Raw genomic sequence first — 57,671 nt, 5'->3', positions numbered from 1 at the left:
TGGCATTAGGATTAGGTGTTGACTCCGCGTAAACCGTTACTGGAATCTTCTTTGTTTTTGATTCTTCAGTTAGTAAAGGTTTGTCGCTATTGAGGTAGGTTTCAATTTGAGTAGCAACCTCTTGCTGTACATCATTCCATTGTACTATATCATATCGTTCAATGGCTATGAAATTTTGTGCTATATATACTGTTTTTACAAAAGGTAAGTAAAACAATTGTTGTGCAAGTGGCGATGGTTTTGCCTCGTCTATATTTTTAAATTCGTAGCTGTTGTTTTTTACTAAAAACTGACTGCTTTCAAACTTTACAATAGCCTCATTTGCAGTAGGTACGATTTCAATTTTATGCATTGTGAAATTTTTGAACAAAGATAGTTGGTTTCTTAGTTTAAAGCAGTTCAAACAATCAGAACATTTTATAGAAGACTATAGGAATTTGATACTCGATGAAATACTCGAACTAGCTGTTGAATAAAACCTATCTCTAGAGAATTTATTATATATTTACGCCTGTTTGAAAAAAACCAACAAGTTTTGTTTTAAAACAAATCTAATTTTCAAACGTTTAGGAAAATAGACTATTATCTACCGCATGAAAAAGATACTTTTAACACTAGCAGTTGTTCTAGGAATACAATGTGTGACAGCTCAAGAAGGTGTACCTGTTTACTTAGATTATTTAACCGATAATTATTACTTATTACACCCATCAATGGCTGGTGCAGCGGCTTGTGGAAAGGTACGTGGTACCGTTAGACAGCAATGGTTTGATCAATCAGACGCACCTAATTTACAAACCCTTTCATTTAACACTGGAGTAGGAGAAAACAGTGGTGTAGGAGCGATTTTATTTAATGACCGTAATGGTTACCATTCACAAACTGGAGCTTACTTATCTTATGCATACCACTTACAAGTAGGTGGTGGATATGAAGATTTAAATAGATTATCTTTTGGTATAAACGCTGGTATGGTTCAAAGTCGTCTAGATGAATCTGAATTTGATTTAACTGATTTTGATCCTATTATAACAGGCGTTTTGCGCAGTGACAGTTACTGGAATATCGATATAGGAGCTTCCTATTTTTTCAAAGAATTTTATGCTCACTTCACAGTAAAAAATGCTCTTTTCCAAAATCGTGATCTTTTTAGTCGTGAATTTGAAAGTACAAATCAAAGACGTTACATAGCTACATTGGGTTATTTATTTGCACCTAGAAATAGTAAGTGGCAATGGGAACCATCTGTATTATATCAAAGAACTGATAGAACAGCTGAGCAGTTCATGGATTTCAACGCAAAGGCATATTATGATTTAAATGATACTAGTGTCTTATATCTAGGTTTATCTTACCGTCAAAGTTTTGATGGTGCAGAATATTTAGACGGTAATAGTGTACAAGAACAAAACTTGAGTTTACTTTCTCCAATATTAGGGGCGAAAATAGATAACTTCACTATTGCTTATACCTACAGCTACCAATTTGGAGATATACGATTTGATAGTGGTGGTTTTCACCAAATTACATTAGGAATTGATTTCTTATGTCGTAAAGACAGATGGAGTTGTAACTGTCCTGCTGTAAACCTATAAACCAACTTTATTTTATTATTAAGGCAGCTGCAAAGCTGCCTTTTTTAATTAAATCAAGATGAGAAAATTACTTAATGAAGAGCTAGATAGGTTAGATGTTGATGCCTATAAAAACAGCGACAAAACACCCATTACGATTGTTTTAGATAACATACGTAGTCTAAATAATATAGGAAGCGTTTTTAGAACAGCCGATTGTTATCGTGTCGAGAAAATAATATTATGTGGTATAACAGCCCAACCACCGCATAGGGATATTAGAAAGACCGCTCTAGGCGCAACAGAATCTATTGAATGGGAATATGTAGAGGATACCTTAAAAGCCCTAGAAAATCTAAAAAATAATCAATACCACTTGTGTGCTATAGAACAAGCCGAAAACAGTACCAGCTTGTACAATTTTAAACCTGAGAAAGGACAAAAACTAGCCGTTGTATTTGGGAACGAGGTTAAAGGAGTACAGCAGCAAGTTGTAGACTATTGCGATACGATTATTGAGTTACAGCAATTCGGGACAAAACACAGTCTAAACATTTCAGTTTGTGCAGGAATTGTGATTTATGACCTTTTCAATAAAGTAAGTTCACTTAGGAGTTGATTTGATCCAGTATTGTGATGTAATCCTCATGCTTATTGACAAAATCAAGTTCAGTTACATCAATAACTTTGATTTTTAAACTGTCTTGCGTTTTGATAAAATCGGCATATCCTTTCTGGATTTCCATTAGATATTCAGTTTGAATATCTTGTTCATATTCCCGACCTCTTTTCTTAATGTTATCCAGTAAACGCTCCTCAGTTTGGTACAAATAGATGTACAATTCTGGTTTGACGAGCTCTTTATACATCATGTAAAACAGTCGTTTGTATAAAGTGTATTCCTCTTCTGATAATGTTATTTTACTAAAGATAAGTGACTTTACCACGTAGTAATCGGCTACCGTGAATTCTTTAAAAAGATCCTGTTGACCTATTTCATCATGTAATTGCTGATAACGATCGGCTAGGAATGACATTTCTAGTGAAAAAGCATAACGTTCTTGCTCTTTATAAAACAAGGGCAAGAAAGGATTATCGGCAAATCGTTCAAGAACTTCCTTTCCCGTAAAATCTTCACCTATTTTATGTGTTAAACTAGTTTTTCCTGATCCAATATTTCCTTCAATGGCAATGAAATTATGGCGTTGAATGGGATATCGCTTTCGCGAAAGCGTAATTTCAACATCATCCACAGGTTCTAATGGCTCCATTTTAGATGCAATATTACCTATGTGAATGGTTTCGTTTTCTATTTCCCATTCCTTGCAGAAATCCAATAAGGGTAATACAACAAAATTCCGTTCTTGCCAATGTTTATGGGGAATATCAAGCCTTTCTGACTGGAATTGGATGTTATCATAAAAAATGATATCCAGATCGATAGGGCGACTCTCATAATGATCTGTGACCTTAACCGATCGACCCATTTCACTTTCAATATTTTTAAGCTTATCAAGTACATCTTGCGGTGTGTAAATAGTGTGAATTAGAAGAACCGTATTATAAAAATCAGGTCCATCAAATCCAAAACTTTGGCTTGCATACACTTTTCCAGCCTTAATGATTAAACCAATTTTGGTTTCAATAAGTCGTGTAGCGCGTTCTATTTGGTTTTTTTTATCACCTAGGTTTGTGCCTAACGCTATGATTACCTTATGATTGCCTATTTTTGAGATGCCTATAATTTTATCGCCAAATTAAGGAATATTTACTCGACCATAAACTACTTTTACACCTATATGAAAACACTTACTGGTAGGGATTTACGTCGAGCAAATCGTATCTATCTGGTTCTAGCAGCTTTATTTATTTGCTCCCTAGTCGTTTCAAATTTAATTTTTCAGAAGTTTTTTTATTGGAATCCATTTGGATGGTTCAATTTTGAGCTATCTGTTGGGTTAATGCCGTATCCTGTTACTTTTTTGGTTACTGATTTAGTAAGTGAAATTTATGGTAAACGCAAGGCTAACGAATTGGTGCTAGCAGGAATTTTTGCAAGTATTTTTAGTCTTATTATCATCTTTATTGCCGATGCTGCTCCTGCCGTAAAAGACAGCCCTATTCAAGATGTTGTCTTTACAAAAGTTTTTGGAGCTACTACAATCGCAGTTATTGCTAGTATGACGGCTTATTTGTGTGCTCAATTTGTAGATATTCAATTATATCATTTTTGGAAACGTCTTACTAAAGGGCGCATGTTATGGCTGCGTAACAATTTAAGTACGGTTTTTTCACAATTTGTTGACACACTGGCAGTTTTATTATTGCTATGTTCAACAGAGATAATTTCCTGGGACAATTTTATACCCTTTTTAATCTCAGGAGTATTATTTAAAATGTTAGTGGCCTTATTTGATACACCGTTGTTGTATTTAGGTGTAGGCATTTTTCAGCGTATGTTCAAACTTAAAATGGGAGAAGAAATTAAAGTCGATTGATGAAAAAAATATTGAAAATAGTAGGAGTATTTGTGCTCGCGGTTGTGGTGTTGTTAATAGCAGCTCCATTTCTATTGAAGGATCAAATTGCACAAGTGATCAAGGATAAACTCAACAACAGCCTTAATGCTCAGGTGGACTTTGCCGAGGTTGATTTAAGCTTATTCAGTGCATTTCCAGATGCCTCACTTAACTTAAAAAAACTCCAGGTAATCAATAAAGAGCCTTTTGTAGGTGATACATTGTTTTACAGTGACGCTATTAAATTGTCGTTACCCGTTATGGATTTATTCAATGAAGTCGGTGAGCCTATTGAAGTACATGAATTAACAATTGACGATGCTATAGCTAGGTTGAAGGTTAATGCAACAGGTGCCGCAAACTGGGATATTGCTGTTAGGGATTCCGCTTTCGCGAAAGCGGAAACGACACAAACACCTCAAGAAAACACAGGATTTGTATTTGACCTTAACCATTATGAAATTAATAATTCAAGTTTTTCTTATATCGATGATGAGAGTAAGAATGTGTTGCTCCTTAATGACTTAAATCATGAAGGTACGGGTGATTTTAGTTTAAATGAATCTACCTTACAAACCATCACAAATGCCAAGGTTACTTACGAGTTGGATGGTATAAAGTATGTTAATGATCAAGATGTCTCACTAGTAGCCGATGTGCTCATGAATCTAGATGATCAACGTTATACTTTTAAAGAAAATGAAGCAAAGGTGAATGACTTACCACTGGAATTAGACGGTTTTGTTGATTTAGAAGAAAATAGCACGCTCGTTGATCTTACATTTAAAACCCCAAGTTCTGATTTTAAAAACTTTTTTGCTCTTATTCCTCAAGAGTACCGCAGCAATTTAGAAGGCATAACAACAACAGGAGACTTTATTGTCAACGGTACTATAAACGGTGAGGTTACCGACGAATTAATTCCTAAAATGGATATAAAAGTATCGTCGCAAAATGCATCATTCAAATATCCAGATTTACCACAAACAGTTCGTAATATTAATTTTAACGCAGCCTTACTTAATACTACTGGTAGGGTTGAGGATACTTATTTAAGTGTGCCTAGCGCAACTTTTAATCTTGCTGGTGAAACAGTAAGTGCCAAAGCACTGGTTACAAGACTTACGGAAAATATGAAAGTGGACCTAGAGGCTCGTGGTATTATTGATCTTCTGAAATTACAACAAGCCATACCTTTTCCTGATAACACCTCATTGAATGGAATTTTAGATTTGGACATTGCAACGGTGTTTGATATGGAAAGTGTAGAGAATGAACGCTATGCGAATATCCAGACCAAAGGACTGGCAAAACTTAGAGATTTCACCTATCAAGGTGATGCGTTTAACCAATCCTTTGATGTAAGCACTGCTGTAATTAATATGAATAATAGTCGTGTAAAATTAGAGAGTTTTAATGCTAGAACAGGTAATACAGATCTTAACGCATCGGGAACAATTAATAATTTAATTGGGTTTTTATTTGAAGATCAAAAGCTTAAAGGAAACTTCAAAGTATCGTCTGATCAATTTGATACTTCTGATTTCATGAGTACTACAACTGGTTCCAAAGAAGAAACTATTACAACAGAAAATAAAAGTGTCGCTACTACCAATAATGAGGCAATCAAAATACCAGATTTTCTAGATGCTCAGTTGGATTTTAATGCTAATCGCGTGATTTATGATAATATCACGTTGAATGATGTGTCTGGAATCGCTATGGTAAGAGATGAAACTTTGTTTTTAAACGACCTTAAAACAAAAGTTTTTAATGGTACCATCGGTCTAGACGGAACCGTTTCTACAAAAGGTGCTACTCCTAAATTTAAGATGGCCTTAAATATGAATGAACTCGATATCGCACAATCGTTTCAGGGATTTGAAATGTTTCAAAAATTAGTACCGTTAATTAATGCATTTAAGGGGAAACTAAACACCGATCTTGAAATACAAGGAGATTTGTCTAATGATCTTACTCCTGTTTTGACTACAATAGCTGGTGATGCATTTGCACAACTTTTAACCGATGACGTAGATACTAGTCAAAATAAATTACTTAATCTACTGGATAATAAATTAGGTTTTATTGATGTAAACAATTTAAATCTAAGAGACATAACTACTAAACTTAAACTAAATAACGGAGCGGTAGAAATAGCACCTTTTGATTTTAATATTAAAGATATTAAAGTAGTTGCTAGTGGTAAGCACAGCTTGTCCAATTCAATGGATTATACCTTGAACTTGGAGGTTCCTGCAAAATATTTTGGTAAAGAAGGAGCTAGTTTATTATCAAAGTTAGAAAGTAAAGAAATAGATAAAATCACCGTACCTGTTCCAGTAAAATTAGGTGGTAGTATAAGCTCGCCTTCAGTAGATTTAAATCTTGATCTAGCGGTAAAAAATTTAACAAACCAAATTATTGAGATTCAAAAGCAAAAGTTGAAGGATAAAGGCGAGGAAGCTGCCAATAACGCAATCAACGATATCTTACAAGGCAATAATCCACTGGATAACATTAAGGATGTTATCAAAGGAGATAAAGGTCAAGTTAAAGACAGCACACAGACTACAAGTCCTGTTTCGACAACTACCGATTCCTTAAAGCAAAATACTAAAGACAAGGTTAAAGAGACTGCAGGTAATTTAATTAAAGATCTATTTGGTCGTAACAAGAAAAAGCCAGTTGATACCATTAAGGCTAAATAAAAAAAACCTCCTTTTAGAAAGATGTTCTAAAAGGAGGTTTTTAATAGTTGTTGTTATTATTATAGCTTGTAGTTTAATCCTAAACCAAATACTTCACGTACTTGAAAAGCTCCTACTGCATTATCATCGTAGATCGCTTGGAAAATTAAGTTTGCACTTAACCACTCGTTTACCTTCATGTTAACGTTTGCACTGTAATTGATATCAATGTTACCAGGATTTTCTAGGTAATTAGAATATAGGGCAAGAACGTTAGACATAGTTATGTTTTCTGCTATAGTAAAGTTATAGATACCATTAAGAGAAGCGCCAAACTCAAATCTAGAGGAATCGCCAGCATCTACACCAAAATAATCACCATCTACATAACCAGGAACACTTGTAAATGCATCGTCAACAAAAATGAATCTAGCTGTAGCAGGAGCGATGTTTACTTGTAAGTCATCGCTTTTTCTGTATAAGATACCAGGACCAAATGATAAATAACCTGGTGATAGAAATTTAGTAAATTCAGTACGAGTTTCATTTCCATCAATGTCCTCACCAAATCGGTATCCAGTTGTCCATTGAGATAAAAAGTTTAAAAAAGCAGAATAAGACCAGTTGCTTTCCTCTTTAATTTTATAACCGTAAACAGAGTTTAATTCAATACGGTCGTTGGTTTTTCTTGTAAATTCCTGATTATCCAGTTTTGTTATACCGTATTCTGCAATAATTTTATTATCCCAGGTTGTACGTCCTTTCAAATAATTAAGGTCATAATTTACACCTAGGTTTAAAGAAATGTTTGAGGTACCACCACCAGTCCATTCTGCATTAAAGGCACTCTGGTTGAATAAAGCTTGGAAGTTACCACCTTTAGACCATCCTTCTTTAGGTGCGTCGTCATCTTGTGCGATTGCTGTAAATGAGGTTCCTAGAACCGCAAGTAAAAGTAAAATTTTCTTCATTAAACTTAATTTTTATGCGGCAAAGGTACATTTATCTGCTAGTGAGAGAAAAAAATACTTAGTCTACTTCATTTTTTCGTTCATATTCGTTTAAAAGTATATGAATGTCTTCTATCAGCAGTTTTACATCCTCAATACTTGTTCCGTCATAAGAGCGACCTCGCAATCTACCTTGTTTGTCAATAAGTAAAAAGTTCTCTGTGTGCACCATGGCATATTCATCACCATATTTAGGTTGTTTAACTGCCATATAGGATTTTCTTGCTAGGTCATAAATCTGTTTGCGATCTCCTGTAACTAAATTCCATTTTTCATCAATCACTCCTTTTTTGAGAGCATATTCTTTTAATACAGGAATGCTATCTCGTTCTGGTGTTACAGAATGGGATAAGATCATCACATCTTTATTGTTTTTAAATTCATCTTGTACCAACTTCATGTTTTTGGTCATCACTGGACAAATGGTAGGGCAAGTGGTAAAAAAGAAGTCTGCTACATAGATTTTTCCTTCGTAATCCTTTTCTGTAATAGTATCACCGTTTTGATTAACTAGCTCAAAAGGTGCGATAGTATGATATTTTTTAACGAAAAGCTTGCTGTCATCCACCAGTGTTGGGTCAAAATCGTCGGGTTGTAGTACCGGTAGAGTTTTTACTGGAGTGAGAGCATATTGAAAAGCAGCAAGAATTAGTGAGCACAACACAAATAAAAAGACAATGCGCCATTTGTTTTTAACGAGAAAATCTTTCATAATAGTTGTTTTTGCAAAGTTACTTACCAATCCTCACATTTAGTCCATAGGAATACTAATACATTACTATTTAAGTGCTATTTGTGGTTGGTAATTACGCTTTCGCGAAAGCGTGCTAAATCGCAATTCTAAAATCATCCTAATTATCACATTGTATGACAGCTACTGTGGTTGATATGTCCTATTTTTGCGCCTTAACAAATTCAAAATATGCATCCGATTTTAGTTACTGTGATCAATTTTTTGATGAGTTTATCTATTCTCATCGTTTTACATGAATTAGGGCACTTTATTCCAGCAAGATTATTCAAAACTCGTGTCGAAAAGTTTTACCTTTTTTTTGATATAAAATTTTCATTATTCAAGAAAAAAATAGGAGAAACAGTTTATGGGATAGGCTGGTTGCCATTAGGTGGTTATGTAAAAATCGCTGGTATGATTGATGAGAGCATGGATAAAGAACAAATGGCAAAACCGCCACAACCATGGGAATTTAGATCAAAACCAGCCTGGCAACGATTAATAATAATGCTAGGTGGTGTGATTGTAAATGTGATCGTTGGGTTTGTGATTTATATATGCTTGATGTACGCTAATGGTAAAATATTAGAACCTGCGTCTGGTGCTACTTATGGTTTTGGTTATCCTAAGGTCTTAGAAGAAGTTGGATTTCAACAAGGTGATTTACCTATACTAGTAGACAATCAAGAATTAGAAAGAGCGCCTAGCTTGTATCACAATATTATGTTCAGGGATGTTGAAACCGTTACAGTTTTGCGTGATGGTAAGGAACAGGTGATTTCAATTCCAGAGGATACGGGAAGCAAGATGTTTCAAGCTGGTGTAAGACCCATCTTACTACCTAGAAGAACTTTTATAGTAGATACCGTTGCTGATAATACTCCTGCTGCAAAAATGGGTATGAAATCAGGTGCTGTGATAAAAAGCATAGCGGGATACCCAATTAATTACGATTCAGATTATGAATATGCGCTTTTGAATAAAACAAAGGTGAATGAAGAGTTCGAAGTGGTTTGGGAGATTGATGGTGAAACAGAATCTGGTACAACTAGTTTTGGTACAGTAACTGAAACTAATTTTTGGGGTGTAGAGTCTGAGGTGCCGGCACCTAAAGTTCTTGGAATTCGTAAAGGATTTCCAGATACTGATATTTTTGATTCAAGAGTTCAGGAACTTTCATTTGGCGAGGCAGTTAGTGAAGGAATAAGCAAAGGCTGGTGGACAATGAGAGATTATGTTTCTCAATTCAAATACATATTCACTAGTAAAGGAGCAAGTCAATTGGGTGGATTTGGTACAATTGCAAAGATGTATCCAGACACCTTTAATTGGACTCAATTTTGGGGAACAACGGCATTGATATCATTTATATTAGCAATCATGAATATACTTCCTATTCCTGCATTAGATGGTGGTCACGTTGCCTTTTTACTTTATGAAATTGTAACAGGAAGAAAGCCTGGAGATAAATTCCTAGAACGCGCTCAAATTATCGGGATATTGTTACTGCTAGGTTTGTTATTATATGCTAATGGTAACGATGTGGTGCGTGCGATAACGGGATAATACCTAGACTTAAAATGGTAGTAAATTTTTTAGTGATGCAATCATTTGATATTCATATAATTTCATGTTATTGCATTAAATAGAGCTTAAAATTTACTTGATTTTTTAGAAATTATTTTGGCAACAATTAAAAAAGGTTTTATATTTGCCATCGCTTAAGAAAACTTAAGTTTGTGTATATCACATTCCTCTTTAGCTCAGTTGGTTAGAGCATCTGACTGTTAATCAGAGGGTCCTTGGTTCGAGCCCAAGAAGAGGAGCCTAAATCCCGATCAGTAATGGTCGGGATTTTTTGTTTTATTCCCTTTTTCATTTGATTTCAGTTCTCACAACTTTCCCTATCTTTACCTTAAACAATAATGATTCCGCTTAGGGTAATAAACCGCTAGGCGTCAATATATAAGGATAAGTGAATGAGCTGTAGTAGTTGTGGATCTGGCGGTAGCGTGCCAGGTGGATGTAAAAATCACGGAACCTGTGGAACAGGTGGATGTAATAAGTTAACCGTTTTTGATTGGCTTTCTAACATGGAGCTTCCTGATGGACAGGAAAGTTTTCCTTATGTAGAGGTTCGATTTAAAAACAGTCGTAAAGAATATTTTAAATACAATAACGACCTAAGTCTTAAGATAGGTGATCTAGTTGCCACACAAGCACAAAATGGTCACGATATTGGAATGGTAACTCTAGCCGGAGAGCTAGTTAGGGTTCAAATGAAAAGGAAGCGAGTAAAGTTTCAAGATGAAGCTTTTCCTCAAATTTATCGCATTGCCAATGAAAGAGATGTTGAGAAATGGCAAAATGCTCGCGATAGAGAAGAACCTATGAAAGTAAGAGCTCGACAAATCGCCATCGAGCTCAAACTTAAAATGAAAATTTCTGATATTGAGTTTCAAGGAGATGGTTCCAAAGCTACTTTCTATTATACGGCCGATGACCGTGTAGATTTCAGGGAGCTTATTAAGCAATATGCATCTGAGTTTAAAACACGTATAGAAATGCGCCAGATTGGACTTAGGCAAGAAGCCGCCAGATTAGGTGGTATAGGTTCTTGCGGTCGTGAATTATGTTGTAGCACGTGGCTTACCGATTTTAGATCGGTTACAACTGGTGCTGCGCGTTATCAAAACCTCTCTCTCAATCCGCAAAAACTCGCTGGTCAATGTGGAAAATTAAAATGCTGTTTAAATTACGAGTTAGATTCTTATCTAGATGCATTAAGTTCATTTCCTAAACAAAATCAAAAGCTATATACTCATAAAGGAACTGCCGTTTGTCAAAAGGTAGATATTTTTAAAGGTATAATGTGGTATTGTTATGAAGGCGAATGGATGAACTGGCATGTATTGACTACTGATCAGGTTCACCAAATAGTTGCTGTAAATAAATCAGGAGATAAAGTTTCTAGTATAGAGGAGTACGCAAGTGAATTGATTATAGAAGAAGAAGCTTCCTTTGAAAATGTAGTTGGACAGGACAGCCTCACTAGGTTTGACAAGCCAAAATCAAAACGTAACAAGCGTAAAAATAGAAGAAAACCTGCCTCTAATAAAAAAGAAACAGTAGCTGCGGTTAGTGAAACACCAGCAAAAAAAAGGACTCAAAATAACAGAAACAAGAATAAACAACGTTCTAACACTAACAGAAACGCAAAAAGCAGCAATAACAAAAACCCAAATCAGAACAATAACGCTAGTAACCAGAAAAAAACGGGAACTAAAGGGAAGCCTCAAAATAAAAGACGTAACAATCGTCCAAAAGGTAACAGCAACAACAAGCCTAAAGACTCTTCAAATTAGTGAAAAAGATAATTTATATATGCACACTCCTTGTGGTTCTTATAAGCTGTGATGATTATTTAGTTTCTTCGCAAACTGTTTCATTGGAAAACGCAAAATGGAATATTAATCAGGCACCAGTTTTTAAAGTGTCTCCACCAGACACAACAAATACTTATGACCTCTTTATAAACCTGCGAAATAACCACGAGTACGCTTTTAGTAACCTCTTTTTAATCTCAGAAATTAAATTTCCCCAAGGTAGGACTTTTGTTGATACCCTAGAGTTTGATATGACCGATAATTACGGTCGTTATTTGGGTAGAGAACGAGGTGATTTATATGAAAACAAATTATGGTTAAGAGAAGGAATACGCTTTCGCGAAAGCGGAACCTACCATCTAACCTTAAGACACGTAATGCGTAAGACAGGTGAAATAACACCAGTACAAAATTTAAACGGTATTGTAGACCTAGGTTACAGTATTGAAAAACCTAAAAATTATGGCAAAGACTAAAGCACAAAAAGTTCAAGATAAAGAAGCCGTAAGTAAAAACGTAAAATTATTTTGGAAACTAGTTTTCACGGGTATCGGGCTGGTAGTACTGTTATTCCTCCTAGCAGCATGGGGAATTTTTGGTGCCTTACCTGATCACACGGTATTAGAAAATCCTCAAACAGACCTGGCTACAGAGATTATTACTGCCGATGGTAAAACACTGGGAAAGTTTTACAATCCAGGGAATAATAGGACACCTGTAACTTATGATGAATTACCACAAAACCTCGTTGATGCGTTAGTGTCAACTGAAGACGAACGATTTTGGGATCACAGCGGTATTGATGGCTATGGAACAGCTAGAGCATTTGCTTATTTAGGAAGTAAAGGTGGTGCAAGTACCATTACCCAGCAGTTGGCAAAACTTTATTTTACTGTCGAGCCCAGAGCAAACAAATTTGAAAGAGGAATTCAAAAAATTAGAGAGTGGATTATTGCTACTCGATTGGAAAAACAGTACACCAAAGAAGAAATTATAGTTCAATATCTTAATCAGTTTGATTTTCTTAAAGGAGCTATAGGTATACGATCGGCAGCTCGTATTTACTTTGGAAAAGAGCCAAAAGACCTCAAGGTTGAGGAAAGCGCTGTACTAGTTGCAATGCTTAAAAACCCAAGACAATATAATCCACAAAGAGAAATATCAAAAAAGAAGTCTTTTAATAGACGTAACCAGGTATTTTTTCAAATGGTGCGCAATGGTAAAATGACTGAAGAATTGAAGGATAGTTTGCGTGAACAACCTATTGTCCTGGATTTTAAACCAGAAGGGCATGATGATGGTCTTGCTACCTACTTTAGAGAATACCTAAGAGATTGGTTGAAAGAATGGGCAAAGGATCACGTGAATCCAGATACAGGAAAGAATTACAATATCTACAATGATGGGCTACGCGTAAATGTTACTATTGATTACAGAATGCAAGAAATTGCAGAACAAGCCTTACAAGATCACATGAAAAACTTGCAGGCCGAATTTGATAAACAAAATATCAAAAACAAAACTGCACCTTTTAGAGATTTAACCAAAAAGGAAACTGAAAACATAATCAAAGCTGCTATGCGCAGGTCTGATAGATGGCGTATTATGAAAGCTGCAGGTAAATCTGAAAAGGAAATTTACGCCAGCTTTGAGAAAAAGACAGACATGACTGTTTTTACTTGGAAAGGTGAAGTAGATACATTAATGACGCCTAGAGACAGTATTGTTCACTATAAAAAATATCTAAGAGCAGGATTAATGTCTATGAATCCACAAAGTGGACACGTGAAAGCCTGGGTAGGAGGAATAAACCATAAACATTTCAAATATGATCATGTAGAACAGGGAAAAAGACAAGCTGGATCTACCTTTAAACCTTTCTTATATTCTACTGCTGTAGACTTGTTGCATTACTCACCATGTAAAGAATTACCAGATGGTGAATATACGATACCAGCAGGCAAATGGGGTAACTTGAAAGACTGGACTCCTAAAGATTCTGGTGGTGATTACGGTAATATTCTTACCTTAAAAGAAGCTTTGGCAAAATCAAAGAATACAATATCGGCTAGATTAATTGACGAGGTAGGTCCTCAACCTGTTATCGATAGGGCTTCTCAATTAGGAATTAATACCGATAAAATGGATGCTGTTCCATCTCTTGCTTTGGGTACACCTGATGTTAATTTGTTTGAAATGACAGGAGCTTATAGTGTTTTTGCTAATGGAGGAATTTACAATAAGCCAGTTCTCGTTACTAGTGTTGAAGATAAAAATGGTACAATCCTTTACCAATATGTGCCTGATTCTAAAGATGTGATGAATGAGGAAACGGCCTATGTTACCGTTGACCTCATGCGAGGTGTAGTAAACTACGGTAGTGGTAGTAGATTAAAGGACAGCTGGAGAAAATCTCAATATATTTATAAGAACGTCATCACAGGATATCCTTATGAATTAAAGAATGACATCGCAGGTAAAACAGGAACAACACAAAACAATTCCGACGGTTGGTTTATGGGAATGGTTCCTGATTTAGTTACTGGAGTATGGGTAGGAGGCGAGGATAGATCGGTCCATTTTAACTCTACAAAATACGGTCAAGGTGCTACAATGGCGTTACCTATTTGGGGTCTTTACATGAAAAATCTTTATAACGAAGAATCTCTGGACATATCAAAAGAGAAATTCAAAAAACCAGATAACCTATCCATTGAAACCGACTGTGAAGAATATAAAGCTCAACAATCTGGAGGATTAGATGAAGAAGATGACAGCGATGAATTAGAAATTTAAAGTATGATTCATAAAATTGACATGCACCATATTTTGTTTCTGGATATTGAAACTGTATCTCAATATGCCAGTTTTGAAGAATTAGACGAAGCAGATCAAGAGCTATATTCTGATAAAACAAAATACCAGCGTAAAGAAGATTTTACGCCACAAGAATTTTATGAGCGTGCTGGCATATGGGCAGAGTTTGGTAAAATTGTATGCATATCAGTAGGGTATTTTGCTTATACAAGCGACACACAATTTAGAACCAAAAGTTTTGTGGGTGATGAGCGCGACATTTTAATAGAGTTTTCTCAATTATTAAAAGAACATTTTTCGTCTAGACAACACCTATTATGTGCCCATAACGGTAAGGAATTTGACTTTCCTTATATCGCTAGGAGAATGATTATTCTAGGCATGGATTTACCAGAAAAACTAAACTTATTTGGAAAGAAACCATGGGAAGTACCTCATCTTGACACCATGGAGTTATGGAAATTTGGGGATTATAAACATTTTACTAGTCTTAAATTGTTAACTAGGGTTTTGGGTATTCCATCACCTAAAGATGATATCAGTGGTGACCAGGTACGAGATGTATATTACAAGGAAAATGACATCAAGCGTATTTCAGATTATTGTGAAAAAGATGTAGTCGCAATAGCTCAAATATTTCTAAAATTACGTAACCAACCTATCTTGTCGAATGACCAAATTATCTCAAAATAATACACTGGTCACTTGTGAAAATTTAAATGTAAGCTTCAGCACAGGTAAAAACTCTACACAGGTTCTTCATGATGTTTCTTTTGAAATATTATCTAATGAATTTGTCGCAGTTGTTGGAGAATCGGGTAGTGGTAAGTCGGTAATGAGTAAAGCTTTAATGGGCTTGTTGCCTGTTGAGAACTCTATAATTACCGCTAGTCAGTTGGTTATTAATAATAAGGAAGTTTTGCATTTCTCTTCTGGTGATTGGTCACGCTTTCGCGGAAGCGTAATAAGCATGATTTTTCAAGAACCTATGAGCGCACTTAATCCTACTATTACATGTGGGAAACAAGTAGCTGAAATTTTAAAGCAACACACTGATCTTACTAAAGCCCAAATAAAGGATAAAGTAATTTCCTTATTCCAAAAAGTCCACTTGCCACAACCAGAGTCTTTGTATCATAAGTATCCTCATGAAATAAGTGGTGGGCAAATGCAACGCGTTATGATTGCAATGGCTGTTGCTTGCAATCCCATTTTATTAATAGCCGATGAACCTACAACAGCTCTTGATGTTACTGTTCAAAAGGAAATTATCAAATTACTAAAGGATATACAGCAAGAGTTTAACATGAGTGTTTTATTCATTTCACATGATCTATCTCTTGTAAGATCTATTGCTGATAAGGTAATGGTGATGTATCAAGGTCACATTGTTGAGAAAGGTACAGTTCAATCGATCTTTAATGAGCCAAAGGAACGATACACAAAGGCATTATTAGCCGCGAGACCTGATCTTAATGAACGTGTTGAGGTTTTACCTACAATATCTGATTTTTTAGATAATAATTATTCAAAGAAACTTGTTGATGCTGTACAAAGAGAGCACTCACTTAAAACCATGTATACACAAGAACCTTTAATTCAAATCAAGGATTTGAAAAAAGTATATGAGGTAAAAAACGGCTGGTTTAATAAATCTAATGCTTTCACTGCTGTCAATGGAGTGAGCTTTAATATTTTTCCTGGTGAAAGTTTGGGATTGGTAGGAGAGAGTGGTTGTGGTAAAAGCACCCTAGGCAATATCATCCTAGGATTAAAAGAAGCTACCTCGGGTAGTGTTTTGTATAAAGGAACGCAGGTTGTAGGACAATCTCAAAAATCTTTGAGAAAGATGCGTCGTCAAATGCAAATTATTTTTCAAGATCCTTTTGCTAGTTTAAATCCTAGATTGACTGTAGGTTCTGCCATTTTAGAACCTATGAGTTGGTACAAGATAGGTAGTTCTAATAAGGAGAGAGAATTAATGGTTAAAGAACTGCTGGTTAAAGTAGGTCTTAAAGAAGAGCATTATTATCGATATCCACACGAATTTAGCGGTGGTCAACGTCAACGTATAGGTATCGCTAGGACCATAGCCTTACGACCAGAATTTATAGTGTGTGATGAAAGTGTGAGCGCCTTAGATATTTCAGTACAGGCACAGGTTTTAAATCTATTGAACACACTTAAGCAAGAATTTGGTTTTAGTTATTTATTCATTTCTCATGATCTGGCAGTAGTGAAGCATTTTTGTGACCGTATAGTTGTCATGAATAAAGGAGAAATTGAAGAAATTCAAGAATCAGAACAGCTGTATAAAAATCCTCAAAAAGCGTACACTAAAAAGTTGATTCAAGCTATTCCAAATTAAAAAGCCCAGCTTTAGGGAAAGCTAGGCTTATTACGTTTGTTAGTTAAGATTATCAAAATGTAAAAAATGTCTTCGTAATTAGTTTAAAAACGCCTTTTGCTAATAAATACGTGCGTATCAATGCGTTAGGTTTTTTAAGGGGATAATTAGTTGCCATTTTTAAATCTTGATACCGCTAATATCTAAAAAAAATCTTAATAAACAAGACAATGTGGTAAAATTGTCGTTTAAAGTTTATTACATCTTTATTTGAGGTAACTTTTGTTCAATACCATCATTTTCTCCAATTTCAACTGTACTTGAACCTTTTATGATTATCGTACCTGTAGTGAAATCTTCTTGTTTTGCTTCAAAAATATTCTCAACATACTTTTGTGGATTGCGATCGATGTAAGGGAACCAAGTGCTGTGTATTTGTATCATAACACGGTGACCTTTTTTAAATGTGTGTAAAATATCTTGTAAAGGAAAGTTTACCTCTTCCTCTTGACCTTCTTTAAATGCTTCTGGTTGTGCAAAATTATTTCTAAATCTTCCTCTAAAAGTTTCAGCTCTTACCAGTTGTTGATATCCTGCAAGTGAGATATGATCAGGAGTGTGTTCTCCATTTTCCATATTATTAGGGTAAACATCGATTAGTTTAACAATAAAATCGGCATCATTAATTCCTTTAAGAATAACATCCAATTTGGCAAGGATTTCTCCACTCAAGGTTAAATCCTCGTCTAAAATGTCAGTTTTGAAAGTAAGAACATCGGGTCTAAAACTAGCATGACGTTGATCATCTGTCATGTAAGCCCTAGGAGTAAATGTAACGGGTTTAATCTCACTTCTAAACGGTACAGGCTTGTTAGGATCACTTATGTAGGAAAATTGAGCTTGCGAGGTACTTTTAGGGTTGATCACCAATTTGCCATTTTCCTGAAATCCTAAAGTGATTTTTCCATCTCTTGGTGGCCATTGCGCAAATTGTTTCCATTCTTTTTTACCAGTGTCAAACATATAAGCTTCTGGCAAATTAGGGTTTGACTTACCTTTTAAATGATAATCAAAAAATGGTTTCTCGATGTTTTTTTGGTAAAAATCAGAAATACTATCACCGAAGTGAATGTGATTAACCATTTGTTTACCACGCTCTCTAGACCAGTCACCATGGCTCCATGGCCCCATTACAATCATGTTGTTAGGATTGTTAGGGTTGCGCTGTTCTACGTTCTTATATATATTAAGTGGACCGTATAAATCCTCGGCATCAAACCATCCACCTACTGTCATTACAGCATGATCGACGTTATCTAAATGATTTATAATGGCTCTTTTTTGCCAGAATTCGTCATAGTTAGGATGTGTGGCCACATCATTCCAGAAGAAGTTATCTGGATATATACTATCAGTTACCGTTGAAAGCGGTCCTATATTCATATTAAAGGTGTATGAATCGTTCATTCCACCTCTTTCCCTTAGTTTATTCCATTTATCATTGTACCAGCTTTGAGTAGTTGGTTCTTCAGTTTGATGTCCAAAAACTGGATAAGCCATTAAATAAGATTGTAATGTTGCTCCCATATGATGAAAATCGTCAAAGAAGAAATCTCCAATTGGTGCTTGTGGTGAGCTAGCTACAAGAGCTGGGTGAGCTTCTGGTAAAGCAGCTGCTGTATAAAAACCTGGATATGAAATTCCCCATTGCCCGACTTTACCATTATGGTTTTTGAGATTTTTAAGTAACCATTCTATAGTGTCATACGTATCAGAGCTTTCATCTATGTCATTTTTATTTTTAGGGTCATTTCCTGGTACATGAGGTCGCATGTTGTCAAATTCTCCTTCACTCATCCATCTTCCTCTTACGTCTTGATACACAAAAATGTAACCTTCCTTCATCATATATGGGTTAGGTCCTAGACTGCGTTTGTATTTTCCTTCTTCGTACGGTCTTACACTATAACAGGTGCGTTGCATCATGATTGGATAATCTTGACTGGTGTCTTTTGGACTATAAACTACAGTATATAGTTTCACACCATCGCGCATCGGGATTTGGTAGGTAGTTTTATCGTAATTTTCTTTTACGTAGTTTTCTTGACAGCTCGCTTCCGCGAAAGCGAAAAATCCTATAATCAAGAATAGAAAAAAGTTTCTCATGGTTTAATTTTTGCCCTAAGATAATAACAAAAAAGCATCTCGTTGAAGAGATGCTTTTTTAATTGATAATCTAAGTTTGAGAAATTTATTCTATTAAAAGTTTTTGAGTGGTAACACTGTCTTTTGTAGCTATTTTTATCAAATACAATCCTTGACTCACGTTATTCAAATCAATTTTATGATCGGTTCCTGTGTTGTTGATTTGTGATTGAATAAGTTTACCGCTGAGGTCATAAATCGAATAATCAAAAGATTGCTCATTATTCCATCTTAAATTGAAAGCTCCTTTGCTAGGATTCGGATAAATCGTAAAAGAATTTTCAAGAGTATTGTTTTCATTTGATAATGTTCCTGTTACCACAAAATTATCAATGACGGCACCTTCTTCTGTTTCAAATTGGTCAGAATGGTAAACAAATCTAAATATAATGCTGTTTTCATTGCTTAGGGCTGCAAGATTGTAGCTGTATGTTGAAAGCGTTGTTGAAAAACCAGTCCATTGTGCTCCTACACAGTTAAAGCAATTTTGACCATTAGGTGATCTACTGCTGTTGTACCAATTAGGATCACTTGCTGTTCCTAGTACAGACCAGCTTATTCCTCCATCTACTGAATATTGCATGTATAATAAATCCCAGTTTAATTCAATAGAAAAAGCCATATCAAATTGAACTACCGGATTTCTCATGGACGTTAAATCATAACAACCGCTATATAAATAAGCAATAGTGTTGTTTCCATGATCTCCATCTAAGTTAGTTGCGTATACATTTGAATCGTTTCCTGCACCAGCGTTATTTAATACGCTTCCTGCAGGCACACCACGTTCCCATAAAGGGCTAGACCCATCGGCATTTTCTGTTAAGAAGTCCCTGCTAGCAAAGGAATATATATCATTTCCTACCGAGCTTTGATTTCTTATAATATTTAGGTTGTAGTTGTTATTACCTGGGAATTGATCATTGGGTGCAACAATCTGTATATTTAATTCATTGTCACCAACGGTAAAAGGTATTCCTGAAAGAGTAAACGTAGAACTGCTACCTGCTGGAATATTTGTATTTAGCGTTTGTGAAACTACAGCTCCATTGTTTATAGTATAATTGATGTCTAGTGTTGATATGATATTCTGACCATTGTTTCTCACGGTTACATCTACATCATCACTACTACAGCTTATAGTACTACCACTTAATAGGGCTGCATTTTGTATACTAGCGTCGTCTTGTGCTTGAACAACTGTAACGGCAGTTTGCCATATTCCCCTACCATAGGTTGCGGCAGTCAGTGTATTATCAACTGCATTAATCTCTAAATCTCTTATGTTGGAATTAGGTAAATTATTCATGAATGGTTCCCACTGGTTGCTTGAATTGGTAAGTCTATAAATACCTACAGTACAACCTACGTACAACGCGTCATTAGCGCTTAAAGGTTGGTGAGCTAGCGTGTTTTTACCTAGGAAAGGTAAGTTTGCTGTAATGTTAGTAAAACTTGCACCTAGATTGGTACTCTTCAAAACTCTACCATTAATACCACTAGTGGTAATATAAACAACATTACTATCAGTATTACTCACTTCAATAGCTTGGATGTTACTGGAATCGGTATAAACAAGGTTAAAGGTTGATCCAGCATCGTCACTACGAAACAGTCTAGTATTTACACCTACATATATTCTATTATTGTTTGATGGATCAATTTCTATCACATCTATATTGCTACCAAAGGAAGATGAAACAGGAGTAAAACCGTTTGAAGGATCCACAGTGTATAACCTGCTGTATCCTGCATAAATAGTTCCATCACTAGCAGTTTTTAATGGTGTAATCCAATTACCACCTTCTGGACCACCTATGGATCCAGCATTAGAAATTCCGTTAGTTGTAAAATACAATCCGCCACCGTTTTGAGTAAACCCATATCTTATATTGGGGTTTTGAGGATTTATTCCGGTGTCCATTCCATCGGCACCATAGTAATTGCTCCACGCATTATTTGTTCTTGTAAAACCTCCGTTATCTTGTAATCCACCGATCATATCGGCACTGTTAGTTGGACTCACTGCAATTCTATAGAATTGGCTTATTTGAGCACTACCAGTCAAATCAGTAAAGGTTACTGCTGTATCAGTAGATTTGTAAATACCACCATCAGAACAAACAAATAGTTCGTTTCCAAATTGACGTATTTGATGAATATCAGCATGAGTGTAAGCAGCTCCTGTTGGGTTGTTCCAATCATTGATTTTAAAAAATGAAGAACCACCTGTTGTCGATTTCCATACATTTAAACAGCCAGTGTATATAGAGTTAGGATCAGTTTCTGAAACCTCAAGAGCAAGATCAAACCAGGCTTGTGAACTTTCTAAAATATCAGTTGAGCCATTATCACGTCTTGTGAATGATGAACCTCCATTGGTTGATCTATAAATTCCACCAAAACTCATATCTCCTTGTGCATACAGTAAATATACATAGTTGCTATTTGCAGGTGTAACACCGATAACTATACGACCTACATTATTAGGCAATGGAAGACCAGCGGTAACTGAAGTGAATGTTACCCCATTATCGGTAGATCTGTAAAAAGATTCATCAGTAGCCAGGTAGATTATATTAGAATCTGCGTGATTTAATTTTATATCCTTTACGTTACCTTGAAAAGTTCTCACGACTGTTTGTCCGCCATTTGTAGACCTGTAAAATCCATTATTTGCAGAAATAAATAGCTTATTAGAGTCATTAGGATCTACATAAATTTCTGAAATGTTTCTAGAGTTGCCAGCAAAAACAAGTCCAGTAGGGTTAAAGCTCAATCCGCCATCAGTAGATTTAAGCATTCCTATACTCGGACTGTCACCAGCATCGTCATCACCTGTTCCTATGTAAATAATATTAGAATTATTAGGGTCTATTTCAATAGCACTTACACCTATACGTCCTATGAAATCCGACAATGGTGTCCAATTAATACCGGCGTCAGTAGATTTCCATATTCCACCATTTGGAGCTCCTATGTAATAGGTACTAGGATTGTTAGGGTCAACTTTTATGGTATTTACTCTACCTTGTCCGGCAGACCAAGAACCTGTATTAGTATAATTAAATGGTCCAGCAGGCACCCAATTGGATTCATCCATCATGGTTGATTTTGCCACCGATATTGCATTTAATTGATCCATTATTTCCTTGCTTGATTGTAAGGTCCCATCAGGTTTAACAAATGCTTCCATTTGATTGAGCCATCTCATATATGGTTTATAACCACTACCTTTTTTGTTTTTGTCATGTGTTTGCCAGTAGGCATCTCCAACGAGTTTGATATCTTTTAATGTAATAGAACCATCTTTCTTTTGTAGTTGTAGTTCCTTCATCCATGGAGCATCACTTCCTAATTGAGAAAAGGCCATCGTGCTGCAAAACAACACTATGAAAAGGCTAATAAATTTTTTCATTAAACTTTAATATTTTTTTAAGGGATAGCAAAATAGTGATAGAACATCAAAAAAGTATCACATTATACATCAAAGATGTATTTTATCGAGTGATATTAATCTTTTGACGAACTTTAACTCTATTACTCGATCAAATGTATAGACATTACTGGTTATTTAATTCATAGCCTAGTTGCTTGCCTTTCTTTAAACGGGATAATCCATTAGTCATCCATTCAGGAGCTGGTTCATTTTTAAGATAATGATCAAAAAATTGCATCATTCTTACAGATAAATCACGACGATTCTTAGTTTTTCTGAGGTTGTGAGCTTCTTTATTATATACAAGTAACCAGGCTGGCTTATTCAACCTTCTCATGGCCATAAACATTTCAATACCTTGGTAATATGGAACGGCACCATCTTCATCATTATGCATCATTAATAATGGAGTTTCAATTTTAGGTACACTAAATAATGGCGAGTTCTCTACATATAAGTCAAATCCATCCCACAAATTTTTACCTAATCTGGACTGCGTGCGTTCATATTGGAAAGCACGACTCAGTCCGCTGCCCCATCTTATTCCTCCATAAGCACTTGTCATATTTGATACGGGAGCACCTGCCATAGCAGCAGCGTATTTATTGGTTTTAGTCACTAAATAGGCTGTTTGATATCCACCCCAACTTTGACCTTGAAGAGCCATGGCTTTTGAATCTACATAACCCGTTTTCTCTAAAGCTTCAGTACCGGAAACGATACAGTTATAGGCACTTTGTCCAGGATAACCATCCTTGTATACAATGTCTGGAACAAAAACGAGGTAATCATTACTCACTAAATAGCTGAAGTTTACAGTACTTGCACTAGGTTGAGGAGATCGATAACTGTGTAAACGATCTGAGTATTTCTCATAGAAATAAACAATTAAAGGATACTTCTTGTTTGGGTCAAAATCTTCAGGTTTATACAATAATCCTTCTAATGGAGTTCCATCATAGGCGTTCCAAGTAAATAATTCCACAGTACCCCATTTAAAATCAGATTGTTGTGGATTTAGATTGGATATCTTTTCACTTTTTCCATCTATGAAAACGTAGTAGTCTGGGTATGTTTTGAAATTGCCTTTTGTGTAAAGTAAGGCGTTGGTGTTTTTCGCTTTCGCGAAAGCGTTAATGGCATAATCACTTTCTTTCAATAAGGGTTGTAAATTATTATTACCTAGTAATGAAATGGAGCTTTCTTTAGTCTTGTGATCAAAAACAGAAACTAAAAATTTACCATCTATAAGAGTAACCTGATTGACCTTATCTCTATCCATTCGATTAAGTCGATATGTTATTTTTTTCTCGCGACCATCGGGTGTAATTTTTATGGGTTGTTGCCTACCAGTTGGATCCAATTTCCAGATATCGTACTTATCATAAACATAGAAGTTACCATCTTTATCAAATCCTCCATAACCATTTGAAGCAACTGGAGCAGGATGGTCGTCATCTTCATCACTAAATTTCACTTTCAAGAATTTAGTTAGGTTGCGCCCGATGTTAGTTTCTAGATTTATACTATGCCAGTCCTCTGTGTCATAATTATAATAGACAATATGATTAGATGCTGGGTTTAAGATGGGTCTGCTTCCTGAGTTTGCTAAAGTTTGAGCAAACCTACCAGTTTGTATGTCAAGTAAATAATAGTCGCTGCGCCATGGGTATTCCCATGATCTTTCAATATCATATTTAGTGTTATCTGCGAATAACGCATATCTCGAATTAAGATCTCGATCCATTATAGGATCACTCCATTCATAATTGTTGAACGGGATGAATCTATTGTCTTCTGTATTAAAAACGGTAGTAGCGCTTTTGTTTTTTAAAGAAGAGAGTCTAACTTTTTGCTCTGGTTGGGTTAATCGATCCTTGTAGGTCCATACATCAACATCAGGCAATTCTTCTTCCAATAAAGTTGTGTCTATGGTGTATTCAATTTTAGGCTGACTGTAAAAGAAAAGTCTTGTTCCGTCTTCAGAAAATCTGGCCTTTTTTGAAGTTAAACGCCAATCTTCTTTAATGGTGTTACTGCCATAACCCAATTGTTGAGTAGTTGCAAGACTGTTTTTTTGATAAAATAGTTCATAATGAAGCGAGTCTTTGTGTGCGCTATCCATGGCAACATGGTAGGCTATTTGTTCACCTTTTTCATCGATACTTAGATTAGAATATCTCCATGCGCTTTGTAATAATGTATCTACCTTTTTGGAATCACCATTCCACAAATAAACTCCGTTATCTTTCTCTTTTTTGGACTGCTTTACTGAAAAAATGAAATTGCTACTTTTCTTTGATAAGGTGTAATCTTTAATATTAGAAATAGTATCTCTTCTTTTTGTGCTAGGTTGATATATTATCAAATAATCTTCTTTTTCATACGGTGGTAAACTAAGAGTAACCGCTGGTAAAACACCTTCTTTTTTTTCACGTCGCAACCTGCGTCTTTTTTCTCGCTTAGACTCATTTTCAGGCACAGTAGGCTTGGCTTCTTCTTTCTTTTCAGGTTTTAAGTCTTTGTAGTGCTCTATGATTACAAAATCTTCTACATCCTTAACCGTATTGAATTTATTAACTCTGGTGACAGAATCAATTATTCTACCGGTAGCAACGTCGTAAACCATGAAGACGTTTTTGGATTGCTCATTTTTTTTAACCTTATCTTTTTTCTCTTTTCTAGTTATGTCGTAAGCTGGTTTTTTTAGGAAGAAAACAAATTTCTCATCTTTTGAAATCACAGGTGACACACCATTAAAAAATTGCTTGCTTGTGTTGTCGTTTAAATGATGAATTTGTAAATATCCGTCACCAGCACCGGTAGTTGTGACAGCACTATATACTATTATATTGCCGTTATTTGATATTTGAACATTGCGACCGCTTTTCCATAAATCATAATTATTATGAGTGAGTGATTTCTTTTGAGCATGAACGGAAACGCCTACTAGCAATAGTAAGCACACAAAAATTGTTTTCATTTTCATTTGAGGTACTTTGATGGTATTAGTTTTTAAGTTTTGAGATATACTGTTGATCCCAATCTTTTTTAAGTTGAGTGAGAGATTTTACATTTTCATTAGGCACAGCTATAGAGAGAACATAATGTGCTATTTTGAGTTGATTGTTTTCTACAAACAATACACCGCTGCCTCTACAAATACCCATTTGAGTTTCTAATAACTCGTCAAAATAAGTGATGCCGTTCTTCGTATAAATATTACGTTCAAGCGGTGTAAAGGACCATGCTTTACCACGATCAAAATAAGGTTTTGAAAAAGCTTCAAATTCCTTCCTTGACCAGTTTTCTGTAGCGTCTGTACCTATAAAAACAGCATTTTGTGTCATTAATGAAAAGTAAGTCTCATAATCGGCCCTAGCAGCTGCATTATGCCAGTCGTCTAGTACTTGATTTACTTGTTTGTTTGATACATTTTTAATCGTTGCGCAGCTGGTCATAACCAGCCCCAAAACAAAATAAAGAATAGTTTTTTGCATGCCTAAAGATAATGACAAAACTACAAGTGTAATTCAGTCTAAAATATGTTGATTTTGAATGGTTTTAAGGAGTTGTGTATTTTGAAAACAAATAGAGCTAGCAATTATTGCTAGCTCTATTAAAAATGTATGGTCTTTAATCTATTTCTGTAATAGGATTTCTGCTTTTTCTATAGTTTGTAAAGTGAAATCCTTAAGTTCCTTAATTTCTTTTACTTCTTCTTCTAGAATGGGCATTTTTTTATTTAACTCTTCTGCAGTAGAAGGCGATGGTTCACCGTAAGGAAACTTAGAGCTGTAATCTTCCATCCAAGTAAACATGTCATCATAAGCTTTTTGGAGATCCATTTGAACATTTTCAATTTCCATTGCCTGGTCACCTTCTATTTTTTGAGCTTCTAATTTCTTTTTTAAAGAAAGTAATCTTCCCATGTCTGGCATAATAACATCGTGTGCTTTAATAGCCTCCTTCATAAGTGAATCATAAGTTTCAATTCTTGATTCTAATTGAAGTTGCTCCTCATTCTTAGGTTCTTCTTTACATGAAAAAAGTAAAAGAGTTATTAGTAAAAGGCCTATAATATTTTTCATAACGCTAAATTTTTACAAAGATAAACTACAACAAAAGTTCATCCCTTTATTTTTGAATTTGATTTAATCCTGTAATTCACGAGATACTTGTTTCCTATATCCTTTCATCCCATTTACAAGCACCCATTGCCAGATGGTCACAGATTTCCCATGATTAAATATGAGTTGTTACCGCAACAATTAATTCATGAAGGAGTAGCTACAGCTACTGATTTTTTTGAACCATCAAAGAAATGTGAACTGGACGATGTGTTACGGGTTCATACAAACACGTATTACAATGATTTAATAACGCTAAATCTAGAACGTAGAGCAGCACGCAAGCTGGGATTTCCACTAAGTGAAGAATTGGTTCACCGAGAATTACTTATAGCGCAGGGTACTATTGAAGGTTGCTTGCATGCTATTAAAAATGGAGTTGCTATGAATATCGCAGGAGGAACACATCATGCCTACACAGATCATGGGGAAGCATTTTGTTTACTAAACGATCAAGCGATAGCTGCAAGGTATCTTCAGAATAAGGATTATGCACAAAAAATTCTTATAGTTGATCTAGATGTTCATCAAGGTAATGGTACGGCCCAAATTTTTAAGGAAGATGATAGTGTTTTTACTTTTTCCATGCATGGTGCCGGCAACTACCCTTTTAAAAAGGAAGAAAGCGATCTAGACATTGCCTTGCCCGATGGAACAGGTGATCGAGAATATTTGGAACTTCTACAAAAAACCTTACCCGATTTGATCAATACGGTAAAACCTGATTTTATTTTTTACCTCTGTGGTGTGGATGTGGTTGAGACCGATAAGTTAGGAAGGCTTTCTTTGTCTCAAGAAGGTTGTAAAAAGCGCGATGAAATTGCTTTTTCCGCTTTCGCGAAAGCGGAATTATCAACTACAGCTATAAAAAAATTAGACAGGAACTTTGCCAAAATCCCTGTTCAGTGTAGTATGGGTGGTGGATATTCTCCTGAGATTAAACACATAGTAAACGCACATACGAATACGTTTAAAGTGGCAAAGGAATATCTTATCTAAGCCATCCTTTTTTACGAGAACTGCGAGCAAAAAGCCACAGAAAAATACCCATCAAAAGTATAAAAATCGTGAAACCTTGTTTTGCTCCTGGGATCACCTGAGTAATTCCAGATGTGAAAAAATAAATCGTACTTATTACGATTCCTACTAAGCCTATTACTGATAGAGGTACTGCGATTTTACTTTTAAATAATAACATTACACAAGCTAAGAAGCTTACAATGGTTGCAATACCATAATTGATCATGAACCACCAAGGCCTGTTTTCAACATATTCCATTACTTCATCGGTAAAGTCGGCATACATGATATCCGGTTTAAGGAGTTCTCCCATGAAGAACCCAACTCCTATTAAGTTCCATAATAAAAAGATGATTGCTAAAATCCAGAACCATAATTTAGGTTTTGCACTGTACGACATAATTGGTAGAGTTTTTTGGGTTGAGGTATAAAAATAAACAAAAGCCTTAAATCTTTGTTAACGTGTAAGAAAATATTTTCAAAAGCTAGTTTATCACTATATCGTTATAGTTTAGAATTTTGTTACATTTAGCCACTATTTTTAAACAGCCTACAACCATGAATAAATCTATGAAACCAGAAAGTTTAATGATGTCATATGGCTACAAACCAGAACTTTCTGAAGGAGCTATAAAATGTCCCATTTTTCTTACTTCAACCTTTGTTTTCAAAAGCGCAGAAGAAGGTAAAGCCTATTTTGAATTGGCTTATGGAAAAAGAGAAAAGTTACCTGGTGAAGAAATGGGGCTTATTTACAGCCGTATAAATAATCCTGATCTTGAAATATTAGAAAATCGCTTGAGATTGTGGGATGGCGCCGATGATTGTGCTGTCTTTGAAAGTGGTATGAGTGCAATTTCAACTGTTTTATTAGAGTTTTTAAAACCAGGAGACCTGTTAGTACATAGTTCACCAACTTATGGTGGAACAGATCATTTTATTAATCATTTCTTGCCAAAAATTGGTGTACATACTTTAGGCTTTACTTCCGAAATGAGTGAAGAAGATCTTGTAAAAGCGATTGAAGAAACAGGTCACGCATCGACTTTTGCCCACATGCATCTTGAAACTCCGGCAAATCCTACTAATTCATTGATTGATATAGAAATGTGTCGTAGAGTAGCCGATCGTTTTGTGACCGATGAGAAACCTGTTACTATTGCTGTGGATAATACCTATATGGGACCTTTATGGCAGCACCCATTAAAACATGGAGCAGATCTTGTAATGTATAGTGCTACTAAGTACATAGGCGGGCACAGTGATTTAATTGCTGGTGCTGTTTTGGGTAATGCTGAAAATATGGTGAGAGTTAAAACCTTGCGTACCTTTTTAGGGAATATGGCATCACCACATACTGGATGGATGTTGTTACGTAGTTTAGAAACACTTAAAATCCGGATGGAGGCAATGCAGGAAAATGCAATTAAAGTAGCAGAATTCCTTTCTCAACATGATAAAGTAGCAAGTATTAAGTATCTAGGACTGCTAGAGGAAGGAACGGAGAATCATCGTATTTACAAGCAACAATGTTCTGGTCCTGGTGCCATGGTAAGTTTTAAAATTAAAGGTGGTGAAAAAGAGGCTTTTAAATTTCTAAATTCCTTGCAGCTAGTAAAATTGGCTGTTTCCTTAGGTGGTACAGAGAGTCTTGCAGAACACCCAAAAACGATGACTCATGCTGGGGTAGATGAAGCGCATTTAGAAGCTATAGGTGTAACTGATGCATTGATTCGAATCTCGGTAGGTGTTGAAAATTATGAAGATCTTATCTGGGATATTGGGGAAGCTCTTGACCAGGTTACCATAAATGTTATTGAAACTGCTTAATTAAGTTTCATTTTGGCATCTATTTTGCCTTGTAATATGCGAACTTTGCAACTTGTATCGTTATCATATTATGAGGCATCTTTTTTTTACCCTTTTCATTACACTATTTACCACGTCATTCATAACTGCTCAAGACACTAATTCTCAGGCACTATGTGAGTTAGATTTTCTAGATGATAAACTTACTTTTTTATCAGATGGGACGTTTCAAAATGAGCAAGTAGTAAAAGACGCTATAATCAAGCTAGAGCCATGTGGGATTGATGGATTTGATGCACAGTTCTTTGGGACTCTTAGAAATTTTTCAAAATTACTTTCTAAGATGACTGTAGGTGGCAAAAATGTTGAATCTCTTACTTATAAAGATTTGCTAGAAGAGCTTAAAAAGGTAAAGTCGACCACTGGTTATAAAAAAATTAGAGCCTTTTCAGAATTATCAGGTCAATTATCTACTCGTGTAGGTAATTACGAGAATTGGGAAAATGATAAGCAGTTGTTCATTGAATTAGGATCCTCTAATCAAATAATGGATAAAGTTGAGGAATATCTTAAAAAGAACCGAAACAATACACTTACCTATAAAGAAATTCTAGAAAAACTACAGAAGTAGGTTATTTGTTCTTTTGACGTTTTTCCCAGTTTTTACGTGCTAATTGTTGCATGTCTTCTATGTTGTCACTTTCATCCATAATCTCTAGACCCAACATAGTCTCGATAACATCTTCCATAGTGGCTAGACCTTGAACACTACCATAATCATCTACCACAAGAGCTATGTGCTCTTTAGTGGCTATCATTTTTTCAAATAGTTGAGGAATAGGCAAAGAGGCTGGTACCATAGCTATTTCTCTTTTCAAATCTCCTAAAGTTTCAGCAGGTTTGTCGTGAATAATATCAGCGAGTATGTGGTCTTTTAACACGTAACCAATAATATCATCTCTATTTTTATTGAATATAGGAATACGCGAAAATCTTAGATCTTGGTTTTTTTCAAAAAACTCTTTGATAGGAGTGCTTTGGGCTGCCATAAACATAACTGACCTAGGTGTCATGATGTCTTTAACCTCGATTTGATTAAAGTTCATTAAACTCTTGATGTATTGTCCTTCGGTCTTTTCAAAAACACCTTCTTGTTCTGCTGTTTCTGTAAGTGCTACAAACTCTTCTCTTGTCATGGTGCTTATATGAGCACTTTTACCAATGGCTTTTGTAGTAAGTTGTAACATCCATAATATCCCTGTATACTTTAAGATGGCTACCATTATTTTTAAAGTACGAGTTGTAAATCCTGTCAGTCCTTGCCAGTAAGTAGCACCTATCGTTTTAGGAATAATTTCAGACAGCACAAGTATAAGTACCGTCATTAATGCCGATATAACACCTACAAGTGGAATTCCCAAAACATTGTCTCTATATCCTTCATCGACAAGAGCCTCAGCTTGTACACCAACCATAATAGCACCAACTGTGTGTGCTAATGTATTTAAGGTTAAAATAGCAATCAAAGGTTTGTCCACATCATCTTTAAGCTGCTTAAGATCTTTTACAAAAGCTGCACCTTCTTGTTCTTTAACCTTAATAAAGGTAGGTGAAATACTTAGTAAAACAGCCTCTAGTATTGAGCATAAGAAGGAGAATAGTATTGAACCTATTGCATATATGATAAGCAGTGTCATGAAAATAGTTTATTTGTAAAGGTACTTTTTAAAAAAGGAAAAATAAGAAAGATTTAATCAACAAATCTAGGATCTGTAGGCATGGTAGTACCGCAATTGTTACAAGTACGCATTTCTTCACTACCATAAAATTGTTTGAATCTAGGTAAAAAATCTTTTTCTATATCATCTAATTTAAAGTAGGTTTCATGAAGCTTGTGATTACAATTGTCACAAAACCATAATAACCCATCAACTGCATCTTCACTTACTCTTTTGCGCTCGATGACCAGTCCTAAAGAATTTTCATGTCGTACGGGTGAATGAGGAACCTTTGCAGGATGTAAATACATATCGCCTGGTCCTAATTTCATTGTTCTTTTCTTACCGTCTTCCTGAATATGAACTTCTATTTGGCCTTCTAATTGATAAAAAAGTTCTTCAGTTTCATTGTAATGATAATCTTTTCTAGCGTTGGGTCCAGCTACAATCATGACAATGTAATCACCAGATTCAGTATATAGATTTTTATTTCCTACTGGTGGTTTAAGTAAATCGCGATTATCTTCTATCCAATTATTCAGGTTGAAAGGTGGTGCTATGGCCATTACTTTTAATACTTAATTATTTTGATTAAAAATACCACTTATTTCAATTCTTTCTTAATTTCTGCCATTAAGGATGCTCCACCGTTTTCAAGAATTTTTTGTGATTGCGCTTTCGCGAAAGCGATATAATCCTCATGATTCATTTCAGATTTTAAATCTATCGAAGTATTTGTATCAAATCGAGTGCGTCCATCTAGACTTAATAGACAGCCTTTAAAGGTTAATGTGTTGTCAGAAATATGCGCGAGTGCACCAATAGGAGCGGTACAACCGCCTTCTAGTTCTCTAAGAAATGCGCGCTCTACATCTACACAGTATTGAGTGTTTTTATCATTAAGTCGCGCCGATGCTTCAACAGCATAAGTGTTCTTGGACATGGCTGCTACCATCATCGCTCCTTGTGCAGGTGCTGGAATAAAGCTGTCTAAATCTGTGTATTCAAAACCATAGTTAGCCTTAATCTTTTTAAGTAACCCGATTCTATCTAAACCGGCTTTGGCAAATATTGCTGCACTCCAACCTTTATTAGTGTAAAGTTTTTCTAATCTGGTATTAACGTTACCTCGTAAGTCAACGACATTATGATGAGAATACATGTCTAGCCATTGTGATTTGCGTCTTAAACTTCCTGTAGCAATGGTGATAGAATCGTCTGGATTGAAATTTTCTTTATAGACTAGTATATCCTTGTAAGACGCTCGCGGCAGCACAGCTGCCTGTATCATGCCTTTAGGTAATTGGGTAGGAACATCTTTTAAACTGTGAACAGCAATATCAATCTCTCCATTAACAAGAGCGATATCTAATGTTTTTGTAAAGATGCCTGTGATACCCATTTCATACAAAGGTTCACTCAAATTGAGATCTCCTTGAGATTTAACTGGTCGCAACTCGGTTTGATAGCCTAAATTTTCTAATTCCTTTTGGACTGTAGTAGCTTGCCATAAGGCAAGCTCGCTGTCTCTTGTTCCTATTATGATGGGTGTTGCCATGAAGTAAATTTACCGATTATAAAGCAAAATAATATATGAATTCCTATTAACAAGCTTGCCATTATTAAGGCATAAGTCAAATGACTCAATAATACTATAGGTAAGTTTTCAAAAATCGTAGTATCAGTATAATCTCTGTGAACACTTGTGATGATTATGACTAAGCGTTCCATCCATAAACCAAAAGCGGATAGACTACAAACTAAAGCTATTACCCATTTATTTTTTCCTAATTTGGGAAGTAATACAAATAAAGGAAGCGCTAAGGAACAAAAAAGTAGCCACCAGTACATACCTGCATAAGAATCTGTCGCTCGATCCCAGAAGGTTGTTGCGCCTGTTTCTAGTTGGTATATAAAAAGAATCCAAGAAAATGCTACATGTAAGATGAGTATCCACCTTAAACTTTGTATAGCTATTGAGAATTTTTGCTTAAAATAAACCTCTGCAAGGTAAATAACTAAAATGATACTTGCGCCAGGATATACAAACAATGACTTGAGTAAATAATGTATATGGAAAAGCTCACTCAATTTTTAAGAAGCTACTTTGTCAGAAAGCTTAAAGACTTTATTAAGCATGTCTATGGCTTCATCTGTACTTTCATTCTCATCACGCAGGTGATTGGCAAAATGTCCGGCAATTTTTTGAATAATTTTATCTGCGATAAAATCTACTTGATCCTGATCAAAGTTATTTATTTTACTGCGATTGCTTTTAATTTCGGCTTCCTTCATTTTAGTGAGCTTAGCCTTAAGTGCTTGCATGGTAGGAGCAAACTTTCTTGATTCTTGCCAGATTTTGAATTCGGTATGAATTTCTTCAATAATGGCTAGCGCTTGTGGAATGAACTTCTCACGTCTGGCTAGGGTTTGATTAGTCATTTGTGATAATTCATCTAGGTGCACTAGTTGTACGTTTTCTAATTCCTTCACGTCCTCATTCACATTTTTAGGAATAGATAGGTCCATGATAAGTAAGGGTCTAGTCGTACAAATCAGATTTTTAGAAACGGTTGGGTTTTGTGCGCCGGTTGCCACTATAAGAATGTCTGATTGCGCAATCTCTTCTTCAAGTTGAGCATAATCCTTAACAATTAGATCAAATTTACCAGCTATTTTTTCTGCTTTTTCCTTAGTTCTATTGATTAAGGTAATCTTTTTATTTGAGGTGTGTTTAACGAGATTCTCACATGTATTACGACCTATTTTTCCAGTGCCGAATAGCAAGATGTTCTTCTCATTATTAACTTGATAATTTTCTAGGATGTACTGTACGCTAGCAAAACTTACCGATGTTGCACCACTGCTTATTTGCGTCTCGGTTTTAATACGTTTACTAGCTTGTATCACTGCGTTAACCAATCTTTCCATATATGGATTAACCAGTTTGATAGCTTTTGATTTTTTAAAGGCAATTTTGAGCTGGCCTATAATTTCAAAATCTCCTAGAATTTGACTGTCCAATCCAGTTCCTACATTAAACAGGTGCTCACAAGCTTTTTCGTTTTTGTGAACATAGGCAATCTTTTGAAAGTCTTCTACAGTTCCATGACTGTGCTCACATAACAATCTTATAAGTTGAAAAGGATGTTGGGCAAATCCATACAACTCTGTCCTGTTACATGTGGATATTACCACTAGCGATGGGATACCATCTCTTTTTGCCTCATTAAGAAGATTTCTCGTTGCATCTTCTGATAATGAGAATGTTCCACGCATTTCAGCATCAGCTTTTTTATAGCTAATTCCAATTGCGTAAAAAGAAAAATGTTTGTTGTTACCTGAATACATACCCTTGTTAAGGAAGTGTCGCAAAGTTATTGTGGTCCTTAAAAGAAAAATAACGCTACAAGTTCGTTTTTCTACGCTATATGTTATTTTTGCTAAAATCTTGCTTCTTGTATAGGCAAGTACTGTTATGAGTACGCTTTCGCGAAAGCGTAATATCTATTATTTAGAGTGAATATAAATAAGCTATTATGGAAAATATCGCCATAGGTGCCCGAGAGGTTACAAGAATTGAAGACGGATTTAATGTAATTAGAATCAAAAATGATACTGATAACAACACAGGTTTCAATTATGAGGTTGATCAAAGTTTTTTACAATTTCATTTTTGCCTAAAGGGTAAGGTAGAAATGGCTTTTAATAATGGTAGTTATAAGCTTAATTTGTTGGAGCAAAATTCATACATGCTCTATAATCCTTCACGAGGATTACCTATGGATCTTAAAATAGCTCCTTCTAGTTGGTTCATTTCTGTATTAGTTTCTATTAAAAAATTTCACTCATTATTTTCTCCAGATGCTGAACACGTAAGCTTTTTGAGTCCCGAAAACGCCGATAAGAAGTATTACGTTGATGATAAAATAAGTCCTTCAATGGCGGTTGTACTTCATCAACTTATGAATTACAATCTTAACGACGCTATCAAAAAATTATATTTCAAGGGTAAGGCTTATGAATTGTTGTCTCTTTATTTTAATAGGGAAGAAGATGCCAATGTTGACGCTTGTCCTTTTCTGGCAGATGAGGAGAACATGAAAAAGATTAAAAAGGCCAAAGATATTGTTCTAGAGCGCATGACTGATTTGCCATCCTTACAAGACCTAGCACTTGAAATAGGATTGTCTCTTAAGAAATTGAAGGAAGGATTTAAAGAGGTTTATGGTGAAACTGTTTATGGATTTGCCCTGGATCATAAAATGGAGTACGCCAGACAATTGCTTGATAGTGGGCAGTATAATGTAAATGAAGTAGGACTCAAAGTTGGGTATTCTACTGCGAGTCACTTTATAAGTGCTTTTAAAAAGAAATACGGTACTACTCCAAAGAAGTATTTATCCAATTAGAATTGATGTAAGCAACCTTTTTTTAATCAGTTGTGATTCATCATAGCTTATGCAATAAATTTTTAACGGTATTTTCATTTCTTGATGATTTGTTGCAAGGTATAAGGAAGAATCTATAGGGTTGTAGGATAAAGCCTTTATACTAGAGAATCTTTTCTGAAAGATGAATTATCATTGTACGTACAGATACACTGGTTTTTCGTTATTAAAATATGATCGGTTGGTTCGTACGATTTTTTTAAAAACAAGGATAACCATCCCATAATGTGGTAGAATAAAAAATGTCTTGCACTGTTGTTGTTTGATTTCTCAAGAAGAATTTCACCTGATTCCTGCTTGGATAAGGAAATGATCTTGCCTCTATTCATAATCTAAACCCCATGTGATTAATTTTCTTAAATTTTTAGTTAAGTCTAAAAATTTATTTATACGTAACAAATATTATGTTTAATTTTGAATCATGCATTCAGTAAGCGAAGAAAATTATATTAAAGCTATCTATCATTTACAGAAAGGTAAGGACCTCGTTGCAACTAATGATATTGCGGCACGCATGGATACTAAGGCATCCTCTGTAACTGATATGCTTAAAAAGTTAGCCGATAAAAACTTAGCACAGTATGTTCCCTACAAGGGATCTAGACTTACCGAGGATGGTTTTAAGTGTGCTATTCAAATTATAAGGAAACACCGTTTATGGGAATTGTTTTTGGTTGAAAAGCTCAATTTTAACTGGGATGAAGTACACGAAATAGCAGAACAACTGGAACATATTCAATCTCAAAAATTGATTAACCAACTGGATGCTTATTTAGGTTTTCCTAAGCATGATCCACATGGCGATCCTATTCCCGATTCTAATGGTGTAATGGAACATCTGGAACAAATTCCTTTGTCCCAGCTAGCTTTAAATAAGAACTCTAGACTCACAGGTATAAGAGATTCGTCTACTGAATTTCTTCAATACCTAGATAAACATCATATAAAACTAGGTAGTGTGCTTAAAGTTGTTGATAGAGAGGTTTTTGATTTGTCCTGTAGTTTAATGGCAGATGATAAGGAACTTCATATCTCAAAACAAATAGCAGATAAACTACTGGTAAAAACAGAAGGATGAAGCAAATAATTTTGAGCCTTTTACTAATATGTGCTTTACCAGTTTTAGCACAAGAAACAGTCACAGTATCAGAAACCTTGATTACTGACAGACCAGATGCTACAGAATCACCTTACACTGTTGGTAAGGGTAATTTTCAAATAGAAACAGGTGCTTTATTTACTGAAAATGGTGATGATGATTTTAATGTAAAGCGATTTGTCTTTAACACAGGTCTATTACGTTATGGACTTAGTGATAATTTTGAATTGCGATTGGGTTGGGATTATCAAAATGAACGCCTTACTTCACTAGGTAGAGAACTGTCTGATGCTACAGGTTTCACTCCTTTATTGGTAGGAGGAAAAATTGAAATTACCGATGAAAACGGTTGGATTCCTCAAATAGGTTTAATGACTCACCTTCGGCTACCCTTTACAGCCGTAACCGAATTTAAACCGGAACAAACTGGGATGGAAATGATTTTTTCTTTTGATCATACACTTTCTAACAGCACTAGCATAGCCTATAATATAGGGGCTAGGGTGGCAGATAATCGGTCTATAGAATATTTGTATACTATCGCTTATGGATTTGATATTACAAAGAAATTTGGAGCTTATATAGAATTATATGGTGCTTTTCCAGAAGACACCACAGCATATCATTTATGGGATGCTGGTTGTACTTATTTAGTGAATAATAATTTACAGCTAGATGTCACGGTAGGAACAGGATTTAACTCAACCGCAGCCGATCAAAATATTTTACTAAGTGCTGGTTTCAGTTATAGAATACTAAAGAAGTAATCATGAAAAAAATATTATTCATTTTATTAATAATTCTGATTTCGGCTTGTAAACAGCAGCCCAAAGGACAACCATCGGGTAAACTGAAGGTAGTGACCACAACCACCATGATTACCGACTTAGTTCAGGAAATTGGAGGTGATGTAATAGAATTAGAAGGTCTTATGGGAAGCGGTATCGATCCACACTTATATAAAGCAAGCCAAGGCGACGTGCGCAAGCTATCTCAGGCTGATGTCATATTTTACAATGGATTACATCTAGAAGGTAAGTTGGTAGAAGTATTTGAGAAAATGAATCAGCAAGGTAAACGTACAGTTGCAGTGAGTGATGCCTTGGATAAAAGTACTCTTATAGGCAGTGATTATTTTGCAAGTAGTTATGATCCACATATTTGGTTTAATCTGGAGTACTGGGAACAAATCACCAGTTCTGTTACTAAAGAATTAATCAAGCTAGATCAAAATAATGAGTCGGTTTATAAGGCTAATGAAGAAATCTATCTAAAGAAATTATCTAATTTGAAAGAGGAGCTTGATAAAAATATTAATACTCTTCCATCAGAGCAACGTATTCTAGTAACAGCACACGATGCATTTAATTATTTTGGGCGCAGTTTCAATTTTGAAGTAGTAGGCTTACAAGGGCTTTCGACCGCGACTGAAGCTGGTGTAAAAGATGTACAACGACTTACTGACTTTATTATAGAAAACAATATAAAGGCGATCTTTATTGAAAGCAGTGTGCCACGTCGTACGGTCGAAGCTTTACAAAAAGCAGTTCAAGCACGTAATCATGAGGTTAATATAGGTGGCGAATTATTTAGCGATGCGCTAGGAAGTGCAGGAACAGCTGAAGGAACTTATATAGGAATGTATAAGCATAACGTGGCAACAATAGTAAATGCACTTAAATAATGGCAGATAAAATTGCAGTAGCTGTAGATGATTTAACAGTAGCTTACAACTACAAACCAGTCCTTTGGGATATTGACCTGTCTATTCCAGAAGGAGTGCTTATGGCTATTGTCGGACCCAACGGCGCTGGAAAATCTACTTTGATTAAATCCATTTTAGGAATTATTGATCCCATTGCAGGTTCTGTTCAAATTTATGATAAACCTTATCACAAACAACGCCATCTAGTAGCATATGTTCCTCAAAAAGGTAGTGTAGATTGGGATTTTCCTACTACTGCTCTAGATGTAGTCATGATGGGAACCTATGGTGCCTTAGGTTGGATTAAAAGACCAGGTAATAAACAGAAAAAACAGTCCCTAGAAGCGCTTGAAAAAGTAGGGATGCTTCCTTTTAAGAACAGGCAAATCAATCAGCTTTCTGGTGGACAACAGCAGCGTGTTTTTTTAGCCCGAGCATTAGTTCAAAATGCGTCAATTTATTTTATGGATGAACCTTTCCAAGGTGTTGATGCAACTACCGAAATTGCAATAATAAATATCTTAAAAGAGCTTAGAAAAGCAGGAAAGACCGTAATTGTCGTTCACCACGATTTACAAACGGTACCCGAGTATTTTGATTGGGTAACTTTCTTAAATGTAAAACACATTGCTACTGGTCCGGTTAAAGATATTTTTAATGATGACAATTTAACCAAAACCTATGGGATTAATTACAAGGTTGCTGTACAACAATAATGAGTTGTAAGTGATGCTTTCGCGAAAGCGTAATACAAATTATCCATGATGGACATAACAAGTTTTTTTACGGACTATACACTGCGCACCATAACACTGGGAACGGCTGTTCTGGGAGCTATTTGTGGTATGTTAGGAAGTTTTGCGGTTCTAAGAAAACAAAGTTTGCTGGGTGATGCTATTTCTCATGCAGCCCTGCCTGGAATAGCGCTTGCCTTCCTTTTTACTGGTCTTAAAGATTCTAATGTTTTACTGTTAGGAGCACTTGTGAGCGGATTTATAGGTACGGTTTGGATAAGAGGAATAGTAACAAAAACGCACCTTAAAACAGATACTGCTTTAGGTTTAATTTTGAGTTTGTTTTTTGGTTTTGGAGAGTTAGTTCTTAGTTACTTAAAAAAACAACCTGACGCTAATCAAGCAGGTTTGGATAAGTATTTATTTGGTCAAGCTGCGACACTTGTAGAGAGTGATGTTATCTTAATGATTATTGTAACAGGTATAAGTCTGGTTATAATGCTTCTGTTTTGGAAAGAATTTAAACTGTTGCTTTTTGATAAAAATTATGCTCTCACCTTAGGATTTAATACCAGAATTATTGATGGGCTTATTAGTTTTTTTATAGTTCTAGCTATTGTAATTGGGTTACAAACTGTAGGAGTAGTTTTAATGAGTGCCATGCTGCTGGCACCAGCTGCTGCTGCTAGACAGTGGACAAATAGTCTAGGTGTAATGGTGTTGTTAGCAGCTGTTTTTGGAGCTGTTGCAGGTGTTGTAGGTACAGGAATAAGTGCTAGTTACAATAATTTATCTACGGGTCCTGTTATTGTTTTGGTAGCATCAGTATTTGTTGGATTCTCCTTTGTTTTTTCACCTTCAAGAGGATTGCTTTTTAAACAAATTAGACTAGTGCGCAATCGCAGGGATCTACACCTTAAAAAAACACTACAATTTATGTACTCTATCGTTGAGAAACATGACGATATAAGTAGACCACACGCAATACGCATTCTTAATCAGTTTCAAGGTTACTCTAAAGGAACGCTAAGACAGTTAGAAGAAAAAAACTGGATTGAAATCAAAGGCGATACTTGGTCATTGACTACAACGGGATTTCATACTGCACAAAATTTGTATAACAACAACGTACCTCAATCATGAATCCAGAAATAGCAATCCTTTTAATTTCATGTCTTACCGCGGTAGCTTGTGCTATACCAGGTGTGTTTTTGGTACTTCGTAAAATGGCTTTGATAAGCGATGCGATCTCTCACTCTATTCTTCCAGGAATAGTGATTGGTTTTTTTATTACTCATGATCTAGCATCACCGTGGCTTATATTATTGGCTGCAATTAGTGGAATTGTAACAGTATGGTTAGTAGAGGCTATCCAAAAAACTGGACTTGTTAAAGAGGATACTGCCATTGGATTAGTTTTTCCTGCATTGTTTAGCATCGGAGTTTTATTAATAGCTATTTATGCAAACGATGTACATCTGGATACAGATGCTGTGCTAGTTGGGAAATTAGAATACGCTCCATTTGATAATTGGATAATAAATTCAAGTAGTAGTCAGGAAGGAATTACCAATCCAGAAGATTTTATTAATATGGGCCCTAAAAGCTTATGGACTACGGGATCTGTTTTGTTGGTTACCTTAGTGTTATTAGGACTTTTTTATAAAGAATTAAAGCTAAGTACTTTTGATATTGGCTTAACTAGTGCATTAGGTTTTTCACCGGTGATTCTTCATTATGGATTAATGAGTGTCGCATCTGTTACCACTGTGGTTTCCTTTGATGCAGTAGGCGCCATTCTAGTAGTTGCATTAATGATCGCGCCGGCAGCGACCGCTTATTTACTTACTAACGATTTGAAAAAAATGTTGCTACTCTCTGTAGTTTTTGGAATTCTTGCCGCCTTTGGAGGATACTACTTATCCATGTGGTTAGATGCATCTATATCAGGCTCGATCACAACTGTTCTAGGTTTAATTTTTCTTCTCGTTTATTTATTTGCTCCTTCAAGAGGACTACTAGCAGTGTTGTTTAGGCAACGCAGGCAACGTACCGAGGTTTCTCTTCTCACGTTCTTGTTGCACTTAAACAATCACGACAGTATCGAGGAGCGCAGTGTAACACATTTACAAGAGCATATTAATTGGGGTAAAGTACGTGCCAAAAAAGTATTGAAACTGGCGCTAGAGAATAACATGATATCAAAAAAGGGTGATGTAGTAACATTATCCAATAAGGGTAAAGAGTTTACTGAAAAAGCCCTGGATTACATCATTACTAACAAGGATGAGAAGATCGAAGATATGAAGGACGATTTCTTCTTGTTTAGAGGTTAAAAGTGCAATCAAAAAAGGACAGTAAAAACTGTCCTTTTTTGATTTAAATGGTAATCTCTCAGTTTAAAATTGAGCCTTTCTCTTCTCTAAAAATGCGGTTGTACCTTCTTTAAAATCGTCCGTTCCAAAACTCGCTCCGAAACAGTCAATCTCAGTTTGATAACCATTTATTCCATCTACGTAACCAGCATTTACAGCGTCAATGGCAGCTCCTATAGCTACTGGGCTGTTTTTCATTATTTTGCCAGCTATTTTTTCACAAGTAGGTATTAACTCTTCACTTGTTACCACGTGATTCACAAGACCATAAGAGTGAGCCGTCGCCGCATCAATCATTCCAGCTGTCATTATCATTTCCATAGCACGACCTTTACCAATTAATTGGGGTAAACGTTGTGTACCACCGTATCCAGGAATTACTCCTAGAGATACTTCAGGCAAACCTACTCGTGCATTGTCGCTAGCTATTCTAAAATGAGCTGCCATCGCAAGTTCTAATCCACCACCTAGTGCAAAACCATTAACGGCTGCAATGATGGGTTTACTACAGTTTTCTACCTTATCAAATAGTGATTCTTGGCCTAATCTCGCAAGCTCTTTTCCTTGTTCAGGAGAAAAATCGGCAAATTCTGAAATATCGGCTCCGGCTACAAAGGCTTTTTCGCCACTACCTGTTAGAATGACAACTCTAACCTTTTGATTATTTTCAACATCATCTATCGCTTGACTTAACTCGGCGATTGTAGCTTTATTCAAAGCGTTTAATTTACTTGGTCGGTTTATAGTGATGGTTGCGATTCTGTTTTCTACAGCAATTAGAATGTTTTCCATGTTTAATATTTTCTTGTAAAAATAAGGTTTCTATATCTTTTGTTTCAGCACAGCAGTGTGATGTTTGAGAGATGATGTTGATTGTTACGCTTTCGCGAAAGCGTAAACTTATATATAACCTAGTTTCAAGTTCAAGTAGGATCATTTACAAACGTTTAATTTTTCTACGTAACTTGCTGCAATGAAAGTAACTAAACAATGCCCTGAATGTGGTGATGAGGTACGAGGACGAGCAGATAAACGATTTTGTAGTGATTATTGCAGGAATGTTGCCAATAACAAGCTCAATAAAGATAGTACAGCTCTCATGCGTAATATTAATAATCGATTGAGGAAAAACTGGCGTATCCTAAAAAGTATTAATGTAAATGATAAAACCAAAACTACTCGTAACAAACTGCTAGCAGAAGGTTTTGACTTTAATTTTTTTACTAGTATTTACACTACTAAAAAAGGGACGATTTACTATTTTGTCTATGATCAAGGTTATCTTCCTATGGATGACGATTATTACTTAATTGTTAAACGGGAATAATAAGACGGCTGTAATTAAGTTATAGGCATATCTATGAATATCACAGAAGATAAAAATGTATTGAGATGGGTGATCATTGGTTTTTCAGTGGTCACGGTGAGTATTATACTTTGGAACACCTATGTGTTTTTTCAAGGTGTAAAAGAAATGGAACGTAAAAATATTGCGGAATATGCTACAGCTGTAAAAGACCTACAAAACGCTCCTAAAAATGCTTACATAGGTGATTTGGGTTTTACTGTTGCTCAAAATATGACAAGTATACCCTTAATAAGGGTAACTTACAAGGGTGAAATAAGTACTAGAAATTTACCTGCTAACATTGAAGAGACAGATACTGTACGGATAAAACAGCTTATTGAAATATATAAATCACAAAATGAGCCATACATCATTAATTACGAAGGAAAACCCATAAGCACCATATATTATGGTAATAGTGATGTGATAAATAAAATTAAGTATTATCCACTGGCGCTGGTTGTGGTTATGGTGTTATTTAGTTTTGTTATTTGGTTTTTTTACAGATCAACTAAGGCCAGCGAACAAAATAAGTTGTGGGCTGGTATGGCTAAAGAAAGTGCTCATCAAATAGGTACTCCTTTATCATCACTGGTAGGATGGACACACATTTTGAGAGACTCTAAAGTAGAGCCTTCTTACATTGATGAGATGGAAAAAGATATTAATAGATTGAAAACTATTACAGACCGTTTTTCAAAAATAGGATCGGTTCCTAAACTAGTAAAAGCTGATGTTGTAGAAGAAACTAGGCAAGCTACTGATTATCTTAAAAATCGCGTCTCTAAACTAGTTGAGATATCTATGGATTTACCTGAACAACCTATTCCTGTTTTACTTAATAAAGAGTTGTACGCTTGGGTAATAGAAAACCTAATTAAAAATGGTATCGATGCCATGAAAGGGAAAGGAGCTTTACATGTATTTGTTAAAGCAGAGGTTAGGCAGGTTTCAATTCAAATTTCAGATACTGGTAAAGGAATTCCTAAGAACGACTGGAAGCGTATTTTTACTCCTGGATTTACCACCAAAAAACGAGGATGGGGTCTTGGTTTATCTCTAGCAAAAAGAATTATTCATGACTACCACAAGGGTAAAATAAAAGTCATGGATAGTAAAAAAAATGTAGGTACTACCTTTGAAATAACCATCGATAGAATTTAATAGCAAAAAAAAATGTCCATTTAATAATTTAAATGGACATTTATATAGTGTAGTCATTCTCTTTTAAATAACAGCCTTAAGCTGTTTTTGTAAGCCACTATTGTTAAGCTTTGATTCGGCATAGGATTTAGTGATTTTAAGTTCTTTTTCATCACTACCAGGAAGCTCAAACATGGCATCCGTTAAAATAGCCTCGCATAAAGATCTTAATCCACGAGCACCTAATTTGTATTCAATAGCTTTTTCTACGATATAATCTAGTGCTCCATCGGTAATACTAAAACTAATATCATCCATAGCAAATAGTTTTTCATACTGCTTGATGATAGCGTTTTTAGGCTCAGTAAGAATAGCTCTCAAAGTCCCTTTATCCAATGGATTCATGTGAGTAAGAACAGGTAATCTACCTATGATTTCTGGGATCATACCAAAATCCTTAACATCCTTAGGGATGATGTACTTAAGTAAGTTTTCTCTATCTAGAACATCGTCATTACTTTTGGCCGCACTGAATCCGACAGCCTGCATGTTTAGACGTTTTCTTATTACTCGCTCAATACCGTCAAAGGCACCACCAGCAATGAAAAGAATATTTTCTGTATTTACTTCAATAAATTTTTGGTCAGGATGTTTACGTCCACCTTTAGGTGGTACATTAACAACGGTTCCTTCTAATAATTTAAGAAGTGCCTGTTGAACACCTTCTCCAGATACATCTCTCGTGATTGATGGATTGTCGCTTTTACGAGCAATTTTATCAATCTCGTCTATAAAAACTATTCCTGTTTGTGCTTTTTCAAGATTGTAATCAGCCGCTTGTAATAATCTTGTAAGAATGCTTTCAACATCTTCTCCTACGTAACCAGCTTCTGTAAGTACTGTCGCATCAACAATGGCTAAAGGTACATTAAGCATTTTAGCAACCGTTTTTGCTATAAGCGTTTTTCCAGTTCCTGTTTGACCTACCATCAAAATGTTTGACTTTTGAATTTCAATATCGTCATCACTTTGCGGTTGTAATAACCTTTTGTAATGGTTATATACGGCTACAGACATTACCTTTTTTGTATGCTCTTGACCTATAATATAAGTGTCTAAAAAAGCTTTTATGTCTTGTGGTTTCCTTAATTTAAGATCATCACTTGTTACACCAGTGTCGCTTGTTTTTGTGTCTTCTAAAACGATACCATAAGCTTGTTCAATACAACGATCACATATGTGTGCATCTAAACCTGCAATCAGTAAATTGGTTTCGGACTTACTGCGTCCACAAAAACTACATTCTAATTCTTCCTTACTCATATTCCTAATTCTTAAGATCCTATGGGATCTCTAGTATTCATTTTTTGAAGTAAAATAATGAACTATTCAAAGGTGAATTACCTAAATGCTTTTTAATGCGTGAGTAAAACCCTTTAAACATTCTATTACTTATTCTTGATCGTGAAATTAATCGCGATTAAGCACTTCATCAATCATACCGTATTCTTTTGCTTTATCTGCCTTCATCCAATAATCTCTATCTGAATCTTCGTATACTTTATCGTAAGATTGTCCAGAATGTTTTGCAATAATTGTATAAAGCTCTTCTTTAAGGGTTACAATTTCTCTTGCTGTAATTTCAATATCGCTTGCTTGTCCTTGGGCTCCACCTAAAGGTTGGTGAATCATTACTCTACTGTGTGGTAAGGCACTTCTTTTGCCTTTTTCACCAGCACATAGAAGCACTGCTCCCATACTAGCAGCCATACCAGTACAAATTGTTGCTACGTCTGGTTTTATGAATTGCATGGTGTCATAGATTCCTAAACCGGCGTAAACGCTTCCTCCTGGAGAATTTAAGTAAATCTGAATGTCTTTATTAGCATCTGCACTTTCTAAAAACAGTAATTGCGCTTGTACAATATTTGCTACTTGATCATTTATTCCAGTTCCTAAAAAGATAATTCGATCCATCATAAGACGTGAAAAAACATCAAAGATGGCGATGTTCATTTGACGCTCCTCGATAATATTTGGAGTTAAATTTGTTGGGTACATGCTACTCATAATTTTTGAGTAGTAGTTACTGTTTATTCCCTGATCCTTGATGGCAAATTTTTCAAATTCTTTAGCTATATCCATAGTGTAATATTACTTCAACTTGTACGAAAAAGGCGTTAACATTTCGGTAAAATGATAACGCCTAAAGATATGAATTTATACGGTGTATTAAGCTTGGTAAGCTTCTTTTATAAAGTCCTCGTAGGTAAGCTCTTTAGGCTTAGCTTTAACGTTGTCCTTAAAGTATTGGAGCATTTTTTCGTTCTGTAATTGCTCACTCATACGTTTCACCTCTTCTTGATTGCTCATTACTCGTGCAACGATTTGCTCAACTTCTTCATCAGTAGCGTCTGTATGACCAAATTGTGCCATTTGCATTTTTATCTGTGTTCCGGCATATTCTTTTAAGTCTTCAAACTTTAATTGAAGATCTTCATTTTTTTGCAGGATAGCACTCTCAATGAGTTGATAACGTAATCCTTTTTCAGATTTGTTATATTCTTCTTCAGCTTCCTCAGCCGTTAAAGTGTTTTCTCCATTGTTTGCAATCCATCTTTTAAGAAAATCTGCTGGAAGATCAAATTTTGTTTTTTCAATAAGTTCTTCAGTAACATCTGTCAAAAACTTTTGATCAGTTTGTTGAGAAAATTGTTTCTTAGCGTCTTCTCTTAAACGTTCTCTTAGCTCATCTTCACTTGTGATGATTCCTTCACCAAACAATTTATCAAAGAACTCTTGGTTAAGCTCTGCTTTTTCTCTGGTGTTAACTTCAGTTACTTCAAATGTAACAGGTACATTTAATTCATCTTTCTTTTCAAAATCAATTTTAAGGTGATGAGCTAAATCACTGTTGTCCTCAAAAAGATTTTTGGTTTTTAATTCGATTGAATCTCCAACTTTAGACCCAACAAACTTTTTAAGGTTTGTTTTTCCTTTAATTTTTGATATTGGGAAAGTTGCGTCAGTGTTGATTTCTTCCTCATCATTTCTAAAAACACCAGTAACTTCGTCACCTTCAGCAACCTCATCTTTAGAAACTAACTTTCCGTATTGTTCTCTAATACGATCTATTTGATCGTTGATGGTTTTGTCGTCTGTTTTTATTTCATAAGCCGTGATTCCCTTAATTTTTGAAGGTTCTACTTCAAATTCTGGAGCAAGGCCTATTTCAAAGTCAAATGTAAAGTTATCACCATTCCAGTCTATATCAGCTTGTTCTTTAGGTAATGGATTTCCTAAAAGATTAAGTTTTTCTTCAGTGATATATTCGTTTAGTTTTTGCTGGATCAGTTTATTTACCTCATCAACCAATACAGGAACTCTGTACTTCTTGTTTATTAATGATGCAGGAACTTTACCTTTTCTAAATCCTGGAATAGAAGCAGTCTTACGATAATCCTTTAGGATTTTTTCTACCTGCTCTTGATAATCACTCTTCTCTATCTCTAGAGTAAGCACCGCATTAAGTGCGTCTACGTCAGTACGTTTTAAATTCATTTAAAGACTTTTAAGTGCTGTTAAAATTGGGGTGCAAAATTAGTCTTTATTTAGTTGTAAAACAAAGTCTTTATACCTTTGAATTTCAATTACTTTGAAACTTTAATAAAACTTAAAGAATTTGAGAGATTAATCCTCGTCTCTATCAAGTAGTTTAAATAATAATGAACGCCCTATTGCAAGCAACAATGAAAAAATAATTGCCCACCAAAGTCCATCAACATTAAAACCTCCTACTAACCAATCAGCGAGTAAAATGATAACAGCATTTATTATTAGCAGAAATAAACCTAAAGTTACTATGGTAATTGGAAAGGTTAATATTTGGAGAATTGGTTTTACTGTAAAGTTCAATAAAGATAAAACTACTGCTACAAGAATAGCACTCCACCATCCAGTGGTGCTTGCTCCTGGTAAAATTTTGGATAAAAGGATTACTAACGCAGCTGTTATTAATAGTTTAAGTAAAAATTTCATAAATATTAATTTTAATAAAAATAAAAAAACCTGCTTGATTTAATCAAGCAGGTTTCTTATTTATTATAATCTATTTCTAGTTAACGTTATCACTAGCCGTAACAGACGGATAGTTACCTATGTCAACAGTAGGAATAGTTGAACCATATTGTTCATTGATTGCTTGAATAATGGTGTTTGCTGTGTAAGCATAACCTCTTGCAGTTGGGTGTACGGCATCTAGAGAGAATGCTCCACCACTAGCATAGGTGCTTGATAGTAAACCACCATTAAAAGCTACACCACCATTTGCAACATCAGCAAGAACTGCTCTTGCGTCTACATAAGCTAAGCCATTTGCTTGTGCTAATGCTTCAATTGTAGCATTGTAAGAAGCCTGTGCAGTGCTTATTCTTTGTTGTTCATTTTCAGTTAAAACAAGGTTGTCACCAGCTGGTACACCTACACCTATTACTGAAGCTGGGTTGCTAGGATCTGCAAGTGTTCCTAGTACTGAAGAAGCTGTAAAAACAACTAAATCATTAGGGGTTGCTTGTCTCAATTTTGGTAAAAATTGTCCCGGTTGTGTAGGATCCGGCAAATCAGTCAAATCTTCATCTAGTATTACGATAGCATTTTGACCTTGAGCAAAACTTATAGTTCTTGCAGTAGCCTCTTCTTGAGAAAGAAGTGGCGTTTGTGCATATGCAGCCATAGCACCATTGTACTGTGCATAGTTTTGATTAACAAATGCTGCTGTTTGCGCATCTAGTGGAATCGCGTTATAAGGTACAGTTGTAAAAAATGGAATTGAAGTTACATCTGGGATGTTTACTAGTGCTCCTTGAGCTCCATTTGCGGTTAGACCTTGAACAAGTTGTTGGTACACACCTGCAAATACATTATTGTTAGTAATATCGTTTCCTCCATATGTTGATGGGTCAATGTTACCTGTTTCATTGTGATCTTCTCCATCACCACCATTAGTAGCGTATCCTAAAATATCGTTGTTTCCTATCCAAAGAACAAAGAAAGAACCATCAGCAGCAATAGCATCACCGATTACAGTTGAACTTTCTGAGCTAGAAAAACGTGCATAGTATGGATTTGCTGTTCCAGCAGGAACTCCAGCAAGACTTCCATATCCAGGAGCACCTAAATGATAACTCTTTGCACCAGGTACACCAAAGTTGTTTAATGGTCCTGTTACCTTATTTGCAATGTCGGTTGTAGGAGTTCCTGCTAATGGAGCAGGACCTACTGGAGTTCCCATGTTTGAGGTAAGAACAAAACGGTTGTTCGTGATCTGTGTTCCGTTTAAAAGTAGTCCTCCTAAGTTGTCGTTTACTAATGGCTGATTAAATTCATTACCACCTACAAATTGCATTTGTCCTGCAAGAATATTAGGGTAAGAATACGTTTGACCATCTAAATAAAGAGCGCCATCTGCAAAACCTGCAGTTAACGAGTTACCTACGGTTACTAATTTAGAAAAATCTGCATCGCCAGCGGTATAAACACCACCTTCTTCAATTGCATTGTCTAATTCTGGCTCACAAGCTGTAAGTGCTAGTGCAGCTGCAGCGAGTAGAGATATATTTTTGATATTAATTCTTTTCATCATTTAATGTTTTACATGTTATAAGTGATACCTATACCTGGGATGATTGCTTGTGACTTATAAGTTCCGGCAAATGGCGCATTAACTGGAACTCCTGGATCTGAATAAAAGTCATAAGACTCATTAATTTCCTTAAATCTTAAGTAAAGAAGCGATGCATCTATAGCAAACTTAGAAGATACTTGGTAAGTAAAACCAAATGTATATCCTTGGGAATCGTTACGTGGAGTTTCTGGTGCAAAATATCCAGACTGTACTGGTGACTCATCATAGTACCATCCTGCTCTTACTACAAACTTGTCTGTTGCAGTATACTGTGCTCCTAATCTGTATGTGCTAGAATCTTTGTAGTTTCTAGGGTTTATACTTGAAGAACCATCTGCAAACTCTATGTCTAGGTTCTCGTACTCACTCCAGAATGCACGATTATAATCAAAAGCAAACAACCATTTGTCGTTTAATTTATAAGACAAACCTACTGTTGCTTCAGCTGGTAACGGTAGTGTAGCTGTAAAGCCTTGTGTACCGTTTGAAGGAACAAGTGTGCTATTAGGGAAGTTGCTGAAGGTTGCTGTACCTTCTGTACTCTCAATATTAATTAAACTACGGTAGTTAAAACCTAAAGAGAAATTATCGGTAGGAGTGAATAATAAACCTGCAGTCCAACCCCAACCGGTAACACCCGAATCCTCAATGGATACGTTAGATCTTGTACCTTCTTCATCAACTAGTGATCTAGATGCATTTCTATTAAATTCTACACCACCTATAGCTAGGATAGGTCCACCACCTATACTTACACTGTCAAATAATTGGTATGATAAGGTAGGTTGAATAAAAATTGCCTGTAATTCAATCTCATTGACTAAGTGCGATCCAGACCAATCAGTAGGCCAGGTAACGTTACTACCGTATGGAGTGTAAACTCCTATTCCGGCAGAAAATTTATCGGTTACTTTGTAAGTTGCATACAAGTAAATAGGTGTTCCTGTTGGACTATCTGTATCAGCAAATGTTCCAAATTCTGCATTTTGATAAGCTACGTCACTAAATACGCCAAAGCCACCTGCACTTACACTTAATTTACTTTCTAAATGAACTAATCCAGCTGGGTTGAAGAACAGAATATCTGCACTGTTAACTACAGCTACACCAGTATGTCCCATTGCGAGCTGCTTGTTACTTTGTGTACTTACTCGGTATCCACCGGCGTATGCCATTGCTGAAACCAAACCTAGTACAAGAAAAAGTTTTAATTTGTTCATAGTCAAATGTTTGAGAAAAAATCTAATTTGTTAATGAGTCAAATTTAATATTAAATTAATGTTACGCAAGCGTTTTCGTTATTATTATGCTTGCATAATGTAATTTATTTTACGAATTCGTTAACAAATTGGTAGAAAAGTTGAGGTTGTTCTGCATGTAGCCAGTGTCCAGTGTTTGGGATTGTTTTTAATTCCGCTTTCGCGAAAGCGTGATCAATAAGCATTTTATCGGTATCTAATATGTACCCTGAATTGCCTCCTCTAATAAATAAGGTTGGAATTTGTACAGCAATGTCGGTGGATTCGTGAATTCCGATCATGGATTGGCTATTGCCTAAAACTTCTAAATTGAAACGCCATCCATAGGTATCCTTATTCACACGATACAAACTTTTCAATAAAAATTGACGTGTGCCAAAATCTGTAATACGTTGAGATAATACTTGATCGGCTTCTTTACGGCTAGAGATTTTGGAGAAATCTACGCTTTGTAAGGCATTGATAATGTCACTATGATGTGGAGCATAGGTTTTTGGAGCAATATCGGCAATGATAAGTTTTTCTATAAGTTCTGGAAAAAGTTGAGCAGCTTTCATAGCGACCTTACCACCCATGCTATGTCCCAACAAATAAATGTTGTTCAATCTATGGTGATCACAATAATCTTTTAAATCTTGCGCCATTAATTCATAGGAAAATTCTTCACTATGAAAACTGCGTCCATGATTGCGCTGGTCTAGAATGTGTACTTGGAATCCATCCTCATTCCACTGACGGCCTAATGTTTTCCAATTATCTGCCATCCCTAAGAACCCGTGTAAAATCACGAAAGGTTGTCCTGTTTCTCCTAATTGTAAGCTGTGTAATATCATTATGCTAATCGTGACTTATACATATTGACAACATTTTCTAGGCCCAGATAAATACTTTCAGAAATTAAGGCATGTCCTATTGAAACCTCGATTAAATTTGGAACATTTTCTTTAAAATATTTAATGTTCTCAAGAGAGAGGTCGTGACCTGCATTAATGCCTAGACCAAGTTCATGGGCTTTTAAGGCTGCATCTCTATAGGGCTGTACTCCTTTTTCTGGATTACCTTTTGAAAATTGTACAGCGTATTCTTCGGTGTACAATTCTATTCTATCTACTCCCGTTTTTGCGGCACCTTCTATCATTTCAATCACAGGATCTACAAAAATACTAGTTCTTATACCTTGATTTTTAAAGTGTTTAACAATTTCAGATAAATAGGAGTGGTGTTTAATGGTGTTCCAACCAGCGTTTGAGGTAATTGCATCTGGTGCATCGGGAACTAACGTAACCTGGTGTGGTTGCACTTCGTCTACTAATTGAACAAAACTATCAATAGGATTTCCCTCGATGTTTAATTCAGTAGTTACAATTTTTTTTAAGTCTCGAGCATCTTGATACCTTATATGACGTTCATCTGGTCTCGGGTGAATCGTAATACCTTGTCCACCAAAACGCTCAATGTCTTGAGCTACTTTTATAAGATTAGGGACGTTTCCTCCACGAGCATTACGTAATGTCGCTATTTTATTAACGTTTACACTTAAAACAGTCATAGAAATAATTTTAAGTCAAAAGTACAAAGGATTCACACGAGCTTAACCCTTAGAAACTCTAATTAATTGTTATTTTGCATAAAAAAATAAGCAGCAATGAATCTTCAACAACTTGTTATAAATGATGTTTCTCCTATCTCAATGACGGATAGTGTTAAGGGAGTTCAGCATATTTTCTCACAACTAACTTACTCTCACATACCTGTTATGGATGAAAATGGAGTTTATGTGGGATGTTTGTCTGAAAACGATGCATTGTGTTTTGAAAAACATCAAACAGTTGAAGAAATAAAGTATTCTCTAGATGCTTTTCATGTAACGGTAGAGACTCATTGGCTTGATGTGTTAGAGGCTATTGCACAACATCAATGTAATATTATGCCCGTGCTCAACGAGAAAAAACAATATATAGGTTACTACGAGCTTAAGGATGTCATGGAGATTTTTAATGATGCTCCTTTTATGTATGAAGCTGGTGCTGTGATTGTGGTTGAAAAAGGAAAAAGTGATTATAGTTTTAGTGAGATTTCACAAATTGTAGAAACAAACGATTCCAAAATACAAGGTATGTTTGTAAGTGGCTATCGTGATCATTTTACAGAGATTACCTTGAAAGTGAGTCCGCAGAACTTAAACGCTATTCTTCAAACATTTAGAAGATACAGTTATGAAATAAAATCGGCCGCAGAGGAAGATACCTACTTAGATGCTCTTAAAGAGCGTTCTGATTATTTAGACAAATACTTGAATATCTAACAATGATTAATAAGGTAGCTATATACGGGCAGTATTTACATGCCGATACAATTGCAATTTATAAGCAGCTTATTAATTTGCTAGATCAATCTGGGATTTCTTTTTCTGTCGAAAATCAATTTAAGCAATTGCTTCAAGAGCATGGAGTGGTAGAGCAATCACATGGCTTTACATCGCTTGATGACTCCTATGATTTGTTATTAAGTATAGGTGGTGATGGAACAATTTTAAGAGCGGTAGTGTACATAGGAGGCTTAGATATACCAGTGATCGGTATTAATTCTGGTAGACTGGGTTTTCTAGCAACGGTACAAAAAGACTCACTAGAGCAGGCTATAGAACGTTTAGTAAATGGTGAATATACATTGTCCAAGCGCTCCTTGCTTACTGCTACCCCAATGGGTCACGATGATTTAAATCCAAACTTTGCACTTAATGAAGTTACAGTAAGTCGATACAATACGACTAGTATGATCCAAATAGAAACTCATCTAAACAATGAATTATTGACTAGCTATTGGGCCGATGGATTAATAATTTCTACACCTACTGGCTCAACGGGTTATAGTTTAAGTTGTGGTGGACCTGTTATCTCACCAAGTACTGGTGCGCTGGTTCTCACGCCAATTGCTCCACACAATCTAAACGCAAGACCATTAGTAATTCCAGATACTACCGAAATAAAAATCAAAGTGATAGGTAGAGAAGAGTCCTTCTTAACTTCATTGGATAATCGTATTTCTAGTTTCCCTAATGAGACCGAGGTTATTGTCAAAAAAGCTAGCTTCACGATTGATCTCGTTTCATTTAAAGATCAAAGCTTTATAAAAACAATTAGACACAAGCTACTTTGGGGCGAGGACAAGCGCAATTAATTCATAGAACTTCCGTTAAATTCACTGTTAACCTTCATTAGCAGTAAATAAGCCTTGTAGGCATGTAGAATTGTTATATTTGCACGTTTTATGATTAAAATGAGATTCATTTTCACGACACTTTTTTTACTTGTTTTCGCTTTCGCGAAAGCGCAAACCTATGAGCTAGGAGTCATGTTTGGTGGTGCCAGTGTTATAGGAGATGTCGGTAGTACACAATACATCGATCCTAGTGATGGAGCCTTTGGTTTAATCGCCAAATGGAACCGAAGTGATAGACACAGTTTTAGAGCTAGTTTTCTATATACTAACATGATAGGAGATGACAATGATAGTGATGATATTTCTAGAGATTTAAGAGGACTTAATTATAATTACAATTTAATTGAGGCAAGTATAGGTCTGGAATATACCTTTTGGGAATGGGACTTATACTCAGGTAAATGGCAATGGACACCGTATTTGTACACTGGGTTAACAGCCTTTCAATACGATTTGTTTGCCCTAGAAAATGGTGAGTTGGAAAAGTATGGTAGCACTATTGATGCTGCTATTCCAATCATTTTTGGTGCAAAAATGACTTTGACCAGAAATTTGATTTTGGCTGCCGAAATAGGCGCTAGATATACTTTTACGGATAACCTGGATGGAAGTAATCCGGTACGTAGTAAAGATTTTGATGAATTAAGATTTGGAAATGTGAATAACAACGACTGGTATGTCTTTTCAGGTATAACGCTTACGTATACCTTTGGGCGACAACCGTGTTATTGTAATTTTTAATGTTGTATGAGTAAAAATCTACTGGACCATTCAAATATACCACAGCACATTGCAGTCATAATGGACGGTAATGGACGCTGGGCAAAAAAACAAGGCCTCATGCGAGTGAGAGGTCACGAAAAAGGAGCCAAAGCTGTGCGTCAAACGGTAGAAACCTGTGCAGAATTAGGTGTGAAAAATCTTACTCTGTACGCTTTTAGTACTGAAAATTGGAAACGTCCTAAATTAGAAGTAGATGCGCTCATGAAACTTTTAGTTTCTAGTCTTAAAAAGGAGCTTAAAACACTTCAAAAAAATAACATCTCTCTTAAAGCTGTTGGCGCTTTGGAATTGTTACCCAGTAGTGCTCAAAAAGAACTTAAAGAAGTAATAGAGGCTACAACAGAAAACTCACATATGAATTTAACTCTGGCCTTGTCGTATGGCTCTCGTGAAGAGTTGATCAATGTGATTAAAAAAGTTGCGGGCAAGGTGAAGGATGGTGAACTAGAGATAGATCAAATTAATACAGATGTGATTAACAATCATTTGTATACCAGTTTTATGCCAGATGTTGATCTACTTATAAGAACGAGTGGTGAACAGCGTATAAGCAATTTCTTACTTTGGCAAATTGCATATGCCGAATTGTACTTCACCGAGGTGCTATGGCCAGACTTTAGAAAAGAGCATCTTGTAGATGCAATACTTAATTATCAAGACCGAGAAAGAAGATTCGGTAAAACCAGTGAACAATTATAATAGAATGAATTTTAAAATAGCACAAAAGCTCTTTCTAGCTATTGCCTTATTATCAAGTGCCTTTTCATTTGCACAAAAGGTAGATATTCCGATTGGAGACGCTACCAAATACGTAGTAGGAGAAATAAATGTAGTAGGAAGTCAAAGTTATAATGAGAACACTGTAATTGCTTTTACAGGATTACGTAAAGGTGAAGAAATATACGTTCCTGGAGAAAAATTAAGTGGAGTAGTAAAAAAAATGTGGGATCTTAAGTTGTTTAGTGATATCCGTATTTATGCTACCGAAATCATAGGTAATCCTAATGATGATATCATCGATACGATTAATCTAGAAATTAATATTACTGAAGTCCCTAATCTAAATGAAGTTCGTGTAACAGGATTGCGTAAAGGTCAAATAGAAGACTTGCGTACTGAACTTAAACTACAAAAAGGTAAAAAGGCGACAGAAAACTTTGTTACCAATACTCGTAATTATATAGAGAATAAATACAAAGAGAAAGGTTTTTTAAATGCCGACGCTAAAATAAAACTTAGAGAAAATAAAGATACTACAGTACAAGGTGCAAACCTTGTTAATATGAGTATTGATATTGATAAAGGGAATAAAGTAAAAATTGCTCAAATCAATTTTGAAGGTAATGAACTTATTACTGATAAGAAGCTTAGAGCAGCCATGAAAAACACTAAAAAGAAAAACATTTTTAGAGTTTTTAAAAGATCTAAATATGTAGAGTCTGGTTTTCAAGAAGACTTAGAGTCTGTTGTAGATAAATACAAGGAAAACGGTTTTAGAGATGCACGTGTCGTTTCAGATAGCTTATACGTTATAGATGATAAAACCATCGGTCTTAATATCAAGGTTGAAGAAGGGAATAAGTATTACTTTGGTGATATTGAATTTGTAGGTAACACAGTTTATACCGATGCACAATTACAACGAATCTTAAAAGTTGAAAAAGGTGACGTTTACAATGGAGTTGCCTTTGATGAACGTATTAGTAATCCGCAAGATCCAGATTCTGATGATATTTCAAATTTGTATCAAAATAACGGTTATTTATTCTCGTCAGTTAACGCAGTTGAAACTAGAGTAGCTAATGATACAATAGACTTTGAAATTAGAATCGTAGAAGGTAAAGAAGCTTATTTCAATAACATCTCGGTTTCAGGAAATGTTAGAACAAATGATCATGTTCTTTATCGTGCGCTGCAAACTAATCCTGGTGAGAAATACAGCAGACAAAAAATTATCAATTCCATTCGAGAATTAGGAGCTCTGGGTTATATAGATGCACAAAATATTAATCCACAATTAAATAATGTAGATCAACAAGAAGGAACCGTTGATGTAAATTTTGATATTAAGGAAGCAGGAGCAAGTCAAATCGAGCTACAAGGTGGTTACGGCGGTGGTGGTTTTGTTGGAACTTTAGGATTGCGTTTCAATAACTTTAGTCTACGTAATATTTTTAAGAAAGATGCTTATCAACCAGTGCCTATGGGTGATGGTCAAACATTAGCAATACGAGCACAAGCAAGTACCATCTTTAGAACCTACAGTCTTAATTTTACCGAACCATGGTTAGGTGGTAAAAAGCCAGTGTCCTTCAATGTTTCATTTTCTCACAGTGAGCAGTTTAGGGTAAATCAACAAAATTTTAGAGAAGTAGATCGCAACCAGAGGTTTTTAATTACCGGTGGTACAGTAGGTCTTGCAAAAAGACTTGAGTGGCCAGATCCATATTTTCAAATTTCACATGCAGTGTC

51 protein-coding genes and 1 tRNA gene (2 of these 52 cut by a window edge) are annotated in these 57,671 nt (G+C 35.5%); 28 read left to right on the top strand and 24 right to left on the bottom strand.

The window, feature by feature from the left end; translation table 11 throughout:
- Nucleotides 1-352: the start of a NifU family protein gene (locus HCN53_RS08515; protein ID WP_042277051.1), read on the bottom strand. 554 nt of this gene lie to the left of the window's left edge; the window shows 352 of its 906 coding nt (coding positions 1-352); it begins with the start codon at nucleotides 350-352; its stop codon lies beyond the left edge, outside the window.
- A 241-nt stretch (nucleotides 353-593) separates the two neighbouring features.
- Between HCN53_RS08515 and HCN53_RS08510 the strand changes: the two genes are divergently transcribed.
- Together HCN53_RS08510 and HCN53_RS08505 are read left to right on the top strand one after the other, a co-directional pair.
- Nucleotides 594-1,595 carry a type IX secretion system membrane protein PorP/SprF gene (locus HCN53_RS08510; RefSeq protein ID WP_042277053.1) on the top strand — a complete coding sequence of 334 codons (1,002 nt, stop codon included), beginning with the start codon at nucleotides 594-596 and terminating at the stop codon, nucleotides 1,593-1,595.
- Between the two features lie 58 nt (nucleotides 1,596-1,653).
- A complete protein-coding gene (locus HCN53_RS08505) occupies nucleotides 1,654-2,193 on the top strand; it encodes an RNA methyltransferase (RefSeq protein WP_167342687.1) in 540 nt (179 codons plus the stop codon).
- On the opposite strand, the gene folK is transcribed toward HCN53_RS08505, so the two are convergent.
- Nucleotides 2,183-3,280, bottom strand: coding sequence for a 2-amino-4-hydroxy-6-hydroxymethyldihydropteridine diphosphokinase (gene folK / locus HCN53_RS08500; protein WP_317168817.1), 1,098 nt, complete (start codon nucleotides 3,278-3,280; stop codon nucleotides 2,183-2,185). The two genes, HCN53_RS08505 and folK, sit on opposite strands and share 11 nt — an antisense overlap.
- Nucleotides 3,281-3,373: 93 nt before the next feature.
- Between folK and HCN53_RS08495 the strand changes: the two genes are divergently transcribed.
- A complete protein-coding gene (locus tag HCN53_RS08495; protein WP_105017947.1) occupies nucleotides 3,374-4,072 on the top strand; it encodes a queuosine precursor transporter in 699 nt (232 codons plus the stop codon).
- Complete coding sequence (locus tag HCN53_RS08490; RefSeq protein ID WP_167342686.1) at nucleotides 4,072-6,804, top strand: AsmA-like C-terminal region-containing protein; 2,733 nt, start codon at nucleotides 4,072-4,074, stop codon at nucleotides 6,802-6,804. Before HCN53_RS08495 ends, HCN53_RS08490 begins: the two co-directional genes overlap by 1 nt.
- Before the next feature lie 59 nt (nucleotides 6,805-6,863).
- On the opposite strand, the gene HCN53_RS08485 is transcribed toward HCN53_RS08490, so the two are convergent.
- A complete protein-coding gene (locus HCN53_RS08485; protein ID WP_042277065.1) occupies nucleotides 6,864-7,754 on the bottom strand; it encodes a DUF3078 domain-containing protein in 891 nt (296 codons plus the stop codon).
- A gap of 58 nt (nucleotides 7,755-7,812) precedes the next feature.
- On the bottom strand, nucleotides 7,813-8,505 hold the full coding sequence (locus tag HCN53_RS08480) for an SCO family protein (RefSeq protein ID WP_105017950.1): 693 nt from the start codon (nucleotides 8,503-8,505) through the stop codon (nucleotides 7,813-7,815).
- 210 nt (nucleotides 8,506-8,715) lie between these two features.
- Between HCN53_RS08480 and rseP the strand changes: the two genes are divergently transcribed.
- The 7 genes from rseP (at nucleotide 8,716) to HCN53_RS08445 (ending at nucleotide 17,097) form a co-directional block, all read left to right on the top strand.
- Nucleotides 8,716-10,092 carry an RIP metalloprotease RseP gene (gene rseP, locus HCN53_RS08475; RefSeq protein ID WP_167342685.1) on the top strand — a complete coding sequence of 459 codons (1,377 nt, stop codon included), beginning with the start codon at nucleotides 8,716-8,718 and terminating at the stop codon, nucleotides 10,090-10,092.
- A 186-nt stretch (nucleotides 10,093-10,278) separates the two neighbouring features.
- A tRNA-Asn gene (locus HCN53_RS08470) sits at nucleotides 10,279-10,352 on the top strand.
- Between the two features lie 153 nt (nucleotides 10,353-10,505).
- The gene (locus HCN53_RS08465) at nucleotides 10,506-11,891 is read left to right on the top strand and encodes a stage 0 sporulation family protein (protein WP_167342684.1); all 1,386 of its coding nucleotides are present in this window, start codon (nucleotides 10,506-10,508) and stop codon (nucleotides 11,889-11,891) included.
- Entirely contained in the window at nucleotides 11,891-12,388 is a 498-nt protein-coding gene (locus HCN53_RS08460) for a gliding motility lipoprotein GldH (RefSeq protein WP_060523607.1), read from the top strand. The genes HCN53_RS08465 and HCN53_RS08460 overlap by 1 nt, the downstream gene beginning before the upstream one ends.
- On the top strand, nucleotides 12,375-14,708 hold the full coding sequence (locus HCN53_RS08455; RefSeq protein WP_060525056.1) for a transglycosylase domain-containing protein: 2,334 nt from the start codon (nucleotides 12,375-12,377) through the stop codon (nucleotides 14,706-14,708). Before HCN53_RS08460 ends, HCN53_RS08455 begins: the two co-directional genes overlap by 14 nt.
- A 3-nt stretch (nucleotides 14,709-14,711) precedes the next feature.
- The gene (locus tag HCN53_RS08450) at nucleotides 14,712-15,422 is read left to right on the top strand and encodes a 3'-5' exonuclease (protein ID WP_167342683.1); all 711 of its coding nucleotides are present in this window, start codon (nucleotides 14,712-14,714) and stop codon (nucleotides 15,420-15,422) included.
- Nucleotides 15,400-17,097, top strand: coding sequence for an ABC transporter ATP-binding protein (locus HCN53_RS08445; protein WP_167342682.1), 1,698 nt, complete (start codon nucleotides 15,400-15,402; stop codon nucleotides 17,095-17,097). Before HCN53_RS08450 ends, HCN53_RS08445 begins: the two co-directional genes overlap by 23 nt.
- A gap of 237 nt (nucleotides 17,098-17,334) precedes the next feature.
- On the opposite strand, the gene HCN53_RS08440 is transcribed toward HCN53_RS08445, so the two are convergent.
- The 5 genes from HCN53_RS08440 to HCN53_RS08420 all read right to left on the bottom strand — a co-directional run bounded on the left by HCN53_RS08440 (nucleotide 17,335) and on the right by HCN53_RS08420 (nucleotide 26,811).
- Entirely contained in the window at nucleotides 17,335-19,242 is a 1,908-nt protein-coding gene (locus HCN53_RS08440) for a CocE/NonD family hydrolase (protein ID WP_167342681.1), read from the bottom strand.
- A gap of 85 nt (nucleotides 19,243-19,327) precedes the next feature.
- Nucleotides 19,328-22,699: a T9SS type A sorting domain-containing protein gene (locus HCN53_RS08435; RefSeq protein ID WP_167342680.1), complete on the bottom strand. Its 3,372-nt coding sequence runs from the start codon at nucleotides 22,697-22,699 to the stop codon at nucleotides 19,328-19,330.
- Between the two features lie 145 nt (nucleotides 22,700-22,844).
- A complete protein-coding gene (locus HCN53_RS08430; protein ID WP_167342679.1) occupies nucleotides 22,845-25,703 on the bottom strand; it encodes an alpha/beta hydrolase family protein in 2,859 nt (952 codons plus the stop codon).
- Nucleotides 25,704-25,728: 25 nt separating this feature from the next.
- Nucleotides 25,729-26,220, bottom strand: a complete 492-nt coding sequence (locus tag HCN53_RS08425; RefSeq protein ID WP_167342678.1) for a nuclear transport factor 2 family protein — start codon at nucleotides 26,218-26,220, stop codon at nucleotides 25,729-25,731.
- 141 nt (nucleotides 26,221-26,361) lie between these two features.
- Nucleotides 26,362-26,811 (bottom strand): hypothetical protein, encoded by a 450-nt coding sequence (locus tag HCN53_RS08420; protein ID WP_167342677.1) that lies wholly within the window; start codon nucleotides 26,809-26,811, stop codon nucleotides 26,362-26,364.
- Nucleotides 26,812-26,898: 87 nt separating this feature from the next.
- Here HCN53_RS08420 and HCN53_RS08415 point away from each other — a divergent pair, with 87 nt between their 5' ends.
- Nucleotides 26,899-27,849, top strand: coding sequence for a histone deacetylase (locus HCN53_RS08415; RefSeq protein ID WP_167342676.1), 951 nt, complete (start codon nucleotides 26,899-26,901; stop codon nucleotides 27,847-27,849).
- Here HCN53_RS08415 and HCN53_RS08410 read toward each other — a convergent pair.
- Nucleotides 27,842-28,270: a hypothetical protein gene (locus HCN53_RS08410; RefSeq protein ID WP_167342675.1), complete on the bottom strand. Its 429-nt coding sequence runs from the start codon at nucleotides 28,268-28,270 to the stop codon at nucleotides 27,842-27,844. The genes HCN53_RS08415 and HCN53_RS08410 overlap by 8 nt on opposite strands.
- Before the next feature lie 158 nt (nucleotides 28,271-28,428).
- Between HCN53_RS08410 and HCN53_RS08405 the strand changes: the two genes are divergently transcribed.
- Both HCN53_RS08405 and HCN53_RS08400 read left to right on the top strand, forming a co-directional pair.
- Nucleotides 28,429-29,700 carry a cystathionine gamma-synthase family protein gene (locus tag HCN53_RS08405; RefSeq protein ID WP_105017961.1) on the top strand — a complete coding sequence of 424 codons (1,272 nt, stop codon included), beginning with the start codon at nucleotides 28,429-28,431 and terminating at the stop codon, nucleotides 29,698-29,700.
- A 70-nt stretch (nucleotides 29,701-29,770) separates the two neighbouring features.
- Entirely contained in the window at nucleotides 29,771-30,310 is a 540-nt protein-coding gene (locus tag HCN53_RS08400) for a hypothetical protein (RefSeq protein WP_042277090.1), read from the top strand.
- Between the two features lies 1 nt (nucleotide 30,311).
- Here HCN53_RS08400 and HCN53_RS08395 read toward each other — a convergent pair whose 3' ends face one another.
- Genes HCN53_RS08395 through hemA form a run of 5 tightly spaced genes read right to left on the bottom strand, consistent with a single transcriptional unit; the run spans nucleotide 30,312 to nucleotide 34,748 of the window.
- Nucleotides 30,312-31,376, bottom strand: a complete 1,065-nt coding sequence (locus HCN53_RS08395) for a CNNM domain-containing protein (protein WP_042277093.1) — start codon at nucleotides 31,374-31,376, stop codon at nucleotides 30,312-30,314.
- A gap of 53 nt (nucleotides 31,377-31,429) precedes the next feature.
- Nucleotides 31,430-31,963 carry a 3-hydroxyanthranilate 3,4-dioxygenase gene (locus HCN53_RS08390; protein ID WP_060523618.1) on the bottom strand — a complete coding sequence of 178 codons (534 nt, stop codon included), beginning with the start codon at nucleotides 31,961-31,963 and terminating at the stop codon, nucleotides 31,430-31,432.
- 38 nt (nucleotides 31,964-32,001) lie between these two features.
- On the bottom strand, nucleotides 32,002-32,955 hold the full coding sequence (hemC, locus tag HCN53_RS08385) for a hydroxymethylbilane synthase (RefSeq protein ID WP_167342674.1): 954 nt from the start codon (nucleotides 32,953-32,955) through the stop codon (nucleotides 32,002-32,004).
- On the bottom strand, nucleotides 32,937-33,488 hold the full coding sequence (locus HCN53_RS08380) for a hypothetical protein (RefSeq protein WP_167342673.1): 552 nt from the start codon (nucleotides 33,486-33,488) through the stop codon (nucleotides 32,937-32,939). The genes hemC and HCN53_RS08380 overlap by 19 nt, the downstream gene beginning before the upstream one ends.
- Before the next feature lie 3 nt (nucleotides 33,489-33,491).
- Nucleotides 33,492-34,748 (bottom strand): glutamyl-tRNA reductase, encoded by a 1,257-nt coding sequence (gene hemA, locus HCN53_RS08375; protein WP_167342672.1) that lies wholly within the window; start codon nucleotides 34,746-34,748, stop codon nucleotides 33,492-33,494.
- A 188-nt stretch (nucleotides 34,749-34,936) separates the two neighbouring features.
- Here hemA and HCN53_RS08370 point away from each other — a divergent pair, with 188 nt between their 5' ends.
- From HCN53_RS08370 to HCN53_RS08340, 7 genes are all read left to right on the top strand, one after another.
- The gene (locus HCN53_RS08370) at nucleotides 34,937-35,809 is read left to right on the top strand and encodes a helix-turn-helix transcriptional regulator (protein ID WP_042277104.1); all 873 of its coding nucleotides are present in this window, start codon (nucleotides 34,937-34,939) and stop codon (nucleotides 35,807-35,809) included.
- Nucleotides 35,810-36,269: 460 nt separating this feature from the next.
- On the top strand, nucleotides 36,270-36,926 hold the full coding sequence (locus tag HCN53_RS08365) for a metal-dependent transcriptional regulator (protein WP_167342671.1): 657 nt from the start codon (nucleotides 36,270-36,272) through the stop codon (nucleotides 36,924-36,926).
- The gene (locus tag HCN53_RS08360) at nucleotides 36,923-37,714 is read left to right on the top strand and encodes a transporter (protein ID WP_167342670.1); all 792 of its coding nucleotides are present in this window, start codon (nucleotides 36,923-36,925) and stop codon (nucleotides 37,712-37,714) included. Before HCN53_RS08365 ends, HCN53_RS08360 begins: the two co-directional genes overlap by 4 nt.
- 2 nt (nucleotides 37,715-37,716) lie before the next feature.
- Entirely contained in the window at nucleotides 37,717-38,631 is a 915-nt protein-coding gene (locus HCN53_RS08355; protein ID WP_167342669.1) for a metal ABC transporter solute-binding protein, Zn/Mn family, read from the top strand.
- Nucleotides 38,631-39,368 carry a metal ABC transporter ATP-binding protein gene (locus tag HCN53_RS08350; RefSeq protein ID WP_105017970.1) on the top strand — a complete coding sequence of 246 codons (738 nt, stop codon included), beginning with the start codon at nucleotides 38,631-38,633 and terminating at the stop codon, nucleotides 39,366-39,368. Before HCN53_RS08355 ends, HCN53_RS08350 begins: the two co-directional genes overlap by 1 nt.
- 48 nt (nucleotides 39,369-39,416) lie before the next feature.
- Nucleotides 39,417-40,529: a metal ABC transporter permease gene (locus HCN53_RS08345; RefSeq protein ID WP_085775715.1), complete on the top strand. Its 1,113-nt coding sequence runs from the start codon at nucleotides 39,417-39,419 to the stop codon at nucleotides 40,527-40,529.
- A complete protein-coding gene (locus HCN53_RS08340; RefSeq protein WP_167343278.1) occupies nucleotides 40,523-41,722 on the top strand; it encodes a metal ABC transporter permease in 1,200 nt (399 codons plus the stop codon). Before HCN53_RS08345 ends, HCN53_RS08340 begins: the two co-directional genes overlap by 7 nt.
- A gap of 63 nt (nucleotides 41,723-41,785) precedes the next feature.
- On the opposite strand, the gene HCN53_RS08335 is transcribed toward HCN53_RS08340, so the two are convergent.
- Nucleotides 41,786-42,553 carry an enoyl-CoA hydratase/isomerase family protein gene (locus tag HCN53_RS08335; protein WP_167342668.1) on the bottom strand — a complete coding sequence of 256 codons (768 nt, stop codon included), beginning with the start codon at nucleotides 42,551-42,553 and terminating at the stop codon, nucleotides 41,786-41,788.
- 181 nt (nucleotides 42,554-42,734) lie between these two features.
- Between HCN53_RS08335 and HCN53_RS08330 the strand changes: the two genes are divergently transcribed.
- Nucleotides 42,735-43,088, top strand: a complete 354-nt coding sequence (locus HCN53_RS08330; protein WP_042277117.1) for a hypothetical protein — start codon at nucleotides 42,735-42,737, stop codon at nucleotides 43,086-43,088.
- Between the two features lie 33 nt (nucleotides 43,089-43,121).
- Nucleotides 43,122-44,273: a sensor histidine kinase gene (locus tag HCN53_RS08325; protein WP_167342667.1), complete on the top strand. Its 1,152-nt coding sequence runs from the start codon at nucleotides 43,122-43,124 to the stop codon at nucleotides 44,271-44,273.
- 63 nt (nucleotides 44,274-44,336) lie between these two features.
- Here the strand turns inward: HCN53_RS08325 and clpX are convergent, their stop codons facing one another.
- The 8 genes from clpX to HCN53_RS08285 form a co-directional block, all read right to left on the bottom strand.
- A complete protein-coding gene (gene clpX / locus HCN53_RS08320; RefSeq protein WP_042277121.1) occupies nucleotides 44,337-45,575 on the bottom strand; it encodes an ATP-dependent Clp protease ATP-binding subunit ClpX in 1,239 nt (412 codons plus the stop codon).
- A 147-nt stretch (nucleotides 45,576-45,722) separates the two neighbouring features.
- Nucleotides 45,723-46,397 carry an ATP-dependent Clp endopeptidase proteolytic subunit ClpP gene (clpP, locus tag HCN53_RS08315; RefSeq protein ID WP_042277123.1) on the bottom strand — a complete coding sequence of 225 codons (675 nt, stop codon included), beginning with the start codon at nucleotides 46,395-46,397 and terminating at the stop codon, nucleotides 45,723-45,725.
- 87 nt (nucleotides 46,398-46,484) lie between these two features.
- Entirely contained in the window at nucleotides 46,485-47,813 is a 1,329-nt protein-coding gene (gene tig / locus HCN53_RS08310) for a trigger factor (protein WP_167342666.1), read from the bottom strand.
- Between the two features lie 129 nt (nucleotides 47,814-47,942).
- On the bottom strand, nucleotides 47,943-48,290 hold the full coding sequence (locus HCN53_RS08305) for a phage holin family protein (protein ID WP_105017975.1): 348 nt from the start codon (nucleotides 48,288-48,290) through the stop codon (nucleotides 47,943-47,945).
- Between the two features lie 76 nt (nucleotides 48,291-48,366).
- Complete coding sequence (locus tag HCN53_RS08300; protein WP_167342665.1) at nucleotides 48,367-49,890, bottom strand: G-D-S-L family lipolytic protein; 1,524 nt, start codon at nucleotides 49,888-49,890, stop codon at nucleotides 48,367-48,369.
- An 11-nt stretch (nucleotides 49,891-49,901) separates the two neighbouring features.
- A complete protein-coding gene (locus HCN53_RS08295; RefSeq protein WP_105017977.1) occupies nucleotides 49,902-51,155 on the bottom strand; it encodes an OmpP1/FadL family transporter in 1,254 nt (417 codons plus the stop codon).
- A gap of 104 nt (nucleotides 51,156-51,259) precedes the next feature.
- Nucleotides 51,260-52,024, bottom strand: coding sequence for an alpha/beta fold hydrolase (locus tag HCN53_RS08290; protein ID WP_167343277.1), 765 nt, complete (start codon nucleotides 52,022-52,024; stop codon nucleotides 51,260-51,262).
- Nucleotides 52,025-52,026: 2 nt separating this feature from the next.
- On the bottom strand, nucleotides 52,027-52,743 hold the full coding sequence (locus tag HCN53_RS08285; RefSeq protein ID WP_167342664.1) for a pyridoxine 5'-phosphate synthase: 717 nt from the start codon (nucleotides 52,741-52,743) through the stop codon (nucleotides 52,027-52,029).
- Nucleotides 52,744-52,839: 96 nt separating this feature from the next.
- Here HCN53_RS08285 and HCN53_RS08280 point away from each other — a divergent pair, with 96 nt between their 5' ends.
- The 5 genes from HCN53_RS08280 to HCN53_RS08260 all read left to right on the top strand — a co-directional run.
- Complete coding sequence (locus tag HCN53_RS08280; protein ID WP_167342663.1) at nucleotides 52,840-53,499, top strand: CBS domain-containing protein; 660 nt, start codon at nucleotides 52,840-52,842, stop codon at nucleotides 53,497-53,499.
- 2 nt (nucleotides 53,500-53,501) lie between these two features.
- The gene (locus tag HCN53_RS08275; RefSeq protein WP_042277139.1) at nucleotides 53,502-54,374 is read left to right on the top strand and encodes an NAD kinase; all 873 of its coding nucleotides are present in this window, start codon (nucleotides 53,502-53,504) and stop codon (nucleotides 54,372-54,374) included.
- 99 nt (nucleotides 54,375-54,473) lie between these two features.
- A complete protein-coding gene (locus tag HCN53_RS08270; RefSeq protein ID WP_105017980.1) occupies nucleotides 54,474-55,157 on the top strand; it encodes a DUF6089 family protein in 684 nt (227 codons plus the stop codon).
- 6 nt (nucleotides 55,158-55,163) lie between these two features.
- Complete coding sequence (locus HCN53_RS08265) at nucleotides 55,164-55,898, top strand: isoprenyl transferase (protein ID WP_060523630.1); 735 nt, start codon at nucleotides 55,164-55,166, stop codon at nucleotides 55,896-55,898.
- Nucleotides 55,899-55,902: 4 nt separating this feature from the next.
- Nucleotides 55,903-57,671, top strand: partial view of an outer membrane protein assembly factor gene (locus HCN53_RS08260; RefSeq protein WP_240919335.1) — the 5' portion only. It continues 811 nt past the right edge of the window; the window shows 1,769 of its 2,580 coding nt (coding positions 1-1,769); its start codon is at nucleotides 55,903-55,905; its stop codon lies beyond the right edge, outside the window.

The organism is Nonlabens sp. SY33080 (genome assembly GCF_011784885.1).
GTDB lineage: Bacteria > Bacteroidota > Bacteroidia > Flavobacteriales > Flavobacteriaceae > Nonlabens > Nonlabens tegetincola.
Note: the sequence above shows the minus strand (reverse complement) of the source record. Positions and strands in the feature narration are given on the sequence as shown.

Excerpts from the sequence above, each read along its gene's own strand:
- HCN53_RS08350 (WP_105017970.1), top strand. The coding sequence starts at position 38,631 with ATGGCAGATAAAATTGCAGTAGCTGTAGATGATTTAACAGTAGCTTAC.
- HCN53_RS08390 (WP_060523618.1), bottom strand. The coding sequence starts at position 31,963 with ATGGCCATAGCACCACCTTTCAACCTGAATAATTGGATAGAAGATAAT.
- HCN53_RS08465 (WP_167342684.1), top strand. The coding sequence starts at position 10,506 with ATGAGCTGTAGTAGTTGTGGATCTGGCGGTAGCGTGCCAGGTGGATGT.
- HCN53_RS08275 (WP_042277139.1), top strand. The coding sequence starts at position 53,502 with ATGATTAATAAGGTAGCTATATACGGGCAGTATTTACATGCCGATACA.
- HCN53_RS08485 (WP_042277065.1), bottom strand. The coding sequence starts at position 7,754 with ATGAAGAAAATTTTACTTTTACTTGCGGTTCTAGGAACCTCATTTACA.
- HCN53_RS08305 (WP_105017975.1), bottom strand. The coding sequence starts at position 48,290 with ATGAAATTTTTACTTAAACTATTAATAACAGCTGCGTTAGTAATCCTT.
- HCN53_RS08410 (WP_167342675.1), bottom strand. The coding sequence starts at position 28,270 with ATGTCGTACAGTGCAAAACCTAAATTATGGTTCTGGATTTTAGCAATC.
- HCN53_RS08370 (WP_042277104.1), top strand. The coding sequence starts at position 34,937 with ATGGAAAATATCGCCATAGGTGCCCGAGAGGTTACAAGAATTGAAGAC.
- HCN53_RS08490 (WP_167342686.1), top strand. The coding sequence starts at position 4,072 with ATGAAAAAAATATTGAAAATAGTAGGAGTATTTGTGCTCGCGGTTGTG.
- HCN53_RS08495 (WP_105017947.1), top strand. The coding sequence starts at position 3,374 with ATGAAAACACTTACTGGTAGGGATTTACGTCGAGCAAATCGTATCTAT.
- HCN53_RS08455 (WP_060525056.1), top strand. The coding sequence starts at position 12,375 with ATGGCAAAGACTAAAGCACAAAAAGTTCAAGATAAAGAAGCCGTAAGT.
- HCN53_RS08420 (WP_167342677.1), bottom strand. The coding sequence starts at position 26,811 with ATGAAAAATATTATAGGCCTTTTACTAATAACTCTTTTACTTTTTTCA.
- tig (WP_167342666.1), bottom strand. The coding sequence starts at position 47,813 with ATGAATTTAAAACGTACTGACGTAGACGCACTTAATGCGGTGCTTACT.
- HCN53_RS08430 (WP_167342679.1), bottom strand. The coding sequence starts at position 25,703 with ATGAAAACAATTTTTGTGTGCTTACTATTGCTAGTAGGCGTTTCCGTT.
- HCN53_RS08365 (WP_167342671.1), top strand. The coding sequence starts at position 36,270 with ATGCATTCAGTAAGCGAAGAAAATTATATTAAAGCTATCTATCATTTA.
- HCN53_RS08285 (WP_167342664.1), bottom strand. The coding sequence starts at position 52,743 with ATGACTGTTTTAAGTGTAAACGTTAATAAAATAGCGACATTACGTAAT.
- HCN53_RS08270 (WP_105017980.1), top strand. The coding sequence starts at position 54,474 with ATGAGATTCATTTTCACGACACTTTTTTTACTTGTTTTCGCTTTCGCG.
- HCN53_RS08440 (WP_167342681.1), bottom strand. The coding sequence starts at position 19,242 with ATGAGAAACTTTTTTCTATTCTTGATTATAGGATTTTTCGCTTTCGCG.
- HCN53_RS08510 (WP_042277053.1), top strand. The coding sequence starts at position 594 with ATGAAAAAGATACTTTTAACACTAGCAGTTGTTCTAGGAATACAATGT.
- HCN53_RS08395 (WP_042277093.1), bottom strand. The coding sequence starts at position 31,376 with ATGACACTGCTTATCATATATGCAATAGGTTCAATACTATTCTCCTTC.
- HCN53_RS08330 (WP_042277117.1), top strand. The coding sequence starts at position 42,735 with ATGAAAGTAACTAAACAATGCCCTGAATGTGGTGATGAGGTACGAGGA.
- HCN53_RS08405 (WP_105017961.1), top strand. The coding sequence starts at position 28,429 with ATGAATAAATCTATGAAACCAGAAAGTTTAATGATGTCATATGGCTAC.
- rseP (WP_167342685.1), top strand. The coding sequence starts at position 8,716 with ATGCATCCGATTTTAGTTACTGTGATCAATTTTTTGATGAGTTTATCT.
- HCN53_RS08300 (WP_167342665.1), bottom strand. The coding sequence starts at position 49,890 with ATGAAAAGAATTAATATCAAAAATATATCTCTACTCGCTGCAGCTGCA.
- HCN53_RS08400 (WP_042277090.1), top strand. The coding sequence starts at position 29,771 with ATGAGGCATCTTTTTTTTACCCTTTTCATTACACTATTTACCACGTCA.
- hemC (WP_167342674.1), bottom strand. The coding sequence starts at position 32,955 with ATGGCAACACCCATCATAATAGGAACAAGAGACAGCGAGCTTGCCTTA.
- HCN53_RS08265 (WP_060523630.1), top strand. The coding sequence starts at position 55,164 with ATGAGTAAAAATCTACTGGACCATTCAAATATACCACAGCACATTGCA.
- HCN53_RS08345 (WP_085775715.1), top strand. The coding sequence starts at position 39,417 with ATGGACATAACAAGTTTTTTTACGGACTATACACTGCGCACCATAACA.
- HCN53_RS08480 (WP_105017950.1), bottom strand. The coding sequence starts at position 8,505 with ATGAAAGATTTTCTCGTTAAAAACAAATGGCGCATTGTCTTTTTATTT.
- HCN53_RS08425 (WP_167342678.1), bottom strand. The coding sequence starts at position 26,220 with ATGCAAAAAACTATTCTTTATTTTGTTTTGGGGCTGGTTATGACCAGC.
- HCN53_RS08450 (WP_167342683.1), top strand. The coding sequence starts at position 14,712 with ATGATTCATAAAATTGACATGCACCATATTTTGTTTCTGGATATTGAA.
- clpP (WP_042277123.1), bottom strand. The coding sequence starts at position 46,397 with ATGGATATAGCTAAAGAATTTGAAAAATTTGCCATCAAGGATCAGGGA.
- HCN53_RS08335 (WP_167342668.1), bottom strand. The coding sequence starts at position 42,553 with ATGGAAAACATTCTAATTGCTGTAGAAAACAGAATCGCAACCATCACT.
- clpX (WP_042277121.1), bottom strand. The coding sequence starts at position 45,575 with ATGAGTAAGGAAGAATTAGAATGTAGTTTTTGTGGACGCAGTAAGTCC.
- HCN53_RS08505 (WP_167342687.1), top strand. The coding sequence starts at position 1,654 with ATGAGAAAATTACTTAATGAAGAGCTAGATAGGTTAGATGTTGATGCC.
- HCN53_RS08295 (WP_105017977.1), bottom strand. The coding sequence starts at position 51,155 with ATGAACAAATTAAAACTTTTTCTTGTACTAGGTTTGGTTTCAGCAATG.
- HCN53_RS08325 (WP_167342667.1), top strand. The coding sequence starts at position 43,122 with ATGAATATCACAGAAGATAAAAATGTATTGAGATGGGTGATCATTGGT.
- HCN53_RS08280 (WP_167342663.1), top strand. The coding sequence starts at position 52,840 with ATGAATCTTCAACAACTTGTTATAAATGATGTTTCTCCTATCTCAATG.
- HCN53_RS08360 (WP_167342670.1), top strand. The coding sequence starts at position 36,923 with ATGAAGCAAATAATTTTGAGCCTTTTACTAATATGTGCTTTACCAGTT.
- HCN53_RS08435 (WP_167342680.1), bottom strand. The coding sequence starts at position 22,699 with ATGAAAAAATTTATTAGCCTTTTCATAGTGTTGTTTTGCAGCACGATG.
- HCN53_RS08445 (WP_167342682.1), top strand. The coding sequence starts at position 15,400 with ATGACCAAATTATCTCAAAATAATACACTGGTCACTTGTGAAAATTTA.
- HCN53_RS08355 (WP_167342669.1), top strand. The coding sequence starts at position 37,717 with ATGAAAAAAATATTATTCATTTTATTAATAATTCTGATTTCGGCTTGT.
- hemA (WP_167342672.1), bottom strand. The coding sequence starts at position 34,748 with ATGTATTCAGGTAACAACAAACATTTTTCTTTTTACGCAATTGGAATT.